The sequence below is a fragment of the Streptomyces sp. NPDC015242 genome (assembly GCF_043079125.1).
GTDB lineage: Bacteria > Actinomycetota > Actinomycetes > Streptomycetales > Streptomycetaceae > Streptomyces.
In genome coordinates this window covers 1-56,716 of record NZ_JBIBUF010000009.1, presented here as the reverse complement: position 1 = coordinate 56,716, position 56,716 = coordinate 1, and the positions used below count along the sequence as shown (strand labels likewise).

The 56,716-nt window shown below is 72.8% G+C and carries 53 protein-coding genes and 1 riboswitch (1 of these 54 cut by a window edge); of the genes, 18 read left to right on the top strand and 35 right to left on the bottom strand.

Annotated elements, in window-relative coordinates:
* The 14 genes from ACF07N_RS28315 to rsmH all read right to left on the bottom strand — a co-directional run.
* Positions 1–150, bottom strand: the 5' portion of a protein-coding gene (locus ACF07N_RS28315; RefSeq protein WP_392118167.1) for a cell division protein SepF. It extends 492 nt beyond the left edge of the window; the window shows 150 of its 642 coding nt (coding positions 1–150); its start codon is at positions 148–150; its stop codon lies beyond the left edge, outside the window.
* 129 nt (positions 151–279) lie between these two features.
* Entirely contained in the window at positions 280–999 is a 720-nt protein-coding gene (locus ACF07N_RS28310; RefSeq protein WP_383333185.1) for a YggS family pyridoxal phosphate-dependent enzyme, read from the bottom strand.
* A 6-nt stretch (positions 1,000–1,005) separates the two neighbouring features.
* Positions 1,006–1,737 carry a peptidoglycan editing factor PgeF gene (gene pgeF / locus ACF07N_RS28305; protein WP_362280474.1) on the bottom strand — a complete coding sequence of 244 codons (732 nt, stop codon included), beginning with the start codon at positions 1,735–1,737 and terminating at the stop codon, positions 1,006–1,008.
* Between the two features lie 10 nt (positions 1,738–1,747).
* Positions 1,748–2,941 (bottom strand): cell division protein FtsZ, encoded by a 1,194-nt coding sequence (gene ftsZ / locus ACF07N_RS28300; RefSeq protein WP_392118165.1) that lies wholly within the window; start codon positions 2,939–2,941, stop codon positions 1,748–1,750.
* A 288-nt stretch (positions 2,942–3,229) separates the two neighbouring features.
* Positions 3,230–4,024, bottom strand: coding sequence for a cell division protein FtsQ/DivIB (locus ACF07N_RS28295; RefSeq protein ID WP_383346468.1), 795 nt, complete (start codon positions 4,022–4,024; stop codon positions 3,230–3,232).
* A gap of 26 nt (positions 4,025–4,050) precedes the next feature.
* Positions 4,051–5,148, bottom strand: coding sequence for an undecaprenyldiphospho-muramoylpentapeptide beta-N-acetylglucosaminyltransferase (gene murG / locus ACF07N_RS28290; RefSeq protein ID WP_010039354.1), 1,098 nt, complete (start codon positions 5,146–5,148; stop codon positions 4,051–4,053).
* A 6-nt stretch (positions 5,149–5,154) separates the two neighbouring features.
* A complete protein-coding gene (ftsW, locus tag ACF07N_RS28285) occupies positions 5,155–6,519 on the bottom strand; it encodes a putative lipid II flippase FtsW (protein ID WP_392118162.1) in 1,365 nt (454 codons plus the stop codon).
* A gap of 135 nt (positions 6,520–6,654) precedes the next feature.
* Positions 6,655–8,097, bottom strand: coding sequence for a UDP-N-acetylmuramoyl-L-alanine--D-glutamate ligase (gene murD / locus ACF07N_RS28280; protein WP_392118159.1), 1,443 nt, complete (start codon positions 8,095–8,097; stop codon positions 6,655–6,657).
* The gene (gene mraY / locus ACF07N_RS28275) at positions 8,079–9,170 is read right to left on the bottom strand and encodes a phospho-N-acetylmuramoyl-pentapeptide-transferase (RefSeq protein WP_365093066.1); all 1,092 of its coding nucleotides are present in this window, start codon (positions 9,168–9,170) and stop codon (positions 8,079–8,081) included. The genes murD and mraY overlap by 19 nt, the downstream gene beginning before the upstream one ends.
* A complete protein-coding gene (gene murF / locus ACF07N_RS28270) occupies positions 9,170–10,585 on the bottom strand; it encodes a UDP-N-acetylmuramoyl-tripeptide--D-alanyl-D-alanine ligase (protein ID WP_383333176.1) in 1,416 nt (471 codons plus the stop codon). Before murF ends, mraY begins: the two co-directional genes overlap by 1 nt.
* 28 nt (positions 10,586–10,613) lie before the next feature.
* On the bottom strand, positions 10,614–12,134 hold the full coding sequence (locus ACF07N_RS28265) for a UDP-N-acetylmuramoyl-L-alanyl-D-glutamate--2,6-diaminopimelate ligase (protein ID WP_392118156.1): 1,521 nt from the start codon (positions 12,132–12,134) through the stop codon (positions 10,614–10,616).
* 181 nt (positions 12,135–12,315) lie between these two features.
* A complete protein-coding gene (locus ACF07N_RS28260) occupies positions 12,316–14,277 on the bottom strand; it encodes a peptidoglycan D,D-transpeptidase FtsI family protein (RefSeq protein ID WP_383333171.1) in 1,962 nt (653 codons plus the stop codon).
* Between the two features lie 5 nt (positions 14,278–14,282).
* Positions 14,283–14,732 carry a septum formation initiator family protein gene (locus ACF07N_RS28255; RefSeq protein ID WP_383333168.1) on the bottom strand — a complete coding sequence of 150 codons (450 nt, stop codon included), beginning with the start codon at positions 14,730–14,732 and terminating at the stop codon, positions 14,283–14,285.
* Between the two features lie 306 nt (positions 14,733–15,038).
* Positions 15,039–15,995 carry a 16S rRNA (cytosine(1402)-N(4))-methyltransferase RsmH gene (rsmH, locus tag ACF07N_RS28250; RefSeq protein WP_383333166.1) on the bottom strand — a complete coding sequence of 319 codons (957 nt, stop codon included), beginning with the start codon at positions 15,993–15,995 and terminating at the stop codon, positions 15,039–15,041.
* Positions 15,996–16,213: 218 nt separating this feature from the next.
* Between rsmH and ACF07N_RS28245 the strand changes: the two genes are divergently transcribed.
* From ACF07N_RS28245 to ACF07N_RS28230, 4 genes are all read left to right on the top strand, one after another.
* Positions 16,214–16,834 (top strand): beta-class carbonic anhydrase, encoded by a 621-nt coding sequence (locus ACF07N_RS28245; RefSeq protein WP_383333164.1) that lies wholly within the window; start codon positions 16,214–16,216, stop codon positions 16,832–16,834.
* A 278-nt stretch (positions 16,835–17,112) separates the two neighbouring features.
* On the top strand, positions 17,113–18,153 hold the full coding sequence (locus tag ACF07N_RS28240; RefSeq protein WP_392118152.1) for an AAA family ATPase: 1,041 nt from the start codon (positions 17,113–17,115) through the stop codon (positions 18,151–18,153).
* A complete protein-coding gene (locus tag ACF07N_RS28235) occupies positions 18,153–19,514 on the top strand; it encodes a DUF58 domain-containing protein (RefSeq protein WP_383333160.1) in 1,362 nt (453 codons plus the stop codon). Before ACF07N_RS28240 ends, ACF07N_RS28235 begins: the two co-directional genes overlap by 1 nt.
* Positions 19,514–21,895 (top strand): DUF3488 and DUF4129 domain-containing transglutaminase family protein, encoded by a 2,382-nt coding sequence (locus ACF07N_RS28230; RefSeq protein WP_392118149.1) that lies wholly within the window; start codon positions 19,514–19,516, stop codon positions 21,893–21,895. The genes ACF07N_RS28235 and ACF07N_RS28230 overlap by 1 nt, the downstream gene beginning before the upstream one ends.
* 323 nt (positions 21,896–22,218) lie before the next feature.
* Here the strand turns inward: ACF07N_RS28230 and ACF07N_RS28225 are convergent, their stop codons facing one another.
* From ACF07N_RS28225 to ACF07N_RS28215, 3 genes are all read right to left on the bottom strand, one after another.
* On the bottom strand, positions 22,219–22,626 hold the full coding sequence (locus ACF07N_RS28225) for a DUF3040 domain-containing protein (RefSeq protein ID WP_392118146.1): 408 nt from the start codon (positions 22,624–22,626) through the stop codon (positions 22,219–22,221).
* A 280-nt stretch (positions 22,627–22,906) separates the two neighbouring features.
* Positions 22,907–23,704, bottom strand: a complete 798-nt coding sequence (locus ACF07N_RS28220; protein ID WP_392118143.1) for a methyltransferase — start codon at positions 23,702–23,704, stop codon at positions 22,907–22,909.
* Positions 23,705–23,867: 163 nt separating this feature from the next.
* On the bottom strand, positions 23,868–24,437 hold the full coding sequence (locus ACF07N_RS28215; protein WP_392118140.1) for an SAV_6107 family HEPN domain-containing protein: 570 nt from the start codon (positions 24,435–24,437) through the stop codon (positions 23,868–23,870).
* 196 nt (positions 24,438–24,633) lie between these two features.
* Here ACF07N_RS28215 and ACF07N_RS28210 point away from each other — a divergent pair, with 196 nt between their 5' ends.
* The 4 genes from ACF07N_RS28210 to ACF07N_RS28195 all read left to right on the top strand — a co-directional run bounded on the left by ACF07N_RS28210 (position 24,634) and on the right by ACF07N_RS28195 (position 30,226).
* Positions 24,634–25,533, top strand: a complete 900-nt coding sequence (locus ACF07N_RS28210) for an ATP-binding cassette domain-containing protein (protein WP_392118137.1) — start codon at positions 24,634–24,636, stop codon at positions 25,531–25,533.
* Positions 25,505–27,589, top strand: coding sequence for a YhgE/Pip family protein (locus ACF07N_RS28205; protein WP_392118134.1), 2,085 nt, complete (start codon positions 25,505–25,507; stop codon positions 27,587–27,589). The genes ACF07N_RS28210 and ACF07N_RS28205 overlap by 29 nt, the downstream gene beginning before the upstream one ends.
* 47 nt (positions 27,590–27,636) lie before the next feature.
* Complete coding sequence (locus ACF07N_RS28200) at positions 27,637–28,266, top strand: TetR/AcrR family transcriptional regulator (protein ID WP_392118131.1); 630 nt, start codon at positions 27,637–27,639, stop codon at positions 28,264–28,266.
* Positions 28,267–28,726: 460 nt separating this feature from the next.
* Positions 28,727–30,226 (top strand): phytoene desaturase family protein, encoded by a 1,500-nt coding sequence (locus ACF07N_RS28195; RefSeq protein WP_392118129.1) that lies wholly within the window; start codon positions 28,727–28,729, stop codon positions 30,224–30,226.
* 27 nt (positions 30,227–30,253) lie between these two features.
* On the opposite strand, the gene ACF07N_RS28190 is transcribed toward ACF07N_RS28195, so the two are convergent.
* From ACF07N_RS28190 to ACF07N_RS28170, 5 genes are all read right to left on the bottom strand, one after another.
* Complete coding sequence (locus ACF07N_RS28190) at positions 30,254–31,195, bottom strand: hypothetical protein (protein ID WP_392118126.1); 942 nt, start codon at positions 31,193–31,195, stop codon at positions 30,254–30,256.
* A gap of 56 nt (positions 31,196–31,251) precedes the next feature.
* Positions 31,252–32,175 (bottom strand): methylenetetrahydrofolate reductase [NAD(P)H], encoded by a 924-nt coding sequence (gene metF, locus ACF07N_RS28185; protein ID WP_383333140.1) that lies wholly within the window; start codon positions 32,173–32,175, stop codon positions 31,252–31,254.
* Positions 32,176–32,363: 188 nt separating this feature from the next.
* Positions 32,364–33,023, bottom strand: a complete 660-nt coding sequence (thiE, locus tag ACF07N_RS28180) for a thiamine phosphate synthase (protein WP_383333138.1) — start codon at positions 33,021–33,023, stop codon at positions 32,364–32,366.
* Between the two features lie 295 nt (positions 33,024–33,318).
* Positions 33,319–33,684 (bottom strand): Rv2175c family DNA-binding protein, encoded by a 366-nt coding sequence (locus tag ACF07N_RS28175; protein ID WP_094052488.1) that lies wholly within the window; start codon positions 33,682–33,684, stop codon positions 33,319–33,321.
* 77 nt (positions 33,685–33,761) lie between these two features.
* The gene (locus ACF07N_RS28170) at positions 33,762–35,003 is read right to left on the bottom strand and encodes an NAD(P)/FAD-dependent oxidoreductase (protein ID WP_392118122.1); all 1,242 of its coding nucleotides are present in this window, start codon (positions 35,001–35,003) and stop codon (positions 33,762–33,764) included.
* Positions 35,004–35,196: 193 nt separating this feature from the next.
* Positions 35,197–35,308, top strand: a riboswitch (TPP riboswitch).
* Between ACF07N_RS28170 and thiO the strand changes: the two genes are divergently transcribed.
* The 5 genes from thiO (at position 35,306) to ACF07N_RS28145 (ending at position 40,425) form a co-directional block, all read left to right on the top strand.
* On the top strand, positions 35,306–36,475 hold the full coding sequence (thiO, locus tag ACF07N_RS28165; protein ID WP_392118120.1) for a glycine oxidase ThiO: 1,170 nt from the start codon (positions 35,306–35,308) through the stop codon (positions 36,473–36,475). It overlaps the preceding riboswitch by 3 nt.
* Positions 36,472–36,672 carry a sulfur carrier protein ThiS gene (thiS, locus tag ACF07N_RS28160; RefSeq protein ID WP_338777714.1) on the top strand — a complete coding sequence of 67 codons (201 nt, stop codon included), beginning with the start codon at positions 36,472–36,474 and terminating at the stop codon, positions 36,670–36,672. The genes thiO and thiS overlap by 4 nt, the downstream gene beginning before the upstream one ends.
* 2 nt (positions 36,673–36,674) lie before the next feature.
* Positions 36,675–37,472 (top strand): thiazole synthase, encoded by a 798-nt coding sequence (locus tag ACF07N_RS28155; protein ID WP_383333129.1) that lies wholly within the window; start codon positions 36,675–36,677, stop codon positions 37,470–37,472.
* An 85-nt stretch (positions 37,473–37,557) separates the two neighbouring features.
* Complete coding sequence (pknB, locus tag ACF07N_RS28150; protein ID WP_392118115.1) at positions 37,558–39,489, top strand: Stk1 family PASTA domain-containing Ser/Thr kinase; 1,932 nt, start codon at positions 37,558–37,560, stop codon at positions 39,487–39,489.
* Positions 39,490–39,546: 57 nt separating this feature from the next.
* Positions 39,547–40,425 carry a deoxyribonuclease IV gene (locus ACF07N_RS28145; protein WP_392118112.1) on the top strand — a complete coding sequence of 293 codons (879 nt, stop codon included), beginning with the start codon at positions 39,547–39,549 and terminating at the stop codon, positions 40,423–40,425.
* A 6-nt stretch (positions 40,426–40,431) separates the two neighbouring features.
* Here the strand turns inward: ACF07N_RS28145 and ACF07N_RS28140 are convergent, their stop codons facing one another.
* The gene (locus tag ACF07N_RS28140; RefSeq protein ID WP_383333123.1) at positions 40,432–41,082 is read right to left on the bottom strand and encodes a sulfite oxidase-like oxidoreductase; all 651 of its coding nucleotides are present in this window, start codon (positions 41,080–41,082) and stop codon (positions 40,432–40,434) included.
* A 176-nt stretch (positions 41,083–41,258) separates the two neighbouring features.
* Here ACF07N_RS28140 and bfr point away from each other — a divergent pair, with 176 nt between their 5' ends.
* On the top strand, positions 41,259–41,735 hold the full coding sequence (gene bfr / locus ACF07N_RS28135) for a bacterioferritin (RefSeq protein WP_365092918.1): 477 nt from the start codon (positions 41,259–41,261) through the stop codon (positions 41,733–41,735).
* Positions 41,736–41,751: 16 nt separating this feature from the next.
* Here bfr and ACF07N_RS28130 read toward each other — a convergent pair whose 3' ends face one another.
* Positions 41,752–41,985: a (2Fe-2S)-binding protein gene (locus ACF07N_RS28130; RefSeq protein WP_362280398.1), complete on the bottom strand. Its 234-nt coding sequence runs from the start codon at positions 41,983–41,985 to the stop codon at positions 41,752–41,754.
* 149 nt (positions 41,986–42,134) lie between these two features.
* A complete protein-coding gene (locus ACF07N_RS28125) occupies positions 42,135–43,487 on the bottom strand; it encodes a class II 3-deoxy-7-phosphoheptulonate synthase (protein WP_392118109.1) in 1,353 nt (450 codons plus the stop codon).
* A 96-nt stretch (positions 43,488–43,583) separates the two neighbouring features.
* Between ACF07N_RS28125 and ACF07N_RS28120 the strand changes: the two genes are divergently transcribed.
* Both ACF07N_RS28120 and ACF07N_RS28115 read left to right on the top strand, forming a co-directional pair.
* The gene (locus tag ACF07N_RS28120) at positions 43,584–43,640 is read left to right on the top strand and encodes a trp operon leader peptide (RefSeq protein ID WP_079033853.1); all 57 of its coding nucleotides are present in this window, start codon (positions 43,584–43,586) and stop codon (positions 43,638–43,640) included.
* Between the two features lie 95 nt (positions 43,641–43,735).
* On the top strand, positions 43,736–45,610 hold the full coding sequence (locus tag ACF07N_RS28115) for an anthranilate synthase family protein (RefSeq protein WP_392118106.1): 1,875 nt from the start codon (positions 43,736–43,738) through the stop codon (positions 45,608–45,610).
* 54 nt (positions 45,611–45,664) lie between these two features.
* Here the strand turns inward: ACF07N_RS28115 and ACF07N_RS28110 are convergent, their stop codons facing one another.
* Genes ACF07N_RS28110 through ACF07N_RS28095 form a run of 4 tightly spaced genes read right to left on the bottom strand, consistent with a single transcriptional unit; the run spans position 45,665 to position 49,495 of the window.
* A complete protein-coding gene (locus ACF07N_RS28110; RefSeq protein ID WP_383333117.1) occupies positions 45,665–46,693 on the bottom strand; it encodes a 6-phosphofructokinase in 1,029 nt (342 codons plus the stop codon).
* Positions 46,694–46,746: 53 nt separating this feature from the next.
* Entirely contained in the window at positions 46,747–47,436 is a 690-nt protein-coding gene (locus ACF07N_RS28105) for a response regulator (RefSeq protein ID WP_392118103.1), read from the bottom strand.
* A complete protein-coding gene (macS, locus tag ACF07N_RS28100; protein ID WP_392118100.1) occupies positions 47,433–48,674 on the bottom strand; it encodes a MacS family sensor histidine kinase in 1,242 nt (413 codons plus the stop codon). Before macS ends, ACF07N_RS28105 begins: the two co-directional genes overlap by 4 nt.
* Before the next feature lie 32 nt (positions 48,675–48,706).
* Positions 48,707–49,495 (bottom strand): lysophospholipid acyltransferase family protein, encoded by a 789-nt coding sequence (locus tag ACF07N_RS28095; RefSeq protein WP_392118775.1) that lies wholly within the window; start codon positions 49,493–49,495, stop codon positions 48,707–48,709.
* Positions 49,496–49,697: 202 nt separating this feature from the next.
* Here ACF07N_RS28095 and ACF07N_RS28090 point away from each other — a divergent pair, with 202 nt between their 5' ends.
* Together ACF07N_RS28090 and ACF07N_RS28085 are read left to right on the top strand one after the other, a co-directional pair.
* Complete coding sequence (locus ACF07N_RS28090; protein ID WP_392118098.1) at positions 49,698–50,495, top strand: alpha/beta hydrolase; 798 nt, start codon at positions 49,698–49,700, stop codon at positions 50,493–50,495.
* Entirely contained in the window at positions 50,488–51,138 is a 651-nt protein-coding gene (locus ACF07N_RS28085; protein WP_392118095.1) for a hypothetical protein, read from the top strand. The genes ACF07N_RS28090 and ACF07N_RS28085 overlap by 8 nt, the downstream gene beginning before the upstream one ends.
* Here ACF07N_RS28085 and ACF07N_RS28080 read toward each other — a convergent pair.
* From ACF07N_RS28080 to ACF07N_RS28055, 6 genes are all read right to left on the bottom strand, one after another.
* On the bottom strand, positions 51,135–51,881 hold the full coding sequence (locus ACF07N_RS28080) for an endonuclease/exonuclease/phosphatase family protein (RefSeq protein ID WP_383333104.1): 747 nt from the start codon (positions 51,879–51,881) through the stop codon (positions 51,135–51,137). The two genes, ACF07N_RS28085 and ACF07N_RS28080, sit on opposite strands and share 4 nt — an antisense overlap.
* 108 nt (positions 51,882–51,989) lie before the next feature.
* Complete coding sequence (locus ACF07N_RS28075; protein ID WP_383333102.1) at positions 51,990–52,943, bottom strand: ROK family glucokinase; 954 nt, start codon at positions 52,941–52,943, stop codon at positions 51,990–51,992.
* A 136-nt stretch (positions 52,944–53,079) separates the two neighbouring features.
* A complete protein-coding gene (locus tag ACF07N_RS28070) occupies positions 53,080–53,580 on the bottom strand; it encodes a DUF5304 domain-containing protein (RefSeq protein ID WP_383333100.1) in 501 nt (166 codons plus the stop codon).
* 61 nt (positions 53,581–53,641) lie between these two features.
* Positions 53,642–54,811, bottom strand: a complete 1,170-nt coding sequence (locus tag ACF07N_RS28065; protein ID WP_392118091.1) for an ArsA family ATPase — start codon at positions 54,809–54,811, stop codon at positions 53,642–53,644.
* A gap of 180 nt (positions 54,812–54,991) precedes the next feature.
* Positions 54,992–55,432 (bottom strand): SRPBCC family protein, encoded by a 441-nt coding sequence (locus tag ACF07N_RS28060; RefSeq protein WP_392118088.1) that lies wholly within the window; start codon positions 55,430–55,432, stop codon positions 54,992–54,994.
* A gap of 111 nt (positions 55,433–55,543) precedes the next feature.
* Complete coding sequence (locus ACF07N_RS28055) at positions 55,544–56,341, bottom strand: metallophosphoesterase (protein WP_383346402.1); 798 nt, start codon at positions 56,339–56,341, stop codon at positions 55,544–55,546.
* Positions 56,342–56,716: the final 375 nt, after the last annotated feature.

Sequence of the window (56,716 nt, the reverse complement as noted above, 5' to 3'; positions counted from 1 at the left end):
GTGGGACGGCTCGTGCCGACGGTGGTCCCGCTCGGGTTCCGGGTCCAGTTCGGGTTCGAAGTCGTCGTCGGGGTCGAATCCGCGGCCGTCGTACCCATCGTCCTCCACGAGGCCGAGGTAGACCGCCATCTTGCGCATCGCGCCGGCCATGCTCTGAGTCCTCCGCTCTGTGGTGGATCGGCTGACGACTGCCAAGTGCCCGCGATCCACGTGGTCCTTGAATCCGCCTTTCGGCGGCAATGACCATATTTTCTGCTGTGGTCCGACTTCTTGGCGACGTTACCCGAGCCTGGGGCGGACTCCGAGTACCGCGCTGCCGACGCGCACATGTGTCGCTCCGGCCGCAACAGCCTGTTCGAGGTCCGCACTCATCCCTGCCGAGACCATGGTGGCAGCCGGATGACTCCGGCGCAGGTCGGTCGACAAATCCATCAACCGCTCGAACGCCGCCTGTTCGCGTCCCGCGTACTCGCCGGTGAGCGGTGCGACGGTCATCAGACCGTCGAGCCGCAGACCCGGTGCGCCGGCCACGAGGCCGGCCAACTCCTCGACGCCTTCGGGGGCCACGCCTCCGCGCTCGCCCCGCCCGCTCACCCCGGCGTCGAGCGCGACCTGGAGCAGGCACCCCAGCTCGCGCCCGGCCCGCTCGGCCTCCTTCGACAGCGCGGTGACGAGCCGGGAACGGTCGACGGACTGCACGAAATCCGCGTAATTGGCCACGGATCGCACCTTGTTGGTCTGGAGTTGACCCACGAAGTGCCATGTCAGGGGCAGATCCGCGCACGCGGCGGCCTTGGGCGCCGCGTCCTGGTCGCGGTTCTCGGCGACGTGGCGCACGCCGAGTTCCGCGAGGATCCGCACGTCACTGGCGGGGTAGGTCTTGGTGACCACGATCAGGGTCACGTCCTCGCGCGGGCGCCCCGCGGCCGCGCACGCGCCGGCGATGCGCCGCTCCACTTTCGCCAGATTCGCGGCGAGTTCGTCCTTACGGTCCGTCATGTCCTGTCAGTCCAGCCACACATAGCCCGCGAGCCGCCCCGTGGTGCGGTCGCGCCGGTACGAGAAGTGATCGCGCGATTCCAGCGTGCACACCGGCGACCGCTCCCGGTCGCGCACCCCGAGCCGGTCCAGCTGGGCGTGCACTCCGGCGCTCACGTCGACCGCCGGCGTGCCCCAGCTCGTCTCGGCGTACGCCGCCGGCTCGACGGCGGACACCTCGGCGCGCATCTCCTCGGGCACTTCGTAACACCGGCCGCACACGGTGGGTCCGGTGCGGGCGACGATCCGGGAGGGGTCGGCGCCCAGGTCCGTCATCGCGCGCAGCGCGGCCGGGACCACGCCGGCGATCATGCCGGGGCGGCCCGCGTGGGCCGCGGCGGCGATCCCGGCGACGGGGTCTGCCAGCAGCACCGGCACACAGTCGGCGGTGAGCACCGCGAGGGCGAGCCCGCGCCGCGTGGTGACGATCGCGTCGACCGACGGGATCTCCGGCGAAGATCCCCAGGGTTCGTCCACGACCACCACGTCCGCCCCGTGCACCTGGTTCATCCAGACCACCCGGTCCGGTCCGAGGCCCAGGGACTTGGCGGCCAGCTCCCGGTTGGTGCGTACGGCGCCGGGGTCGTCACCGACCGCTCCGCCGAGGTTGAGCTCCTCATACGGAGCGGCGCTCACCCCGCCCCACCGGTCGGTGAAGGCGAAGTGCGCGCCGCTCACGCTCTCGCGCTGTCCTATCACGTCAGAAGGATCACTTGAGGAAGTCCGGTACGTCCAGTTCCTCGGCCGCGCTGTCCGAGTAGGTGCGCGGCGCCGGCGGGACCGGCGGGGCGACCGGGATGTCCTCGACCGGCTTCGGAGCGGGCTCCGTGTCCTCCTTCGGCTTCACACTGCCGAGCGAGCCGAAGGTCGGGCGGCTCTCGGTCTGGCGTGCCGGGGCCGGCTCCTCGCGCTTGGCCGAGGCCGAGCCGATCACGTTCTCCCGGCGGGCCGGGGGCTGGCCCCCGTCGAAGCCGGCGGCGATCACGGTGACCCGGACCTCGTCGCCGAGGGCGTCGTCGATGACCGCGCCGAAGATGATGTTGGCCTCGGGGTGGGCGGCCTCACTGACCAGCTGGGCGGCCTCGTTGATCTCGAACAGGCCGAGGTCGGAGCCGCCGGAGATGGAGAGCAGCACCCCGCGGGCGCCGTCGATGGACGCCTCCAGCAGCGGCGAGGAGATCGCCATCTCGGCGGCGGCCACCGCGCGGTCGTCGCCGCGGGCGGAGCCGATGCCCATCAGGGCCGAGCCGGCCTCGGACATGACCGACTTGACGTCGGCGAAGTCGAGGTTGATCAGGCCGGGGGTGGTGATGAGGTCGGTGATGCCCTGCACACCGGAGAGCAGGACCTGGTCGGCCGACTTGAAGGCGTCGAGCACCGAGACCTGGCGGTCCGAGATGGACAGCAGCCGGTCGTTCGGGATGACGATGAGGGTGTCGACCTCTTCGCGGAGCTCGGCGATGCCGTCCTCGGCCTGGTTCGCGCGGCGCCGCCCCTCGAAGGTGAACGGGCGCGTGACCACACCGATGGTGAGGGCACCGAGCGAGCGGGCGATGTTGGCCACGACGGGCGCGCCGCCGGTGCCGGTGCCGCCGCCTTCACCGGCTGTCACGAAGACCATGTCGGCCCCCTTGAGGACCTCCTCGATCTCCTCGCGGTGGTCCTCGGCGGCCTTGCGGCCCACGGCCGGGTTGGCTCCGGCGCCGAGTCCGCGGGTGAGTTCACGGCCGACGTCCAGCTTGACGTCGGCGTCGCTCATCAACAGGGCTTGCGCGTCGGTGTTGATGGCGATGAACTCGACGCCCTTGAGACCGACCTCGATCATCCGGTTGATGGCATTGACACCACCGCCGCCGACACCGATGACTTTGATGACTGCGAGGTAGTTCTGCGGTGCTGCCACGTCGAAGGCCTCTCGCCTCGAGTTACGTGTCGCCGGATCCCCGTGACGCCCTGCGCCCCGCGACCCGACGACTGATGCCGAATGGGACGGTCCGTATCGCCGACCCGAACCCTAACCCTGAAGTTTAGGGTTACCAGTGTGTCCGTTCCTTGGAGTCTTCTGAACAGGACACTAAGTCGACAAGTGGCGCACGTTCAACGAACACGCCGAACCTCCCGTTTTTCTTTTCACCCTATGTGATCAGCCGTAGCACTGCCCAACCAGGGTGCTGGCCTGCGCGGATGTGCGTCAACTCCCTGATGACGCGGGCGCGGTGGGGACGCTCACGTCGAAGTGCCGGGCATCGCGCGTGGCTTTCATCAGGGCGGTCAGCGCACGGGCCTTCGCGGCCCCCTTCTCACTGCTGCCCCACATGACCGTACGGCCGTCCTTCAGCTCCAGCGAGATGCCGTCGTAGGAACGGACCTTGACGGTCCGTGTGGCGCGGGCGACCGCGGCCGGAACGGCGCGGGCGACCCCGACCGCCTCGCGCACCAGCCGGGGCTCGCCGAAGCGGCGCAGGCCGGCGGCGGCCGAACCGGAGCGCGACAGCGTCAATTCCAGGGCGGGCACGCCTTTGGGCGCCTCGGAAACCGTGGCGAAACGGACACCTTCATCGTCCACTTCGACGAACTTTCCGCCCTTCTGGACAATCAGAACCGGAGTCCGCTCGACCACTTTCAGGTCGATTCCGTGGGGCCAGGAGCGGACCACGTCAACCGCGTCGATTCGGGGCAATTTCCGGCGCAGTCGCGTCTCGATGGCGTCGGTGTCGACGGAAATCAGCGGCTCCCCGAGGGGAACCTCGGCGGCCGCCCTGACCTGAGCCGTCGTCAGGACCCGGGTCCCCGACACCGAGACCTTCTCGGCGCGCAGCCAGTCGGATCCGTAGAACAGCCACAGGGCCGGGATGCCGACGAAGACCACGGCCAGGCCCAGGATGACGATCACACGAACGTGGCGCCGCCTCAGACGCCTGACGGGAGGCGGGCCGGACGACTTCTGCTGGCGTTCACCGCGCTCGGCGGTGGTCGATCCGGCCACGCTCCCCTGCCTTCCGTCATACGGGCCTAGCGGTGTGCACGAGCGGCGGCGATCGCCTCGTACACCATGCCGACGAGCAGGTCGTCGGCGTCCCTGCGGCCGAACTCGGCGGCGGCGCGGGACATCTGGTACAGCCGGTGCGGGTCGGCGAGCACGGGCAGGACGTTCTGCTGGACCCACTCGGGGGTCAGCTCCGCGTCGTCGACCAGCAGTCCGCCGCCGGCCTTGACCACCGGCTGGGCGTTGAGCCGCTGTTCGCCGTTGCCGATGGGCAGCGGGACGTAAGCGGCCGGGAGCCCGACGGCGGAGAGTTCGGCGACGGTCATCGCGCCCGCGCGGCAGAGCATCATGTCGGCCGCGGCGTACGCGAGGTCCATCCGGTCCAGGTAACTTACCGGGATGTAGGGGGGCATCCCCGGCATCTGCTGGACCTGCGGCAGTTCGTTCTTCGGGCCGACCGCGTGCAGGATCTGGATGCCCGCCTGCTGGAGCCAGGGGGCGACCGTCTGCACGACCTCGTTGAGGCGGCGCGCGCCCTGGGAGCCGCCGGAGACCAGCAGCGTGGGCAGGTTCGGGTCGAGCCCGAACGCGGCCCGGGCCTCGGGGCGTACGGCGGCGCGGTCCAGGGTGGCGATGGAGCGGCGCAGCGGGATGCCGATGTAGCGGGCGCCGCGCAGCTTGCTGTCCGGCGTGGAGACGGCGACCTGGCTGGCGTAGCGCGAGCCGATCTTGTTGGCCAGGCCCGGGCGGGCGTTGGCCTCGTGGATGACGATCGGCACACCGAGGCGCTTGGCCGCGAGGTAGCCGGGCAGGGCGACGTAGCCGCCGAAGCCGACCACGGCGTCCGCCTTGGTGCGCTCCAGGATCTGCTCGGTCGCCTTGATGGTGCCGCGCAGCCGGCCCGGCACGGTGATCAGCTCGGGGGTGGGCTTGCGTGGCAGCGGTACGGCGGGGATCAGCGCGAGTTCGTAGCCGCGCTCGGGTACGAGACGCGTCTCCAGGCCTCGCTCCGTGCCCAGGGCCGTGATGCCCACGGTCGGGTCCTGCCTGCGCAGGGCGTCCGCGAGGGCGAGCGCGGGCTCGATGTGGCCCGCGGTTCCTCCGCCGGCGAGTACGACATGCACCGAAATTCACCGCTCTCCGGACGGACGCGCCGCCGTGGCGCGCCGTCGCATCGTGTTCCATCTCCGGGGGCTCCGACCCGAACCGGTTCCCCCGGCCCCCCGCTTTCTACCAAAGCGAGGTTGCCGCATCGCAAGCGCTGCCCGCGCAGCGGGCTCGTCGCGCGCGAAGGCGATCAGGAGCCCGATGGCGAACATGGTCGGCAGCAGGGCGGATCCTCCGTAGGAGAACAGCGGGAGAGGCACGCCGGCGATCGGCAGCAGACCGAGCACCGCACCGATGTTGATCACGGCCTGGGCCGTGATCCAGGTGGTCACGCCTCCCGCGGCATACCTCACGAACGGGTCCTCCGTGCGTCCGGCCACGCGGATACCCGCATAGCCTAGAGCCGCGAAGAGGGCGAGGACCGACAGCGTCCCCGCGAGGCCCAGTTCCTCACCGGTGACGGCGAAGATGAAGTCGGTGTGGGCTTCGGGTAGTTGGCCCCATTTCTCCACACTCGCACCCAGCCCGGAGCCGAAGATCCCACCGGAGGCGAGGGCGTAGATGCCGTGCACGGCCTGCCAGCAGTCGACGGGTCCGGACTGGGGTTCGGTGGCGCCGAGGCACTGCAGGCGGGCCATGCGGTTGGGGCTGGTCTTGATGAGGATCAGGCCGAGCACGGCGGCGACCGACAGGACGCCGGCGAACAGCCGCGTGGGCGCGCCGGCCAGCCACAGCAGGCCGAACAGGATGGCCGTGAGGATGATCGCCGTGCCCATGTCGCCGCCGATCATGATCAGTCCGAGCAGCATGAAGGCCGCCGGGACCAGCGGAACGAGCATGTGCTTCCACTGGGTCAGCAGCCTCTTGTCCTGCTTGCGGGCGAGCAGGTCGGCGCCCCACAGCACCAGCGCGAGCTTGCCGAACTCGCTGGGCTGGATCTGGAAGGAGCCGCCGACGGCGATCCAGTTCTGGTTGCCGTTGACCGAGACCCCTATCCCGGGCACCTGCACCAGGGCCATGAGGAAGACGGCGCCCGCGAGGATGGGGTAGGCCAGCGCCCGGTGGAGTTTCACCGGCATGCGTGAGGCGGCGAACAGCAGACCGGCGCCGATGACCGCCGCGAGCAGCTGCTTGCGGAAGAAGTACGAGCCGGGCAGCGACATCTGCAGCGCGGTGATCTGGGAGGCCGAGTAGACCATCACCAGGCCCAGCACGGTGATCAGCAGACTGCCGCCGAAGATCAGGTAGTAGGCGGTCAGCGGCCGGTCCCAGCCCCGGCGGGCGCGGGTGTAGAGGCCGAGGACGCCGTTCTCCCGCGGGAGCCGGGTCGCGGCGGGGCGCTTGGGGGCGCGCGGGGCCGGGGGCCGTCCGGTGCGGCTGGTGGGCATCGCCGCTCACCCCGCCTTGCCGGAGGGGGACGTCGTGCCGCGCACGCTCCCCGGCCGCTCGGGCACCAGCCACATCCGTGTCACGTGTCCCTCCCAGGTACGCCCGGCGGCACCGCCGGGCGAGGCGGACCCGGGTCAGCCCTCGACGGAGCCCAGTTCGCGAACGGCGTCCGCGAAAGCGTCCCCGCGCTTGTTGTAGTTGGCGAACATGTCCATGGAAGCGCAGGCCGGGGCCAGCAGCACCGTGTCGCCCGCCTGCGCGAGCCCTCGCGCCTCGTGGACCGCCGCGCGCATCGCCCCAGTGTCGGTCCGGTCGAGGTCGACGACGGGTACTTCCGGGGCGTGTCGCGCCAGGGCTTCGCGGATCAGGGCGCGGTCCGCGCCGATCAGCACGACGCCGCGCAGCCGCTTCGCCGACTTGGCGACCAGTTCGTCGAAGGTCGCGCCCTTGGCGAGTCCGCCCGCGATCCACACGATCGACTCGTAGGCCGCCAACGAGGCCTCCGCGGCGTGGGTGTTGGTCGCCTTGGAGTCGTCGACGAAGGCGACCCCGTCCACGTCCGCGATGTGCGCGATGCGGTGGGCGTCCGGGGTGAAGGCCCGAAGGCCGTCCCGGACGGCCCTGGCGGGCACGCCGTAGGCGCGGGCGAGGGCCGCCGCGGCGAGGGCGTTGGCGATGTTGTGCGGGGCCGGCGGGTCGACGTCCGCGACCTCGGCGAGCTCCTGGGCGTTCTTCTGCCGGTTCTCGACGAAGGCGCGGTCGACCAGGATGCCTTCCACGACGCCGAGTTGGGAGGGGCCGGGCGTGCCGAGGGTGAAGCCGATGGCCCGGCAGCCCTCCTCCACGTCGGCCTCGCGGACCAGGTCCTCGGTGGCCTTGTCGGCCACGTTGTAGACGCAGGCGACCCGATTGCCCTCGTAGATACGGCCCTTGTCCTTGGCGTAGGCCTCCATGGAGCCGTGCCAGTCGAGGTGGTCGGGGGCGAGGTTGAGCACGGCCGCGGAGTGGGCGCGCAGGGAGGGCGCCCAGTGCAGCTGGTAGCTGGACAGTTCCACGGCCAGGACGTCGTACGTCTCCTCGCCGAGCACCGCGTCCAGCAGGGAGACGCCGATGTTGCCGACGGCGGCGGTGCGCAGGCCCGCCGCCTTCAGGATCGAGGCGAGCATCTGGACGGTCGTGGTCTTGCCGTTGGTGCCCGTGACGGCGAGCCAGGGCGCGGCGTCGGGGCCGCGCAGGCGCCAGGCCAGTTCGACGTCGCCCCACACCGGGACGCCCGCCTGCTCCGCCGCCCCGAACAGCGGCTTGTCCGGCTTCCAGCCGGGGGCGGTGACGATCAGCTCGGTGCCCTCCGGCAGGGTGTCGCCGTCGCCGAGGCGCACGGTGATGCCGAGCGCCTCCAGTTCGGCCGCCTGCGCCCGCGCGCGCTCGTCGGCGCCGTCGTTGACGACCGTGACGGTCGCGCCGAGGCCGTGCAGCACCTTGGCCGCCGGGACGCCGGAGACGCCGAGTCCGGCGACGGTGACGTGCTTGCCCTGGAAGTCGAAGGGCTCCGAGGAGGTCACTTGTCCGCTGCCCATCCTGCGTAGAAGAGGCCGAGTCCGACGATCACACAAATGCCCTGGATGATCCAGAAGCGGACCACGACTAGCACTTCGGACCAGCCCTTGAGTTCGAAGTGGTGCTGCAGTGGCGCCATCCGGAAGACGCGCTTGCCGGTGAGGCGGAACGAACCGACCTGGATCACCACGGACATGGTGATCAGGACGAACAGGCCGCCGAGGATGGCGAGCAGCAGCTCGGTGCGCGAGCAGATCGCGAGGCCGGCGAGCACACCGCCGAGCGCGAGCGAACCGGTGTCGCCCATGAAGATCTTGGCCGGTGAGGTGTTCCACCACAGGAAGCCCAGGCAGGCGCCCATCAGCGCGGAGGCGACCACCGCGAGGTCGAGCGGGTCGCGGACCTCGTAACAGGCCCCCGGGTTGGTCAGGGTGCCCGCGTTGGCGCAGGACTCCTGGAACTGCCAGACGCCGATGAAGGTGTAGGCGCCGAAGACGAGCACCGAGGCACCGGTGGCGAGTCCGTCCAGACCGTCGGTCAGGTTCACGCCGTTGGACATCGCGAGGATCATGAACAGCGCCCAGACCACGAACAGCACCGGGCCGATCGTCCAGCCGAAGTCCGTGATGAACGACAGCTTGGTGGAGGCCGGGGTGTTGCCGCGGTTGTCCGCGAACTGCAGGGACAGCACGGCGAAGCCGATGCCGACGATCAGCTGGCCGGCCATCTTCGCCTTGGCCCGCAGGCCCAGCGAACGCCGCTTGACGATCTTGATGTAGTCGTCGAGGAAGCCGACCAGGCCCATGCCGACCATCAGGCCGAGCACCAGCAGACCCGAGAAGGTCGGCGCCGCGTCGGCCTTCGGATCCACATAGCCCGTGATGACCTTGGCCAGGAAGTACGCGGCCACCGTCGCCAGGATGAACGCGATGCCGCCCATGGTCGGCGTACCGCGCTTGCTGGCGTGCTCGCGCGGGCCGTCGTCACGGATGTACTGCCCGTAGCCCTTGCGCGCGAGCAGCTTGATCAGCAGCGGGGTGCCGACCAGCGTGAGAAACAGGCCAATGACTCCTGCGAACAGGATCTGCTTCATCATCGGGCGGCAACCTCACCCTCGGCACCGGTCTCCAGCAGCGCCTGGGCAACGCTCTCGAGCCCGACCGAACGGGACGCCTTCACGAGCACGACGTCCCCCGGGCGCAACTCGCTGCGCAACAGGTCGACCGCCGCCTGTGCGTCGGACACGTGCACCGACTCCTCACCCCACGAACCCTCGTTATATGCGCCCAGTTGCAGCCAGGCGGCTTCCCTGCCACCGACCGCGACGAGCTTGCTGACGTTGAGCCGGACGGCGAGCCGTCCGACCGCGTCGTGCTCGGCGAGAGCCTCGTCCCCGAGCTCGGCCATCTTGCCGAGCACCGCCCACGTACGGCGTCCCTTGCCCATGGCCGCCAGCGCGCGCAGAGCGGCCTTCATGGACTCGGGGTTCGCGTTGTAGGCGTCGTTGACGACCGTCACGCCGTCCGGGCGCTCGGTGACCTCCATCCGCCAGCGGGAGAGGGAGCCCGCCTCGGAGAGCGCGACGGCGATCTCGTCTGCGGACATGCCCAACTCGTGGGCGACGGCGGCCGCGGCGAGCGCGTTCGACACGTGGTGCTCACCGTACAGGCGCATGGTCACATCGCTTGCACCGGAGGGTGTGTGAAGCCTGAACGCGGGCTGTCCGGTGTCCGTGAGTCGCACGTTCTCGGCGCGAACGTCCGCTTCGCCGGACTCTCCGAAAAAGACCACCTTCGCCTTCGTACGGGAGGCCATGGCCCGTACGTAGGGGTCGTCCGCGTTGAGGACGGCCGTTCCGCCGTCGGCAGCGGACGGCAGGGACTCCACGAGTTCGCCCTTGGCCTGGGCGATCTGCTCGCGGCCGCCGAACTCCCCGATGTGGGCGGAGCCGACGTTGAGCACCAGGCCGATCCGCGGCGGGGTCAGTTCCGTGAGGTAGCGGATGTGCCCGATGCCGCGGGCGCCCATCTCCAGGACGAGGAACCTCGTCTCCTCGGTGGCGCTGAGCGCGGTGAGCGGCAGCCCGATCTCGTTGTTGAGGGAGCCGGGCGTGAACACCGTGGGCGCCTTGCGCTGGAGCACCTGCGCGATGAGGTCCTTGGTGCTGGTCTTGCCCGCCGAGCCGGTGAGGGCGACGAGGGTGGCGCCGAGGCGGGCGACGACGTGCCGTGCGAGGGCGCCGAGAGCGGTCTGCACGTCGTCCACGACGATCGCGGGAACGCCGACGGGGCGGGTGCCGAGCACGGCCACCGCTCCCGCCTCGACGACCGCCGCCGCGAAGTCGTGGCCGTCGACGCGCTCGCCGGCGAAGGCCACGAACAGGCAGCCGGGCCCGGCCTCGCGGGAGTCCCGGACCACCGGGCCGGTGACCTGGACGGACGGATCCGGTATGTCGTGCGTCTGCCCGCCGACGACTTCTGCGATCTCGGCGAGGGAGAGGGCGATCACAAGTTCATCCCCTGGGTCTTCTGGATTTTCATCCCTGGGTCTTCTGGATGGCTTCGCGCAGCACCTGGCGGTCGTCGAACGGACGGACCACACCGGCGATGTCCTGGCCCTGCTCGTGGCCCTTGCCCGCGACCAGCACGGTGTCACCGGGCTCGGCGCGCGCCACGGCGGCGGCGATCGCGGCGGCCCGGTCCTCGAAGACCTGCACCTCGCCGCGCTCGTGCGCGGGCACGGAGGCCGCGCCCTGCAGCATCGTGGCGAGGATCGCGAGGGGGTCCTCGGAGCGGGGGTTGTCGGAGGTCAGTACGGCGGTGTCGGCGAGCCGCGCGGCGGCCGCGCCCATGGGCCCGCGCTTGGTGGTGTCCCGGTCGCCGCCGCAGCCGAGGACGATGTGCAGCCTGCCCTCGGTGACCTTGCGCAGCGCCCGCAGCACCGACTCCACGGCGTCGGTCTTGTGGGCGTAGTCGACGACCGCGAGGTACGGCTGCCCGGCGTCCACGCGCTCCAGGCGGCCCGGCACGCCGGGGACGGCGGCGACACCGTCGGCCGCGGACTGCGGGTCCAGGCCGGCCACGGCGAGGGCGACGATCGCGGCGAGGGTGTTGGCCACGTTGAAGGGGCCCGGGAGCGGCGACGTGGCGCTGATCCGCTCGCCCTTGGGCCCGACGGCGGTGAACGTCGAGTCCAGCCGCCCGATCCGCACGTCCTCGGCGCGCCAGTCGGCGTCGGGGTGGCCCTCGGCGGAGTAGGTGACGACCGGGACGGTGGCTTCCTTCGCCAGCCTGCGGCCGTACTCGTCGTCGACGTTGACCACGCCGAGCCTGCTCCGCTGCGGCGTGAACAGCTGCGCCTTCGCCTGGAAGTAGTCCTCCATGCCGGAGTGGAACTCCATGTGCTCCGGGCTCAGGTTGGTGAAGACGCCGATGTCGAAGACACAGCCGTCGACCCGGCCCAGCACCAGGGCGTGGCTGGAGACCTCCATGGCGACCGCGTCGACGCCGCGTTCGCGCATGACGGCGAACAGGGCCTGCAGGTCGGTGGCTTCGGGGGTGGTCCGCTCGGACTTGATGCGCTCGTCGCCGATGCGCATCTCGACCGTGCCGACCAGGCCGGTGGACCTGACGGTCCTCAGGCCGCCCTCGACGAGGTAGGCGGTGGTGGTCTTGCCGGAGGTGCCGGTGATGCCGATCTGGAGCAGATCCCGGCCGGGGTGGCCGTAGATCGTGGCGGCCAGTTCGCCCATCCGCCCGCGCGGGTCGTCGACGACCAGGACGGGCAGCCCGGACGCGGCGGCGCGTTCGGCGCCGGACGGGTCGGTCAGCACGGCGGCGGCGCCGAGGCCCGCGGCCTGGTTGACGAAGTCCGCGCCGTGCAGGCGGGCGCCCGGGAGGGCGGCGTACAGGTCACCGGGGCGCACGGCACGGGAGTCGTGGGTGATGCCCGTGACCTCGGCGGCACCCCGGGGCACGGGAGCACCCAGCTGACCGGCGAGTTCCGCGAGGGGTGTGGCGGAGACCTGCACCGGCCTGGGCGGCCCGGGGTATGTCACGGGATGGCCCTTCTGGGTGGTTTGGGACTGATCAGCGTGTGGCACGGCGGTGAGCGTACCGGGCGTACCCGCCTCCGGGCGAAGCGAGGGGCGGGGGGTGCTCTGGTTCCCGGGGTCGGGGGTGATCGTTGTCACGAGGTGGTTCCTGGCGGTTCGGGTGCCGGCCGGCGATCGCGGCCGGTCAGCGCTGGAAGGTGACCGGGAGCCTGGCGGGCTCGGCTCCGGTCGGCGGGACCTGGAGGGACTTCAGTGCGAACTCCATGACCTTCTTGTAGACGGGTCCGCAGATCTGCCCGCCGAAGTAGCTGCCCTGGGTGGCGTTCTGGATGGCGCAGTAGACGGTGACGCGGGGCTTGTCGGCGGGTGCGAAGCCGGCGAACGAGGAGGTGTAGCCGTGGTACTTGCCGGTGGCCGGATCCACGCGGTTGGCCGTGCCCGTCTTGCCCGCGACGCGGTAGCCGGGGATGCGCGCCTTGGTGCCGGTGCCCTCCTCGTCGTCCACGACGGACTCCAGCATCCGGGCGAGGGTCTTCGCCGTCTCCTCGCTCACGACCCGTGTCTTCCGGGGCTCGGGAGCGGGTGTGAAGCGGCCGTCGGGCCCCTTGGTGCCGCGGACGAGCGTGGGTTCGACGCGCACGCCGCCGTTGGCGATGGTCGAGTACACGGAGGCGGCCTGCATGGCGTTGATGGAGACGCCCTGGCCGAAAGGGATCGTGTACTGCTGCGAGGTCGACCACTTGTCGGGCGGGGCGAGGATGCCCTTGGTCTCGCCGGGGAAGCCGAGGCCGGTGTAACTGCCGAGGCCGAACTTGCGCAGGTAGTCGTAGAGGACCTTGTTGGCCTGCGCCTGCGTCTTGCCGAGCTGGCCGGTGGCGAGGATGGTGCCGATGTTGCTGGACTTGGCGAGGACGCCGTTGAGCGTCAGGTACCAGGTCGGGTGGTCGACGTCGTCCTTGAAGAGCCGGTCGCCGCGGTGCAGCCGGTTGGGCACCACGACGTGGGTCATCGGGGTGGCGGCCCGCTCCTGCAGGACGGCGGCCATCGACATGACCTTGGCGGTGGAACCGGGCTCGAAGGCGTCCTGCAGGGCCGCGTTGCCGAGGGCGGCCGGGTCGGCGTCGGACAGGTCGTTGGGGTCGAACCCGGGCGAGTTGGCCATGGCAAGGATCTGCCCGGTGCGGGTGTCCTGGACGATGACGTAGCCGCGGTCGGCCGCGGACTCCTTCACCTGCTCGGTGATGGCGTTCTGCGCGGCCCACTGGATGTCGCGGTCGATGGTGAGCTCGACGTCGCTGCCGGGCACGGCCGGGGTCTCGGTGGCGCCTCCCGCGGTGGGGACGAGGCGGCCGCCGGACTGGGCGTAGCGGATCTTGCCGTCCTTGCCTGCCAGCCGCCGATTCAGCTGGAGCTCGATGCCGCCGCCGGGCTTGCCCTCGCCGTTGACCCAGCCCAGTATCCCCGCGGCGAGGTCGCCGTTGGGGTACACGCGCTTGCTGGTGGCGACGGAGAAGACGCCCGCGAGCACGTTGTGCACGGACTCGTCCGTCTCCTCCTTCTTCGCCAGCGCGGACTTCAGGTCCTTGATCTGCTTCCAGACCTGCGGGGTCTGGCGGGAGGCCAGTTTGACGTAGCGCAGGGCCTTGTTCTTCGGCCGCAGCTTCTCGACCAGGGTCTCCTGGTCCTGCCCCAGGATCGGCGCGAGGAGGGCCGCCGCCTGCTCGGGCCCGTCGCCGATCTTCAGGTGGCCGGGCGCGAACATGGTCGGGTCGGCGGTGATGTCGTAGGCGTCCTCACTGGTCGCCAGGGCGACTCCGGAGCGGTCGGTGATCTCGCCCCGGTCGGCGGCCAGCACCTGGCCCACGTACCGGTTCTGCTCGGCCTTGGCGGCGTACGTGCTCGCGTCGACGGCCTGCACCTGGAACAGCCGTACGACGAAGGCGATCAGCACGAGCGTGAGCGCGAGCCCGATCAGGCGCAGCCGGGGGCGCGGGCTGCCCAGCCGGAGCGGCTTGGGCGGGACCGGGCGCCCCGGGCCGGGCCGCCGGGCGGGCCGGGCACCGGGCCCGGGGCGGCGCCGGGCGTCCGGGCGGGCGGGCCGGGCGGGGCCGGGCACACGGCGGCGTGGCGGTTCCCTGTCGGACACTTCCGTCACCTGCCGGGGGTCGATGCGGTGCCGTCGGACATGGCCTCGGGGGCGAGGACCAGGGGGACGTGGCCGGAGGCCGGCCGGACGCCGGGGGCGGGGCTGGGGACGCCCTTGACCGTGCCGTCGGGGCCCAGGAAGGCGGGGTCGCCGCCGGGGACCATGCCGAGTTCGCGGGCGCGGCGCTGGAGGGCCTCGGGCGCCGAGTAGGCGTCGATGTCCCGCTGGAGGGCCTGTTCCTCGTCGGTGAGGCTCTTGGTCTCGCGCTGCAGGTCGTCGAGTTGGAAGGCGCCTTCGCTGACGGCCGAGTTCAGCACGAGGAGGCAGATGAGTCCGCCGCCGAGCAGCAGGACGACGAGGAGGACGAAGGGGGTGCGGGCCGCCTGCCCGGGGCCGGTGGGGAAGAGCCGCGCGAGACGTGCCGCCCTGCCCGTCAGTTCGGGTCTACTGCTCACGCGCGCTCCCTCGGGTCCGGCGGGGCCGCGCGCGGCCGGCGCGCGTCCTGGGCCCCCGGGACGGCCGCCCGCCGCGGGCCCGCGCCTCATCGGCCGGGGACAGCCCCCCGCGGCCCAGCCGCGCTCCACCGGACCGGGACGACCGTCCGCCGCGGACCGGCGCCCCGTCGGCCGGGGGCAGCCACCCGCCGCCCAGGCACGCTCCATCGGCCCGGGACGACCGTCCGGCACGGACCCGCGCCTCATCGGCCCGGGCCGGCCACCCGTCACCCACTCGCGTTCCATCGGTCCGGGACCACCCGTGGCTCACTCGACGTCCTCCCTGATGCGCTGGGCGCCGCGCAGCCGCGCCGGTGCCGCTCGCCGGTTCTCGGCGATCTCCTCCTCGGTGGGGAGTTCGGCACCGCGGGTGAGGAGCTTGAGCCGCGGCTGATAGCGCTCCGGCACGACCGGCAGCCCGGGCGGCGCGGTGGTGGCGGCGCCCGCCGCGAAGACCTGCTTGACCAGCCGGTCCTCCAGCGAGTGGTAGGAGAGCACGGCGATCCGCCCGCCCACGTCCAGCGCCTTCACGGCGGCCGGGATCGCCCGTTCCAGGACGGCGAGTTCACCGTTGACCTCGATGCGCAGGGCCTGGAAGGTCCGCTTGGCCGGGTTGCCGCCGGTGCGCTTGGCGGCCTGCGGCAGGGCGTCGCGGATCAGCTCGACCAGCCGCGCGCTGGTGGTGAACGGCTCCTTCTCCCGCTCGCGCACGATCGCGCCGACGATCCGCTTGGCCTGCTTCTCCTCGCCGTACGCCCGCAGGATGCGGACCAGCTCGCCCGGCGGGTACGTGTTGAGGACCTCCGCGGCGCTGACCCCGGTCGTCTGGTCCATGCGCATGTCGAGCGGCGCGTCCTGGGCGTAGGCGAAGCCGCGGTCTGCCTCGTCGAGTTGCATGGAGGAGACGCCGAGGTCGAACAGGACGCCCTGCACGCGCGCGATGCCGAGCCGGCGCAGTACCTCGGGGAGTTCGTCGTAGACGGCGTGGACCAGGGTGGCGCGTTCCCCGTAGGGCGCGAGGCGCTCGCCGGACAGGCGCAGGGCCTCCTTGTCGCGGTCGAGGGCGACCAGGCGGACGTCGGGGAACCGCTCCAGGAGGGCCTCGCTGTGGCCGCCGAGGCCGAGGGTGCAGTCGACGACCACGGCGTCCGGGCCCTCCAGGGCAGGTGCCAGCAGGTCCAGGCACCGCTGGAGCATCACCGGGACGTGTCGACTCTCGCTCAAGGGGCCCTCTCAGATCCGGCGGGCCCGTACGTACGCGCCGCGCACGCGGGGAGAACCCGGTCGTCGCCGGGGTCTCCGAAGAATGCAGTCCAGCGGGCAGAGTCTCGCCTCCCGCTTCGCGTCACTTTAGTCCACCCTGTGTCGCGGTCAATCAACCGGCCTGCGCGTCGCAGACCCACGGCACACCGCCCTTGTGGGTTACCTCACTACAAGCCCCGATGGCCTTCTTTGTCCCCTCTCACAGCGGGACGAGAGCACGGGTGACCAGTAACGTCATGGTTATGACGACTTCTGCATCGGTTCCCACCGGCCCCCACGCCGCGACCACGGGCGGCACCGTCACCGACCGGCTCGTCGAGGCGAACCAGCGCTACGCCGAGGCGTTCACCGATCCCGGCATGGACGCCCGTCCCGTCCTCCAGGTCGCCGTCGTGGCCTGCATGGACGCCCGACTCGACCTCCACGCGGCGCTCGGCCTGGAGCTCGGCGACTGCCACACGATCCGCAACGCCGGCGGCGTCGTCACGGACGACGTGATCCGCTCCCTCACGATCAGCCAGCGCAAGCTGGGCACCCGCAGCGTGGTCCTCATCCACCACACCGGCTGCGGCCTGGAGAGCCTCACCGAGGACTTCCGCAACGAGCTGGAGGCGGAGGTCGGCCAGCGCCCGGCGTGGGCCGTGGAGTCCTTCCGGGACGTCGACCAGGACGTCCGGCAGTCGATGCAGCGCGTGCGCACCTCGCCGTTCCTGCTGCACAACGACGACGTGCGCGGCTTCGTCTTCGACGTGAAGACCGGCCTGCTGCGCGAGGTCGACCCCGTCTCGTCCGCCTCCTGACCTGCCCGCCCACCCCGTCCGGCAACCCCCGGTAGCTGTCGGAAGCCTGTCAGTCACGCGTTCTAATGGCCGTAAGACCGACATATCGCGGCCAGTTGTCCACAGTCGAGTGACACGAATCGGTAACGGCAGCAAGAATGCGGGGGTGGCGTCGCGCGGAACTTTTCACGCGCGGTGTCCGTGTTCGGGGTGGGCAGGCCCGCGTCATGCGGCGTCGGCCCGGGAAAATGGGGTATCCCGTGCTTCCTGGGAGCAGGGGAAAGGCCGAGGAGGGCCGGGTGACGACCTATGACGATCGAGCGAGCCTCACTGATCTGACCGCCGTGGTGGAGCGCGTGCGGGATTCGGTGGAAGGCGTGATCGAGGGGAAGCCCGAGGTCGTACGGCTCTCGCTGACCGTACTGCTCGCCGAGGGGCATCTGCTGATCGAGGATGTCCCGGGTGTCGGCAAGACGATGCTGGCCAAGGCGCTGGCGCGGTCCATCGACTGCTCGGTGCGGCGCATCCAGTTCACGCCCGACCTGCTGCCGTCGGACATCACCGGCGTGTCCATCTGGGACCAGCAGCGCCGCGACTTCGAGTTCAAGCCGGGCGCGATCTTCGCGCAGGTGGTGATCGGCGACGAGATCAACCGCGCCTCCCCGAAGACGCAGTCCGCGCTTCTGGAGTCCATGGAGGAGCGCCAGGTCACCATCGACGGCAAGACCTACGAGCTGCCCGGCCCGTTCATGGTGGTGGCGACGCAGAACCCGGTCGAGATGGAGGGCACCTACCCGCTGCCGGAGGCCCAGCGCGACCGTTTCATGGCCCGCGTGTCGGTCGGCTACCCGAGCGCGGAGGCCGAGCTGCAGATGCTGGACGTGCACGGCGGCGTCTCGCCGCTGGAGGACCTCCAGCCGGTGGCCCACGCGCACGAGATCCTCAAGCTGATCGAGGCCGTGCGCGGCGTGCACGTGGCCGAGCCGGTCCGGCGTTACGTGGTCGACCTGGTCGGCGCCACGCGCACGCACCCCGACCTCAGACTGGGCGCCTCCCCGCGCGCGACGCTGCACCTGCTGCGCGCGGCGAAGGCCTCCGCCGCGCTGAACGGCCGGGAGTACGCGCTCCCGGACGACGTGCAGGCCCTCGCCGTCGCCGTCCTGGCGCACCGTCTGCTGCCCACCGCGCAGGCCCAGCTCAACCGCCGCACGGCCGAGCAGGTCGTCGAGGAGATCCTCCAGCGCACCCCGGTGCCGGCGTCACCTCACCAGCAGAGCGGATTCGGAGCCGTGGGCCGCACGGCACCGGCGTATCCCTCGCACCCGCCGCGGAGGCTGTGATGACCACCGCGGGGACGGGGCAGGCGGAGGCCGACCGGGGCGAGAAGGGCGGCGTCCGCACCGCCCTGGCCGGTCTGACCACCCGCGGACGCTCCTTCCTGGCCGCCGGCGTCGCGGCGGCCGTCTGCTCGTACGTGCTCGGGCAGGCCGATCTGCTGCGGGTCGGCCTGCTGCTGGCGGTGCTGCCGCTGGTGTGCGCGACGGTGCTGTACCGCACGCGCTACCGGGTCGCGGGCAGCCGCAGGCTCTCCCCCGCGCGCGTGCCCGCCGGCAGCGAGGCGCGGGTCCACCTGCGGATGGACAACGTCTCGCGACTGCCCACCGGCCTGCTGATGCTCCAGGACCGCGTGCCCTACGTGCTCGGCCCGCGGCCGCGCTTCGTGCTGGACCGGGTGGAGGCGGGCGGCCGGCGCGAGGTGTCCTACCGGGTCCGCTCCGACCTGCGGGGCCGCTATCCGCTGGGCCCGCTCCAGCTGCGCCTGACGGACCCGTTCGGCATGTGCGAGCTGACCCGCTCCTTCTCCTCGTACGACACCCTGACCGTGATCCCGCGCGTGGAGCCGCTGGCACCGGTGCGGATGAGCGGCGAGGCCAAGGGGTACGGCGACGGGCGGCAGCGTTCGCTCGCGCTGGCCGGCGAGGACGACGTCATCCCGCGCGGCTACCGCTACGGCGACGACCTGCGGCGGGTGCACTGGCGCTCGACCGCCCGCTACGGCGAGCTGATGGTGCGCCGCGAGGAGCAGCCGCAGCGCGCGCGCTGCACGGTGCTGCTCGACACCCGGGGCATCGCCTACGCGGGCGCGGGTCCGGACTCGGCCTTCGAGTGGGCCGTCGGGGGCGCCGCCTCCGTCCTGGTGCACATGCTCGAACGCGGCTTCTCGGTCCGTCTGCTGACGGACACCGGCAACGCGGTGCCCGGCGAGGGCGGTGACGGCTTCGCGGGCGCGAGCCAGGAATCGGCGGACGCGGCCGGGCTGATGATGGACACCCTCGCGGTGATCGACCACTCCGACGGCGCGGGCCTGTCCCGGGCCTACGACGTGATCCGCGGCGGCAACGAGGGACTCCTGGTGGCCTTCCTCGGCGACCTGGACGACGAGCAGGCGGCCGTGGTGGCCCGGATGCGCCGGCGCAGCGGGGGCGCCCTCGCCTTCGTGCTGGACAGCGAGACCTGGACGCGGGAACCGACCGACGTACCCGGTCCGTTGCGGGAGAGCGGGGAACGGCTGCGGATGCTGCGCGAGTCGGGGTGGACGGTCCTCGCCGTGCCGCGCGGCGCCGCGCTGGACGATCTGTGGCGCCGGGCCGACCGGGAACGCCGGGGCGTGGCAGCCGCGAGCGGCGGGGAGGGACCCTGATGGGCGGGCGGATACGACTGACGCTGGGCGCGTGGGCGGCCACGCTGATGGCAGCGTGCGCCCTGCTGCCCCTCGTGGAGCCGGCCACCTGGATCGTGCAGGCGGCGTTCCTGCTGGCCGTGCAGGCCGGCGTGGGCGCCGCGGCCCGCCGGGTGCCGCTGGCGCGGCCGCTGACGGTGGCGGCCCAGGCTCTGGTGACCGTGTTCCTGCTGACCTTCGTGTTCGCCCGTGAACAGGCCCTGGCCGGGCTGGTTCCCGGACCGCAGGCCCTGGAGCGCTTCTCGCACCTGCTCCAGCAGGGCGGGGAGGACATCGCGCGGTACGCGATCCCGGCGCCCCTGGAGTCCGACGGCATCCGGCTGATGCTCATCGGCGGGGTGCTCGTCATCGGGCTGCTGGTGGACACCCTCGCGGTGACCTTCCGCAGCGCCGCCCCGGCCGGGCTGCCGCTGCTCGCCCTGTACTCGGTCGCCGCCGGGCTGTCCGACGGGGCCGCGGACTGGCTGTGGTTCCTGGTCGCGGCGGCCGGTTATCTGATGCTGCTGCTGGCCGAGGGGCGGGACCGGCTCTCCCAGTGGGGCCGGGTCTTCGGCGGCGCGCCGCGGACCGGGGCGGGAGAGCCGGCCGGTGCCGTCGCCCCGGTCCGCACCGGGCGGCGCATCGGCGTGGTCGCGCTGGGCATCGCCGTGGTCGTGCCGCTGGGCCTGCCGGCGATGAACGGCGGACTGCTGGACTCGGTAGGAGCGGGCGCGGGCGCCGGCGCGGGCGGCGGCGGCACGATCTCCGCCGTGAATCCGCTGGTGTCGCTGCGCGACAGCCTGAACGCGGACGAGGACCGGCAGGTGCTGTCCGTGAAGACCGAGATCGCGGACGTCTCGGACCTGTATCTGCGGATCGTCTCCCTGGACGACTTCGACGGCACCACGTGGAAGCCGTCGCGGCGGTCCATCACCGCCGTCCCGGACGGCGCGTTCCCGACGCCGATCGGCCTCTCACCGGACGTCAAGCGCACGGAGGTCGACACGTCGATCTCGGCGGCCGACTGGTACGCCCAGGACTGGCTGCCCATGCCGTACCCGCCGAGCGGGGTGCGCATCAGCGGCAACTGGCGGTACGAGCCGCTCGGCATGACCCTGGTCGGCGACCACGGCCAGAACACCCGCGGCCTGACCTACCAGGTCCGGAGTCTGGACGTGCAGCCGACGGCGAAGCAGCTGGCCGCGGCCGGGCCGGCGCCCGAGGCGATCCGGCGTGACTTCACCGAGCTGCCCGACTCGCTGCCGCCCGTGGTGGCCCGCACGGCCCGCCAGGTCACCGCGGGAGCCGCCGACCCGTACGACCAGGCGGTGAAGCTGCAGGACTGGTTCGCGGTGACCGGCGGCTTCGAGTACGACACGCAGGTGCAGGTGGGCAGCGGTTCGGAGGCGATCGCCCGGTTCCTGCGGGACAAGCAGGGCTTCTGCGTGCACTTCTCCTTCTCGATGGCGGCGATGGCCCGCTCCCTGGGCATCCCGGCCCGGGTGGCGGTGGGCTTCGCGCCCGGTACCCCGCAGGCGGACGGCTCGGTGTCGGTGGGGCTGCGCGACGCGCACGCCTGGCCGGAGCTGTACTTCGAGGGCGTGGGCTGGACCCGCTTCGAGCCGACTCCCAACCGCGGCTCGGTGCCGCCGTACACCCTGCCGGACACGCCGGGCAGCTCGGTGCCGGACGACGCGCGTCCGACCCAGTCCACGTCGGCGGCGCCGTCAGCGGCGCCCTCGGCGAGCGAGAGCTGCACGCCGGAGCAGAAGAAGCTGGACGGCGGATGCGGCAGCGAGTCGCCGCAGGCGGCGCTGCCCACCGGAGGCGACGGACCGAAGTGGTACGCGTCCCTGGCCTGGGTTCTGGCCGGTCTGGCCGTGGTGGCGCTGCCCCTGGCCCCGATGCTGTGGCGCCGGCGCACCCGCTCGGTCCGGCTGGGCGCGCACGGCCGCGGCGAGGCGGACGCGGCGCCGCACACCCTGGCCGTCTGGCAGGAGCTGACCGACACCGCGTGGGACTTCGGCATCCCGCCGGACGAGTCGCTGACCCCGCGCAAGGCGGCCGCCCGCATGGTCCGGCTGGGCGGTCTCGACGGGACGGCGGCGGCGTCGGTGCACCGGGTGGCGGACGCGGTGGAGCAGGTCCTGTACGCACCGCACCCGCGTCTCACGGCGGGCCTCGCGGACGACGTGCGCCGTGTGACGGCGGGCCTGAGCGCGGGAGCCGGCCGGGCCGCGAGACTCCGCGCGGTCCTCGCGCCGCGTTCCACGGCACGGGTGCTGTGGGCGGTGTCGGACTGGTGGACCGGCGTCCGGCAGCGGGCCGTGGCCCTGCGCCCGGGTTGGGGCAGACAGGGCTGAGGCACGGGCCCCGGGCCCCGGCCGCGCGGCCGGGGCCCGGGCTCCGGCTCAGTGCCTGCTGAGGCGCCCCGGGCCGACAGGCCCGGACTCGGGCCGAGTACACCGAGTACACCGAGTACTGAACCGGGCCGGACCCGGGCTTCAGTCTGCTGAGGCCGCAGTCGAGCAGGGTAGAGCCCTCGCGGACCTGCCCGCCCCGCCGGAGGCCAGGGCGGCGGCGCTGCCGGGCACCTATGCCTGGGCATACGTCAGGGGGTGACCACCACTCGGTGGTCACCCCCTGACGGTGTGTTCATGAGGCCGTGAGGAGACTCGGCGCGGACCTAATGGCCGTGGCCGCCCTGCTCGTCACGGCGCTTCTGCCAGCGCTGCTCGATGCGGTCCATCATGGAGCGCCGTTGCCGGCCCTGACGGCGGCCCTGTGGGCCTGCGGCGGCACCGGCGGCCTGTTCACCCGGCTTGGGGGCCTTGCGCCAGCCGGTCACGGCGAGCACCGCGCATCCCAGCATGACGAGGAAGCCCACGACACTGAGCCAGACCTGCTTGGCGACCATACCGGCCATGAGGAGCGCAATACCTGCGAGGAAGCCCGCGACCGCCTGGTAGACCCGCCGCCGGGTGTACGTACGCAGCCCGCTTCCCTCAAGCGCCGACGCGAACTTGGGATCTTCGGCGTACAGCGCTCGCTCCATCTGCTCGAGCATGCGCTGCTCGTGCTCCGAGAGCGGCACGGAGTCCTCCTCATCGTGCAGTCGCCGGGGCGACCCGGGGGGTCCCTTCAGGATAGGCAGGGAATCGCCCCCGTGAAACCCGCCCCTCTGCGCCAATTGGCCAACCGGAATCCGCCATGGACGTCCCGGCTCGCTGAGGCTTGTCATTCCCCGGCGGCCGACCCGTCATGCCGGAACGGTCTCCCTCGATCATACGGCGCCAAGCCCCCATTCGGGGGGCCTGTGGCGTACTCCATGCGCAGCCGAGCCGCTGATCAGCGGCGGTACCCCGGGAGGCGCCTCACGCCCCAGTGGCCCCGGGTGTCTCGTCGACCCCACCGGTCTCAGCCGTCTCACCGAGCACGTGGAGCTGGGTGGCCACGGAGTGGAAGGCCGGGAGCTCCGCTGCCGCCTCCTCCAGCTTGAGCAGCGCCTCCAGGGCCCCGGGCTCGGTGTCCACGAGGACGCCGGGCACGAGGTCGGCGAAGACCCGGACGCCGTGCACGGCACCGACCCGCAGGCCCGCGCCCTCGACCAGAGCGGTGAGCTGCTCGGCGGTGAAGCGGCGCGGGACCGGGTCACCCGTGCCCCATCGTCCGTTCGGGTCGGCCAGGGCCTGCCGGGCCTCCTTGAAGTGACCGGCCAGGGCCCGGGCCAGCACGGCACCGCCGAGCCCGGCAGCGAGCAGGCTGAGGACGCCCTCCGGGCGCAGTGCCGCGACCGCGTTGCGGACGCCCTCGGCCGGGTCGTCCACGTACTCCAGGACGCCGTGGCACAGCACCACGTCGTAACCGCCCCGCTCGGCCACGTCGAAGAGACCGTGGGCGTCGCCCTGCACCCCCTCGACCCGGTCGGCGACGCCGGCCTCGGCGGCGCGGCGCTCCAGCGCGAACAGCGCGTTGGGGCTCGGGTCGACGACCGTGACCCGGTGGCCGAGACGGGCCACGGGCACGGCGAAGTTGCCGCTGCCGCCTCCGGTGTCGAGGACGTCCAGCGACTCGCGGCCCGTGGCCTTGGCCCGGCGGTCCAGGGCGTCCTGGAGCACCTCCCAGACCACGGCGGTACGGAGGGAGGCGCGGGGTCGCATCGGGTCCGACACGGCAGTTGACTCCTCGGCGCGGCACCGCCTCTTGCGCGGCGGAGCGGAACGGGCTGCCTTCCCCGGTCCCGGCCGGCGGGGAGGGAAGACATCAGGCGTCCCCCACCCTATTGCCTCGGGCGCGGCACCCGGCATGACCCGGTGCCGGGACCTTCCCGGCCGGTCAGCCCGCGTCCGGCATGTTCGCCCCCGGCCCCGGGCCCTGGTCTGCCGGCTGGTCCTGGTCCGCCCGCGGCTGCGGGAGGACCGGCTGGAGGACCAGCATGCGCTCGACGATGCGCAGGAACATCGACACGTCGCGTATCAGGTCGTCGGCGTCCCGGCCGCTGGCCGCGCCCTGGATGCCCGCCTCGGCCCGGGCACGGCGCCGGGCGCCGGAGGCGAACAGGGCGCTCCACTCGGACAGCTCGGGCGCGATCTCGGGGAGCACTTCCCACGCGCTTCGGATCTTGGCCCGGGCCCGGGGTGAGGTCTCCGGCCTGCCCCGGGCGGCGAGGACGGCGGCGGCGGTGCGCAGGGCGGCGAGGTGTGCCGTCGCGTAGCGCTCGTTGGGGGTCTCCAGGACGGCGGCTTCGTCGAGGCCCGCGCGGGCCTGGGCGAGCAGGTCGAGGGCGGCGGGCGGGGCCGAGGCCCGGCGCAGTACGGGGTGGACGTCGCTCGCCGGGCCGGTCAGTGAGGGGGCAGGGCCGGAGGCGCGGCGCCGACGGGCGGCTGCTGCGTGGTAGCTGGCCATGACGAACCTCCTGTCGTCTGTGTGACGGCGCGTCCGATACGGAGTGCCGTATGTGACCCATCGTGAGGTATGGCACTGACAATCCGATCTGACCTGCTGTTTTGCCTCGATCGCAGGTTCCGAGTAACTTTTTGCACTGACCAGTCAGTTCAAATATGTGGGGAGTCCCGTGGGGGAAGCGAGGGGAACGGGAGGGGTGCGGATCGCCGCCGAGGGCCTGGGGGTCGAGGGGCCCCGGGGGTGGGCGGTCCGCGGCATCTGCCTGGAGGCCGGGCCCGGTTCACTCGTCGCGGTGGAGGGCCCGTCCGGGTCCGGCCGGACGTGTCTGCTGCTGGCGCTGACGGGGCGGATGAAGGTCACGGAGGGCACCGCGGTCGTGGGAGACGCCCGGCTGCCCCGGCAACTGCCGGCGGTGCGCCGGTTCAGCGCGCTGGCTCACGTGCCCGGAGTCACGGACCTGGATCCCGCGCTCACGGTCGGCGAGCACCTGCGCGAGCGGGCGCTGCTCGAGCGGCGCTTCGGTGGTTCCCTGCGGGCCCTGCTGCGGCCCCGGGGCGAGCGGGCGGCCGAGGCCGGCCGGCGCGTCGGCGAGGCTCTGGCCGCGGCCGGTCTCGACCTGGAGACCCTGCCCAAGGGCCCGCGCACCGCCGTGCGGGACCTGGAGCGCCTGGAGGCGCTGCGGCTGTCGGTCGCCCTGGCGCTGATCGGCCGGCCGCGGCTGCTCGGCGTCGACGACACCGACCTCAAGCTCTCGGACGACGAGCGGGACGAGGCCTGGGCCCTGCTCAGGTCCCTCGCGGACGCCGGGACGACGGTGCTGGCCGTGTGCAGCGAGGCTCCCGCCGGCGCCGTCCGGGTGTCCACCCGGGGGAGCCACGAGGAGCAGGACGCCGAGGACGGCCAAGCAGAGGACCGGGGCGCCGAGGCCGGCCGAGCCACCGGCAACGGCCGGGACACCGCTGACGCCCGGGACGCCGAGGCCGGCCGGGACACCGACGACGCCCAGGGCACCCAGCGCGCCCAGGGCACCGACCACGGCACCGCAGACCAGGGAGAGGGGAAGGCCGATGCGTTCGCCGAGACTGGCCGCGCTTGAGCTCCGCCGCTTCGGCCGGGGCAAGCTGCCGCGCGCCGCGCTCGTCGCCCTGCTGGTGCTGCCGCTGCTGTACGGCGCGCTGTACCTGTGGTCGTTCTGGGACCCGTACGGCCGGCTGGACCGCATCCCCGTGGCGCTGGTGAACGACGACAAGGGGGCGACCGCCGACGGCAGAAGGATCGCCGCGGGCGACGACATCGCCAAGGGCCTGCGCGACAGCAAGACGTTCGACTGGCGCGAGGTCAGCGCCGCCGAGGCCCGCAGGGGTGTCGAGGACGGCACGTACTACCTGTCGCTCACCATGCCCGCCGACTTCAGCCGGCGGATCGCCTCCAGCTCCGGGAACACCCCGGAGACCGGCGCCCTTCAGGTGCACACCAACGACGCCAACAACTACATCGTCGGGCAGATCTCCCGCACGGTGTTCGGCGAGGTGCGGCGCGCCGCGTCCACGAAGACCTCGCGGTCCTTCCTGGACCGGATCTTCGTGTCGTTCTCCGACATCCACGGCAAGACCGTCCAGGCGGCCAAGGGCGCCGACAAGCTGAAGGGCGGCATCGGCAAGGCCGAGAAGGGCTCCAAGGACCTCGCCGACGGCCTGAAGGACGCGAAGGACGGCAGCGGCGAGCTGTCCGCGGCCCTGAAGAAGCTCACCAAGGGCGCGGGCGACCTGAAGGACGGCTCCCAGGGGGTCGCGGACGGCACACAGACCCTCGCCGACAAGGTCAACGGCACCGCCGGCAAGGTCCGCCCGTTCCTCAAGGGCAACGAGAAGACCATCGGCGACACCGCCCAGCTCGTCGCCGACAGCTCCGGGGTGATCCGCAAGCACCTGGACGCCCTGGTCAAGAGGGCCCCGGCCGCGGCCAAGGGCGCCCGCGCCGCGTCGGCCACGCTAGCCGACGTCCACGCCCGGCGCTGCGCGGAGCCGGCGCTGCCCGACGCCGCCTGCGCCGATCTGAAGAAGGCCAAGGACGCGGCGGCCGACGTGACCCTCATCGCCGACGACCTCGACACGCTGATCGCGGACCAGGACGGCGACCTGGACAAGCTGGACAAGAACCTCGCCACCCTCCAGAAGCAGTCGCAGGCGCTGGCCGACCGCGCGCCCCGCCTGTCCGAGGACCTCGACGACGCCGTCAAGAAGATCAACAAGCTGAACGACGGGGCCGCCCGGGTCGCCGCCGGTGCCAAGAAGCTGCACACGGGCCTCGGCAGGGCGAAGACCGGGGCCGTCGACCTGGACAAGGGCGTCGGCGAGCTGAAGACGGGCGCGGAGGACCTCAACGGCGGCATCTTCAAACTGGTCGACGGCTCCGGCAAGCTCGCCGGCGGGCTGCACGACGGGGCGGAGAAGATACCCGACTACGACAAGCGGGACCGCGAGCGGCGCACCGAGGTCATGGCCGATCCCGTGCGGCTCGCCTCCCAGGACCTGCACAAGGCGCCCAACTACGGCACCGGTTTCGCCCCGTACTTCATCCCCCTGTCCCTGTGGGTGGGCGCCATGGTGGCGTACATGCTGATCGCGCCGATGAACCGGCGCGCGCTCGCCGCGGGCGCCTCGGCGTGGCGGATCGCGCTGGCGGGCTGGCTGCCCGTGGTGGCGATCGGTGTGCTGCAGACGGTGGCGCTGATGGCGGTGCTGCACTGGGCGGTCGGCCTGCAGATGGTGCGGGCGGCCGGGACGGTGGGCTTCCTGTTCCTGGTGACGGCGTGCTTCGCGGCGATCGTGCAGTGGCTGAACGCGCGCTTCGGGGCCGCGGGCCGGATCCTCGTCCTCGCCCTGCTGATGCTCCAGCTGACCTCGGCGGGCGGCACCTACCCCGTGCAGACCAGCCCCGGCTTCTTCAACGCGCTGCACCCGTTCCTGCCGATGAGCTACGTCGTGGAGGCGCTGCGGCGGCTCATCACCGGCGGTGGTCTCGAACCGGTGTGGCACGCGTGCGTGGTGCTGACGGCGTTCACCGCCGGGGCGCTCGCGCTGACCGCCGTGGCGGCCCGCCGGCGCCAGGTGTGGACGCTGGACCGGCTGCACCCGGAGCTGAGCCTGTGAGCCCCACCGGCACATCTCCCGGAAAGGTTCCTGTGACAATCAGGGCCATGGAAAGCAGCAGTGCCGCGTCGGGCGGCAGCACGCGCCGCGAGGCCACCCGGCAGAAGCTCTACGAGGCGGCCGTCACGCTCATCGCCGAGCAGGGGTTCTCCGCCACGACCGTGGACGAGATCGCCGAGCGTGCCGGGGTCGCGAAGGGCACCGTCTACTACAACTTCGCGAGCAAGTCCGTCCTCTTCGAGGAACTGCTGCGGCACGGGGTGGGACTCCTCACCGCCTCCCTCAGGGAAGCGGCCGAGCGCACCGCCCGGGACGGCGGCGGCAAGGTCGACGCCCTGGACGCGATGATCCGGGCGGGCCTGGTCTTCATCGACCGCTACCCGGCCTTCACGCAGCTGTACGTGGCCGAGCTGTGGCGCACCAACCGGGCGTGGCAGTCGACCCTGATGGTGGTGCGGCAGGAGGCCGTCGCGGTCGTGGAGGGCGTGCTGCGCGAGGGGGTCGCGGGCGGCGAGTTCAGCGAGGAGATCGATGTGCCGCTGACGGCGGCGGCGCTGGTCGGCATGGTCCTGGTGGCCGCGCTCGACTGGAAGTCCTTCCAGCCGGAACGCTCCCTGGACGACGTCCACGCGGCCCTGTCGCGGCTGCTCCAGGGGCGGGTGAGCGGCTGCCGCTGACAGGCGGCGGCCGGCATGCGAGAGCGCCGGTCCGCTGTGGCCGCGTCCCCCGCGGGCCACCGCGAACCGGCGCCTTCTCGCTCCCCCGTTCCTCCTGCTCCCCCGTACGTTCCCCCAGCAGGACCCCCGTTGCGGTCGTCCCCCCGGTTCTCCCCCGGTTCCCCCGTGCCTCGCTTCCGCCGACGCCGTCGGCGGAAGGAGCGGATCGTGGGCCGGCCCCGTTCCGGCGCCCCGTGTCGCCGGTGCCGGAGCCGAGCCCCTCTCCGTGTCTCCACTCTCTCCTCCGGGCGGGTCCTCCCCCATCCGCGCGCATACTCAACTCCCCCACTGAGTACGGGTACTCATCGCTGAGGGCTCGACCCCAGCGCCCGGGGCCGCGCCCTGGTCACCCGCGCGTCCGCGCCCGTACTCGCGGGTGGCCCCGGCGGGGGTGCCGGTGGGGGCCGATAAAGTCCCTGGCATGGCACGGATTGCGGTGATCGGCGCCGGGATGGGCGCGCTGGCGGCTGCCGCCCGGCTGGCCGTCGCGGGCCACCGGGTGGCGGTGTACGAACGGACGGACACCTACGGCGGGGCGCTGCGCCGCTTCGAGCGCGACGGGTTCACGTTCGACACCGGTCCGGGCCTGCTGCCGCTGCCCGCCGTCTACCGCGACCTGTTCGTCAAGACCGGCAAGGAGCCGCTGGAGGCGTGCGTCGAGCTGGTCCAGGTGGACCCGTCGTCCCGGCACGTGTTCGCGGACGGTACGGCGGTGTCGCTGCCGAACGCCTCGCGCGCGGGAGTCGTCGCCGCCCTGGACGAGGCCCTCGGCGCGGGCGCCGGGAAGCGGTGGGGGGACTTCCTGGTGCGGGCCCGCGAGGCCTGGGACCGTACGCGCCGCCCGCTCCTGGAGGAGCCGCTGTGGCCGAACTGGCAGGTGCTGGCCGCGCGCGAGCCCTACCCGGCGGTGCCCCACAAGCGGCTGCTGCGCACCCGCCGGGCGGGCACGCTCGCCGAGGTCGGGGCCTGGGAGCTGCGCGACCCGCGGCTCGCGGCCCTGCTGGAGTGGTACGCCCTCGCGCAGGGCCTGGACCCGCGGACCACCCCGGCGAGCGCGGCCGTCCTGCCGTACATGGAGCACGCCTTCGGCACGTGGTACGTGCGCGGCGGGATGCGCGAGCTGGCCCGTGCGGTGTACGAGCGGTGCGTGGCGCGGCGGGTGGAGTTCCACTTCGGCGCCGACGTCACGGCCGTGCGGGAGAAGGACGGCCGGGCCTGCGGGATCGAGCTCTCCGACGGGACGGCCGCCGAGGCCGACTTCGTGGTGGCCGGGGTCGCGCCGGGCGCCCTGGAGCGGCTGACGGCGGGCCGGGCCGCCCGGGCCGGGGGCGAGGTGCCGCCCCAGCCGGCGTCGGCCGGCCGGCTGACCGTCCTGCTCGCCCTGCGCGGCAGCCGCCCCGAGGGCACGGCCCACCGCACGGTGGTGCACGCCCCGGACCGGGAGGCCGAGTGGGAGGCGCTGTTCGGCGCGGCGGCACAGCGGGCGGCGGACGCGCAGCCGACCGTGACGGTGCTGCGGCCGGACGACCCGGGATCGGCCCCTGCGGGCCACGAGGCGGTCACCCTGTCGACGGTGGTGCCCGCCCGGCTGGACGGGTCCCACGACGCTCTCGCCGAGCGCCTGATCACCGCCGCCGCCCGCGTCCTGCCCGATCTGCGCGAGCGCGTCCTGTGGCATGAGGTGCGCACCCCGGCCGACATCGCGCGGGAGACGGGCGCGGAGGGCGGGGCCGTGCCCGTGCCCGCGCTGGCGGCGGCCGGGGGGCGGCTGCTGCACCCGTCCAACGGCACCCGGGTGCCGGGCCTGTTCACCGTGGGCGGCTGGGCCCACCCCGGCGGCGGGCTGCCGCACGCGGGCATGTCGGGCGCTCTGGTGGCGGGACTGATCGTGGAGGGGCCGGAGTTCCGCGGCTCTCAGTGACCGCCCGGCCCCGCGGGCACGAGGGCTTCAGAAACGGTACTGCTCGTCGAAGCCGTTGCCGTGCGGCTGCTGCCCACCGCCCTGGTAGGGGTAGGCCTGCTCGGGCGGCAGCTCCTGCCCGTACTCGTCGGTGTTGCGCTGCTGCGGCACCCACACCCCGCCGGGCGGGGTCTCGCCGCTGTGGGTCCCGGCGTACTGGTCCTGGCCGTAGCCCTGCTGCTGGCCGTAGTACTGCTGGTCGCCGTAGCCCTGGTCGTAGGGGGCCGCGCCGTAGTGCGACGAGCCGATGTACGGGTCCGAGTAGGCGGCGTACTGCTGCTGGCCGCCCGCGTCGTAGCCCTGCTGGGCGTAGCCCGAGTAGTCGTAGGCGGAGTACTGGTCGGCGTTCTGTGCGGAGTACTGGTCTTGGGACCGGCCGGCGTTCTGCCCGTACCCGTTCTCGCCGTAGACCCCGTAGGAGCCGGTGTCGTCGGGCAGGGGCAGCGGCTCGTAGACGGAAGTGGCCGCGGCGGCGGTCTCCCGGTCCGGGCGCGCCGGGGTGAAGACGTCGTCGCGGTCGTAATCGTCGCCGTAGGTGTCGTCGCGGTGGACGGGCTCGCGGCGCCGGTCGCCGGTCTCGTCGCCGTATCCGCCGTCGGCCTCCAGGCCGGAGACCTCCAGGGTCGGCTCCTGGCGGCCGCGCTCGCCCCGGCGCCGCTTGCTGCCGCTCAGCATCGGCGCGTTCACCGCCCAGCCGGCCGCGAAGCCGCTGCGGAAGGAGAGGGTGACGTACGTCTGGCCGACGGCGAAGGCGGCCGCGCCCAGTCCGATCACGACGACGGACGGGATGAGCACCCCGACCACCACGCCGAGGAAACCGACGAAGGCCAGCAGCCGCCAGCGCAGCCGCGCCTTGTACTGCAGCAGCACCTCACCCAGCAGCCACAGCGCGACGATGCCGAACGCGATGTAGAGGACCGCCCAGCCCATGTACGCCCCTCTCCCAGTCGCCGCTACGCAGTGTGTCGTATACCGGTGCGAACGGTCTAGGCCTGCTGTCGGTGGTGCAGGCCCAGGTTCTCGTAGATTTCCAGTGTCGCAGTGGAGTTGTTGAGCGTGATGAAGTGCAAGCCGGGCACGCCCTCGGCGAGCAGCCGCGCACAGAACTCCGTGGCGAATTCGATACCGATGGAGCGTACAGCGGCCGGATCGTCCTTCGCTGTGAGGATCCGCTCTTTCAGGGCGGCCGGGAAGGCGGCGTTGGTCAGCGAGCCGATCCGCTCCAGGGACCGCACGCTGGCGATCGGCATGACCTCCGGGATGATCGGGGTGTCGCAGCCGGCCGCCGAGACGCGGTCGCGCAGCCGGAGGTAGTCCTCCGGGTGGAAGAACATCTGCGTGATGGCGTAGTCCGCGCCCGCGCGGCACTTGTCGACGAAGTGGCGGACGTCGGTGTCCCAGTCGGTGGAGCGCGGGTGCATCGCCGGGAAGGCGGCGACCCCGACGCAGAAGTCGCCGGAGGCCTTGATCAGTTCGACGAGCTCGGCGGCGTAGGCGAGGCCGCGGGGGTGCGGCACCCACTCGCCCATCGGGTCGCCGGGCGGGTCGCCGCGCAGCGCGAGCATGTTGCGGATCCCGGCGTCGGCGTACTGGCCGATGATGTTGCGCAGGTCGGCCACCGAGTGGTCGACCGCGGTGAGGTGGGCGATCGGCGTGAGGGTGGTGTCGGAGGCGATCGCCTCGGTCGCCTTGACCGTGCCGGCGCGGGTTGAGCCGCCGGCGCCGTAGGTCACGGAGACGAAGTCGGGCGCCACGGCCTCGACCCGCCGCAGCGCGTTCCACAGCATCCGCTCGCCCTTCGGGGTCTTCGGGGCGTAGAACTCGAACGAGTACGTCGTCTTGCCGGTCGCGAGCATGTCGCGGACGGTGCGCGCGTGGTCCGACCTGATGGATGCGGTGCCGAGGGCCATACCGGCAGGTTAGCCAGGGGCGGTCGCTCCCCCAACCGACCGAGGGGTTTTGCCCTCTTTGTCCATTTGTTGTCCGTCTGTTGTCCACCCCTTGGACAGTCCCGCCCGGACAGTCCCGCCCGGACGGTCCCGACCGACGGCCCGGCCCGGACAGTCCTCTCCGGAAGGCCCGGACACCGCAGGGCGGGCTACCGCTCCCGCAGCCGCTTCGCGAACTCGGCCGCCGCCGCGCCCGGGTCGTCGGCCTCGGTGATCGCCCGTACCACGACGACGCGCCGGGCACCCGCCTCCAGGACCTGGCCGAGCGTGGTCAGGTCGATGCCGCCGATGGCGAACCAGGGGCGGTCGGTGCCGAGGGCGGCGGTGTACCGGACCAGGTCCAGGCCGGGGGCGTGGCGGCCCGGCTTGGTGGGGGTGGGCCAGCACGGGCCGGTGCAGAAGTAGTCCACGCCGTCCTGCGCGGCGGCCGCCGCGGCCTCGGACTCGGCGTGGGTGGAGCGGCCGATCAGGACGTCGTCGCCGAGGATCGCGCGGGCCGCGGGGACCGGCAGGTCGCCCTGGCCGAGATGGAGCACGTCGGAGCGGGCGGCGTGGGCGACGTCCGCGCGGTCGTTGACCGCGAGCAGCTTGCCGTGCCGGGCGCAGGCGTCGGCGAAGACCGCCAGGTGCTCCAGCTCCTCGGCGGCCTCCATGCCCTTGTCCCGCAGCTGCACGATGTCGACGCCGCCGGCCAGCACGGCGTCCAGGAACTCCGGGAGATCGCCCTGCCGCCTGCGCGCGTCGGTGCACAGGTACAGCCGGGCGTCGGCGAGCCGGTCGCGGGCGGTGGTGGCGGCGGTGCCGGGCATGGGTGCGTCCCCCTGGAGGTCGGTGCCGCGGGTGCGCCCGCGGTACGTCGGTGCCGTACGGGTGCGTGCGTGTGCGGTGCGGGAAGGTCCGGTCCGCCACGACGCCTCGGGCACCCTACGCCCCCCTCGGCCGGCGGCGGCCGGACGGCCGTGCCCGCGCGGCCCCGCACGGGCGGCCCCGCACGGGCGCGAGCCCGCCCCTGGCCGTGACCCCACGGGCCACGGCCCCACGCGGGCGTTGTTCGGGTCCGGCCCCGCTCACGCGGTGCCGGACGGTTGTTCGGTCGGGGTCGGGTCAGACCGCGAGCGCCTGGGCGCGGCGCTTCACCTCCGTGCCGCGATTCTCGCGGAGGGCCTGCGCCGGGGTGCCGGGCAGGGAGGGGTCGGGGGTGAACAGCCACTCCAGCATCTCTTCGACCGTGAAGCCGTCGTCCCGCAGGAGCGTCAGGGTCCCGGACAGGCCCTTGACGACCTTGTCCCCGTCGATGAAGTCCGCGGGGACGTGCAGCGCGCGGTTCTCACCGCGGCGCACGGCGATGAGCTGGCCCTCCTTGACCAGCTGCCGCACGCGCGTCACCTCGACGCCGAACTGTTCGGCGATGTCGGGGAGGGTGAGCCAGGCTGGGACGAGAGCATCGATCTTTGCGTCAATCTCGGTCACGGAACCAGCCTGCCATCCGCCACCGACAGTCGGAAGTCGGCCCGGTCCACCCGGGCGGCCGCACCGGCTCGCGGGCCCTACGCCACGGCCGCCTTCATCGGCCGTGCCGGGTCCGCCAGCAGCACCGGGTTCATCGGCGCGCCCGACTCGATCAGCCGGCGGCCCTGCGCCAGATCCCGGGGCCGGCCCACCGCCAGCAGCGCGACCATCCGCCCGCCGCGCAGCCAGCACACCGTCCAGGCCGGGCCGGACGGGTCGCCGCGCCACAGGGTGGTGTCGGCGTCCGCGTGGTGACCGGCGTACTGCACGAACCGCCCGAACTGCTCGGACCAGAAGTACGGGACGGGATCGTAGACGGCCGATGTCTCACCCGTGGCGCGGCCGACGATGTTCGCGGCGACCGTGCGGGGTCCCTGGAGCGCGTTGTCCCAGTGGTGCACCAGCAGGCGCTCGCCGTACCGCCCCGAGGGGAAGGAGGCGCAGTCGCCGACGGCGTACACGTCCGGCCGGGAGGTGCGCAGGTGCTCGTCGGCCAGGACCTCGCCGTGGTCGCCGAGCCGGATCCCGGAACCGGCCAGCCAGGACGTCGCCGGGCGCGCGCCGATGCCGACCACGACCGCGCCCGCGGGCAGCCGCGTACCGTCCCGGAGCACCACCGCTCCGGGCTCGACGCGCTCCACGCGCGCGTGTGTGCGCAGTTCCACGCCCGCGTCGGCGTACCAGCCGGTCATCGGGGCGGCGACCTCGGCGGGCAGCGCTCCGGCCAGCGGCCGTTCCGCGGCCTCCACGACCGTGACCGCGCAGCCCGCCTCACGCGCGGCGGTGGCGAACTCCGCGCCGATCCAGCCCGCGCCGACGACCACGATGTCGTGCTGGCGGGCGAGCACCGGCCGCAGCCGCTCGGCGTCGTCCAGGGTGCGCAGCAGGTGCACGCCGGGCACGCCCTCCGTGCCGGGCAGCCGGACCGGTTCGGCGCCGGTGGCCAGGACCAGGACGTCGTAGGGCACGGGCCCGTCCTCGGTGTCCAGTTCGTGCTCGGCGGGGCGCACGCCCATCACCTCGCAGCCGAGCCGCAGTTCGATACCGAGGGCCTCGAAGTCGACGTCGAAGGCGGAGCCCTCGGACTTGCCGAGCAGGACGGCCTTGGACAGCGGCGGCCGGTCGTAGGGCTGGTGGGGCTCGGCGCCGATCAGCAGCACCGTGCCGGGAAAGCCCCGCTCGCGCAGCGCGACCGCGGTCTGCACACCGGCCATCCCCGCGCCCGCCACGACCACGCGCGCCGGCCCGGACGACCCTGGTTCCTGCGTCTGCTCGCTCACCTGATCACCATAGTCAACTGACATTCCGTCAGTCAGTGCCCCTGCGCCGTGACCTGCTCCACAGCGCCCGTCCCGCCGCCCGGGTCCGTCCTTGCGCATACCCGGAAACGGGCCGTGTACGACGCCGCCGCGGCCGGTTGCGCACGGAGGCTCCCTTACCGCCCCCCGCGGCGTCCGGCTAGGGTGGTCCGCGCAGAGCACTCGCGGGAGCCCGGACGCACCGGGCTGAGAGGGAGGCTGGCGGCCTCCGACCGTACGAACCTGATCCGGGTCATGCCGGCGAAGGGAGGGGCTGGACGCCCATGTCGCGCACGCGAACCTCAGACGTCCTCGTCATCGGGGGCGGGATCATCGGGCTGGTCACGGCCTGGCGTGCCGCGCAGCGCGGTCTCGCCACGGCGGTGGTGGACCCCGAGCCGGGCGGCGGGGCCGCGCAGGTGGCGGCCGGCATGCTGGCCGCCGTCACGGAGCTGCACTACGGCGAGCAGACCCTGCTCGGCCTGAACCTGGCCTCCGCCCGGCGCTACCCGGACTTCGCGGCCGAGCTCACCGAGCTGACCGGCCACGACCTCGGCTACCGCCGCTGCGGCACCCTCGCCGTCGCCCTGGACGCCGACGACCGGGCCCATCTGCGCGAGCTGCACGCCCTGCAGGAGCAGTCGGGGCTGGACTCCCAGTGGCTGTCGGGGCGTGAGTGCCGGCGTCTGGAGCCGATGCTCGCGCCGGGCGTGCGCGGGGGCCTGCGCGTGGACGGCGATCACCAGATCGACCCCCGGCGGCTGGCCGGGGCGCTGGTCGCCGCCTGTGAACAGGCCGGTGTGGTCTTCCACCGGGTGTGGGCCGAGCGGCTCACCGTGACCGGTGAGCGGGCCACGGGCGCCGTCACGGCCGACGGGACCGGGCTGGGCGCCGGGCAGGTGGTGCTGGCCGGGGGCAGTCTGAGCGGACGCCTGGCCGGGATCCCGCAGGAGGTCCTGCCGCCCGTACGGCCCGTGAAGGGGCAGGTCCTGCGGCTGACCATGCCGCGGCGGCACGGGCCGTTCCTCAGCCGGACCGTGCGCGCGGTGGTGCGCGGCAGCCATGTCTACCTGGTGCCGCGCGAGAGCGGCGAGCTGGTCGTCGGGGCGACCAGCGAGGAACTGGGCTGGGACACCACCGTCACCGCGGGCGGCGTCTACGAACTGCTGCGCGACGCCCACGAGCTGGTCCCGGGCATCACCGAGCTGCCGCTCACCGAGACCCGCGCCGGGCTGCGCCCCGGCTCCCCCGACAACGCGCCCCTGCTCGGCCCGGCCGGCCTGGACGGCCTGCTGCTGGCCACCGGGCACCACCGCAACGGCGTCCTGCTCACTCCGGTGACCGGCGACGCCCTGGCGCACGCCCTGACCACGGGTGAACTCCCCGAGGAGGCCCGCCCCTTCACCCCCCGGCGCTTCAGTACCGCCACCGCACTCACGGAGCAGCCCGCATGAACATCTCCGTCAACGGCGAGCCCCGGGACGTCCGGCCCGGCACGGCTCTCGACACCGTCGTGAAGTCGCTCACCGCATCGCCCTCGGGAGTGGCCGCCGCCCTCAACGAGACCGTCGTCCCGCGCGCCCAGTGGCCGTCCACGCCCCTCGCCGAGGGAGACCGCGTGGAAGTCCTGACCGCCGTCCAAGGAGGCTGACCATGGCCGACGACCCGTTCGTCCTCGGGGACCTGTCCCTCACCTCCCGTCTGATCATGGGCACGGGCGGAGCGCCCAGCCTCGACGTCCTGGAGCGGTCGCTGGTGGCGTCCGGGACGGAGCTGACGACGGTCGCGATGCGCCGCGTGAACCCCTCGGTGCACGGCTCGGTGCTGTCCGTCCTCGACCGGCTCGGCATCCGGGTGCTGCCCAACACCGCGGGCTGCTTCACCGCCGGCGAGGCCGTCCTCACGGCCCGCCTCGCGCGCGAGGCCCTCGGCACCGACCTGATCAAGCTGGAGGTCATCGCCGACGAGCGCACGCTGCTGCCGGACCCGATCGAGCTGCTGGAGGCGGCCGAGACGCTGGTCGACGACGGCTTCACGGTGCTGCCGTACACCAACGACGACCCCGTGCTGGCCCGCAGGCTGGAGGACGTGGGCTGCGCGGCGGTCATGCCGCTCGGCTCGCCCATCGGCTCCGGGCTCGGCATCCGCAACCCGCACAACTTCCGGCTGATCGTCGAGCAGGCGCGCGTGCCGGTGATCCTGGACGCGGGGGCGGGGACGGCCTCGGACGCGGCCCTGGCGATGGAGCTGGGGTGCGCGGGTGTGATGCTCGCCTCGGCGGTGACGCGGGCGCAGGAGCCGGTGCTGATGGCCGACGCCATGCGGCATGCCGTGGAGGCGGGGCGGCTGGCCCACCGCGCGGGCCGGATCCCGCGGCGGCATTTCGCGGAGGCGTCGTCGCCGGCGGAGGGCATGGCCGCGCTGGATCCGGAGCGTCCCGCCTTCGGATAGGGGACACGTCACAGGACGGCTGCAGTCCCGCCCCGAATCCGCCGGGCGGGCGGGGCTGTCGGTCGTGGCTCGTAGACTCCCCTGCGTGGACACGACCCTTCAGGACCCCTTGGTCGGGCAGGTGCTCGACGGCCGGTACCGCGTCGACGCGCGGATCGCGGTCGGCGGGATGGCCACGGTCTACCGGGCCGTGGACACCCGCCTCGACCGGGTTCTCGCGCTCAAGGTGATGCACCCCTCCCTCGCGGTCGACGTCTCGTTCGTCGAGCGGTTCATCCGCGAGGCGAAGTCGGTCGCCCGGCTGGCTCACCCGAACGTCGTGCAGGTGTTCGACCAGGGCACCGACGGTTCGTACGTCTACCTGGCCATGGAGTACGTCGCGGGCTGCACCCTGCGGGACGTGCTGCGCGAGCGCGGGGCGCTCCAGCCGCGGGCCGCCCTGGACATCGTGGAGCCGGTGCTGGCCGCCCTGGGCGCCGCGCACCGCGCCGGGTTCGTGCACCGCGACATGAAGCCCGAGAACGTCCTGATCGGCGACGACGGCCGGGTCAAGGTCGCCGACTTCGGCCTGGTCCGCGCGGTGGACACCGTGACCAACACCACCGGCACGGTGCTCGGCACGGTCTCCTACCTCGCGCCCGAGCAGATAGAGAACGGCACGGCCGATCCGCGCGTCGACGTCTACGCGTGCGGCGTGATGCTCTACGAGATGCTGACCGGCGACAAGCCGCACGACGGGGACTCCCCGGCCGTGATCCTCTACAAGCACCTGCACGAGGACGTGCCGCCGCCCTCGGCCGCGGTCCCCGGCCTGGCCTACGAGCTGGACGAGATGGTCGCGTCGGCGACCGCCCGCACGCCGGAGATCCGCCCCTACGACGCGGTGGCCCTGCTCGCCCTGGTCCGGGACGGACGCGGCCGGCTGAGCGAGGAGCAGCTGGACGCGGTGCCGCCGCAGGCGCTCGCGCCGGACCACGACAACTCCGACGACCGCACGAGCGTGATCCCGCGCGCCCTGACCACACCGCGCCCGCTGCCGGTGACCGAGGACGAGCCGCCCGGGGCGGAGCTCCACCGCACCAGCCGTCTCGCCTCCCCGCCGCCGCCTCCGCCCCGGCGCCGCTCGGTCCCCCGGCGCGGCCCGGCGGCGATCGTGGTGGCCGTGCTGCTGGTGCTCGGCCTCGGCACGGGCATCTGGTACATCAACTCGGGCCAGTTCACCGAGGTCCCCCCGCTGCTGGCGAAGACCCAGGCCCAGGCCGAGGAGCGGCTGGCGGACGCCGGCCTGGAGCTCGGCGAGGTGGAGCACGCCTACAGCGACACCGTCGAGCGCGGCCAGGTGATCAGCAGCGACCCGAAGGCCGGGACGCGCATCCGCGGCAACGACGCGGTGAGCATCACCGTCTCGGACGGCCCGGAGACCGTGCGCGTGCCCGCGCTGGCCGGCCGGAAGCTGGACGAGGCCCGCTCCCTGCTGAAGCAGGACGGGCTGAAGCCGGGCATGGTGACGCGGGAGTTCAGCGAGGACGTGCCGCGCGGCTCGGTGATCGGGGCGCGGCCCGCGGACGGCACGCAGGTGCGCGCGGGCACGGCCGTGGCGCTCGTCGTCAGCAAGGGCGGCCCGGTGGACGTCCCCGACGTGACCGGTGAGGACGAGGCCGATGCCCGGGCCGAACTGGAGGACGCCGGTCTGAAGGTGAAGATCGCCGCCGGGCGGGTCAACTCCTCGGAGTTCGGCAAGGGCCAGGTCGTGAAGCAGAGCCCGGCCTCCGGGGGCCGTGCGGCCGAGGGCGACACGATCACGCTGACCCTGTCCAAGGGCCCCGAGATGATCGAGGTGCCGGACGTGGTCGGCGACAGCGTCGAGGAGGCCCGGCAGGCGCTGGAGGACGCCGGGTTCCAGGTCGACGAGGACCGCGGTCTGCTGGGTCTGTTCGGCGACACCGTCAAGGGCCAGTCGGTCGAGGGCGGCGAGACGGCGCCCAAGGGCTCGACGATCACGATCGAGATCAGGTGACGGCCGGGCGCCTGGCCCGTGGACGGGGCACGGCCGGGAGCATGACACCCTGAACGGGTGAACCATCAGCTGTCCGGCCCCACCCGCAATCCCGTGGGCGGCCACGTCCCCGTGGCCGGTGGACTCCACCGCACCGGCCTGTCGTACGCCCGTGACCTCGGGGCGGAGACCGTGCAGGTCTTCGTCGCCAACCCGCGCGGCTGGGCCACCCCGGCCGGGAATCCGCAGCAGGACGAGGCGTTCCGCGCGGTGTGCGAGGCCGAGTCGATCCCCGCGTACGTGCACGCCCCCTACCTGATCAACTTCGGCTCGCACACCGAGGCGACCGTGGAGCGGTCGGTGGAGTCGCTGCGGCACTCACTGCGGCGGGGGCGGCAGATCGGGGCGCGGGGCGTGGTGGTGCACACGGGCAGCGCCACCGGCGGCCGGGACCGGTCCGTGGCGCTGAAGCAGGTGCGCGAGCACCTGCTGCCGCTGCTCGACGAGCTGACCCACGACGACGACCCGTACCTGCTGCTGGAGTCGACGGCCGGCCAGGGTGCCTCCCTGTGCTCGCGGACGTGGGACTTCGGCCCGTACTTCGAGGCGCTGGACGCCCACCCGATGCTCGGCGTGTGCCTGGACACCTGCCACATCTTCGCCGCGGGGCACGACCTGACCGGCCCGAGCGGGATGCACCGGACGCTGGACCTGCTGGTGGACACGGTCGGTGAGGGCCGGCTGAAGCTGATCCACGCCAACGACTCCAAGGACGTGGCGGGCGCCCACAAGGACCGGCACGAGAACATCGGCGCCGGCCACATCGGCGAGGATCCGTTCCGGGCCCTGATGACGCACCCCGCGACCGAGGGCGTGCCGCTGGTCATCGAGACGCCGGGCGGCAGGGAGGGGCACGCCGCGGACGTGGAGCGGCTGAAGAAGCTGCGCGACGCCTGACGCCCCTCAGAGGTCGGGGCCGTCCCCCGGTTCCTCCTGGTAGGAGTAACGCTGCTCGCGCCACGGGTCGCCGATGTTGTGGTAGCCGCGCTCCTCCCAGAAGCCGCGCCGGTCGGCGGTCATGTACTCCACGCCGCGCACCCACTTGGGGCCCTTCCAGGCGTACAGATGGGGCACGATCAGGCGGAGCGGGAAGCCGTGCTCGGCGGTGAGGAGTTCGCCGTCCTTGTGGGTGGCGAACAGGACCCGCTCGTCAGCGAAGTCGGACAGCCGCAGGTTGGAGCTGAATCCGTACTCGGCCCACACCATCACATGGGTGACGTCGTCCGCCGGCGGGGCGAGGTCGAGGATCGTGCGGGCGGGGATGCCGCCCCACTCGGCGCCCAGCATGCTGAACTTCGTCACGCAGTGCAGATCGGCCACGACGCTGGTGTGGGGCAGGGCCGTGAACTCCTCGTGGGTCCAGCAGTGCTTGGCGCCGTCGGCGGTGGCGCCGAAGACCCGGAACTCCCAGCGCTCGGGCCGGAACTTGGGGACGGGCCCGTAATGCGTGACCGGCCAGCCGCGCTGCACCCGCTGTCCCGGGGGGAGCCCGGGCTGCGTCTCTCCTGCCGCGTCGCGCCCTTCTCCCGATGCGTGTCCCAGCGGCTGACCCATGACTCCATCCTGACAGACCCGGGGTGATGCCCCCGACCAGGGCCACCCCGAAACGGGCATTACGCACTAAGCATGCCCTTACTTACTAAGTGAAGACTTACTGGACGATCTTCGTCCTCGGTGGAATCATGCGGCGCAACCTGCCAGTTCCCCCCGCGTTGGAAGGAGCCTCTGCGATGCAGGGCGACCCCGAGGTCCTCGAATTCCTGAACGAGCAGTTGACCGGCGAGCTGACGGCGATCAACCAGTACTGGCTGCATTACCGGATCCAGGACAACAAGGGCTGGACCAAGCTCGCCAAGTACACGCGTGAAGAATCCATCGACGAGATGAAGCACGCGGACAAGATCACCGAGCGCATCCTGATGCTGGACGGGCTGCCCAACTACCAGCGGCTCTTCCACGTCCGCGTCGGTCAGACGGTCACCGAGATGTTCCAGGCCGACCGGCAGATCGAGGTCGAGGCCATCGACCGCCTCAAGCGCGGGATCGAGGTGATGCGCAGCAAGGGCGACATCACGTCCGCCAACATCTTCGAGGAGATCCTCGCGGACGAGGAGCACCACATCGACTACCTGGACACGCAGCTGGAGCTGATCGACAAGCTCGGCGAGGCGCTCTACATCGCGCAGCAGATCGAGCAGCCGAGCTAGGAGACGAGACCCGCCGTCAGGCGGCGTCCTCCAGCTCCGCGAGCACCGGCTCACCCTTGTCGGCGAGCTCACGGCGCGGGCAGGCACCCCTGCCCAGAATGGCCTGGATCCGGCGCACGCACGACCCGCAGTCCGTACCCGCCTTGCAGGCGGAGGCTATCTGGCGGGGGGTGCAGGCGCCGCTGTCCGCGTGCTGCTTGACCTGCTGCTCGGTGATCCCGAAGCAACTGCAGACGTACACGCGGTTCACCTCCCGACGGGGTCGTTCTGTGGCGCCGTCCCCGTTGATCGGTGAGGCTAACCTAACCTTACCCGCCGGGTGGGAGGCGCAAAAGGCGAGAGGGGCGCGGATCCGGTGTGATCCGCGCCCCAGTCGATGCCCGGTAACAGGCGGACCCGTTACTGGTCCCTGTACATCTCCGCCACGAGGAACGCCAGGTCCAGCGACTGGCTGCGGTTGAGCCGCGGGTCGCAGGCCGTCTCGTAGCGCTGGTGCAGGTCGTCGACGAAGATCTCGTCGCCGCCGCCCACGCACTCGGTGACGTCGTCGCCGGTGAGCTCCACGTGGATGCCGCCCGGGTGCGTGCCGAGCGCCTTGTGGACCTCGAAGAAGCCCTTGACCTCGTCGAGCACGTCGTCGAAGCGGCGGGTCTTGTGCCCGGAGGCCGCCTCGAAGGTGTTGCCGTGCATCGGGTCGGTCACCCAGGCCACGGTCGCGCCGGAGGCGGTGACCTTCTCGACCAGCTCGGGGAGCTTGTCGCGGACCTTGTCGGCGCCCATGCGGACGATGAACGTCAGCCGGCCGGGCTCGCGCTCCGGGTCGAGGCGCTCGATGTACTGCATCGCGTCCTCGGCCGTGGTCGTCGGACCCAGCTTGACGCCGATCGGGTTGCGGATCCTCGACGCGAACTCGATGTGCGCGTGGTCCAGCTGCCGGGTGCGCTCGCCGATCCACACCATGTGCGCGGAGACGTCGTAGAGCTGGCCGGTGCGCGAGTCGACACGGGTGAGCGCCGTCTCGTAGTCGAGCAGCAGCGCCTCGTGCGAGGAGAAGAACTCGACCGTCTTGAACTCCTCCGGGTCGGCCCCGCAGGCGTGCATGAAGTTGAGCGCGTTGTCGATCTCCCGGGCCAGCTGCTCGTAGCGCTGCCCCGACGGGGACGACTTCACGAAGTCCTGGTTCCAGGCGTGGACCTGGCGCAGGTCGGCGTAGCCGCCGGTGGTGAAGGCGCGCACCAGGTTCAGCGTGGAGGCGGAGGCGTGGTACATCCGCTTCAGCCGCTCGGGGTCCGGGACGCGGGCCTCTTCGGTGAAGTCGAAGCCGTTGACGGAGTCGCCGCGGTACGTCGGCAGGGTGACGCCGTCACGGGTCTCGGTCGGCTTGGAGCGCGGCTTGGAGTACTGGCCGGCGATCCGGCCGACCTTCACGACCGGCACGGACGCGGCGTACGTGAGCACGGCGCCCATCTGCAGCAGGGTCTTCAGTTTGTTGCGGATGTGGTCCGCGGACACCGCGTCGAAGGCCTCCGCGCAGTCGCCGCCCTGGAGGAGGAACGCCTCTCCCTTGGCGACGGCCGCCATCCGGGCGCGCAGCTGGTCGCACTCGCCCGCGAAGACGAGCGGCGGATACGACTCGAGGTCCGCGATCACTGCGCGCAGAGCCTCGGGGTCGGGGTACTCGGGCTGCTGCGCCGCGGGCAGGTCTCGCCAGGTGTTGCCAGCACTCGCGCTGGTCTTAGCGTTCACGGTCACGGCCTCAACATTACGGGGTCGTGTCGGGCCTCCAGACCCATGCCCAGGAAGTGAGACACCGAATGCGCCCCTCGGACATGGGGTAGGGTGCCCGGCATGTTCGCGCATTCGATCCAGAACTGGTGGTGGACCGCTCATCCGGCGGCCCGCTGACTGCGCGTACTCGAGACTTCGCGAAGGCCGCCCGAGGGGCGGCCTTCGGTGTTCCCGGGGTCCGTTCCTCTCTCCCTGAGAAGGAGCACGGACCCATGAACCTGCTCGGCTTGCCGGACGACCCCCGTCCGTTCGCCCTGCTCCGCCGCCGCACCCCCGGCCACGACCACGAGCTGGTCGAGGTCCTGATCGGCCCGGTCGCCGCCCACGAGCGGCTGGCCGACCTCCCCGACGAGAGCCTGGCGCTGGTGCCCTTCCGGCAGATCCGCGAGCGCGGCTTCGACGTCCGCGACGACGGCACGCCGCTGCTGGCCCTGACACCCGAGGAGTCGTACACCGTCCCGCTCGACCAGGCCCTGGAAGAGCTGCCGGCGCACCACGTGCGCGTCAACGACGGAGGCTTCGACATCCCCGACGAGGAGTACGCGCGGACCGTCGGGCGGGTGCTGGAGGAGGAGATCGGGCGCGGTGAGGGCGCCAACTTCGTGATCCGGCGGACCTACCGGGGCGAGATCCCCGGGTTCGGGCGGGCCGACGCCCTCGCGCTGTTCCGGCGGCTGCTGGAGGGCGAGCGGGGCGCCTACTGGACGTTCGTCGTGCACACGGGAGAGCGCACTCTCGTCGGGGCCAGTCCCGAGGTGCACGTGCGGATGTCCGGCGGCACCGTCGTCATGAACCCGATCAGCGGCACCTACCGCTACCCCGCCGAGGGACCGACGCCGGAGCACCTGCTGGACTTCCTCGCCGACGGCAAGGAGATCGAGGAGCTGTCGATGGTCGTCGACGAGGAGCTCAAGATGATGTGCACCGTCGGTGACATGGGCGGGGTGGTCGTCGGGCCGCGGCTGAAGGAGATGGCCCACCTCGCGCACACCGAGTACGAGCTGCGCGGCAGGTCGTCGCTGGACGTGCGGGAGGTGCTGAAGGAGACCATGTTCGCCGCGACCGTCACCGGCTCGCCGGTGCAGAACGCCTGCCGGGTGATCGAGCGGCACGAGACCGGCGGGCGCGGGTACTACGCGGGTGCGCTGGCCCTCATCGGCCGGGACGCGGGCGGCGCGCAGACCCTCGACTCCCCCATCCTCATCCGCACCGCCGACATCCGCGCGGACGGGCGGCTGCGGGTTCCGGTGGGCGCGACCCTGGTGCGCGGCTCCGACCCGGCGGGCGAGGTCGCCGAGACCCACGCCAAGGCAGCCGGGGTGCTGGCGGCCCTGGGCGTGGGCCCGTCCCGGCCGCACGCGCAGCGGCCGCGCGCGCGGCTCGCCGACGATCCGCGCGTACGGGCCGCGCTGGACGGGCGCCGGGCCTCGCTCGCGCCGTTCTGGCTGCGGATGCAGGAACGTACCGGGGGACTCGCCGGGCACGCCCTGGTCGTCGACGGGGAGGACACCTTCACGGCGATGCTCGCCCACCTGCTGCGCTCCGGCGGCCTGGCGGTGAGCGTGCGGCGGTACGACGAGCCCGGGCTGCGCCGGGCGGTGCTCGGGCACGCGGGCCCGGTGGTGCTGGGGCCCGGGCCGGGTGATCCGTCCGACCTGGCCGACCCGAAGATGCGGTTCCTGCGCTCGCTGACCGCCGAGGTGATCCAGGCGGGACGGGGTGGCGTGCTGGGTGTCTGCCTCGGGCACGAGCTGATCGCGGCCGAGCTGGGGCTCGGCATCGTGCGCAAGGACGTGCCGTACCAGGGGGCGCAGACGGAGATCGACCTGTTCGGGCGGCGGGAGACCGTCGGGTTCTACAACAGCTTCGTGGCGCACTGCGACGACGAGGCGGCGGCGGAGCTGGCGGCCCACGGCGTCGAGGTCTCCCGCGCCGCGAACGGGGAGGTGCACGCGCTGCGCGGGCCCGGTGTCGCCGGCGTGCAGTTCCATCCCGAGTCGGTGCTGACGCTGAACGGGGCACGGGTGGTGCGGGACCTGATGGGGCGGCTGGGGCAGTTGCGGGGCTCGGGCGCGCCGTCGGTCTGACCCCGTTCCGGCCGGGGCCGCGCGGACCCGCCGCGGCCCCGGCCGGCCCGGCCGTCAGCCGAAGAAGACACCGACCTCCTCGTACAGCGCGGGGTCCACCGTCTTCAGGGAGGCCGTGGCGTCCGCGAGGGGGACGCGGACGATGTCGGTGCCGCGCAGCGCGACCATCGTGCCGAAGGCGCCGTCGCGGACGCAGTCGACGGCGTGCAGGCCGAAACGGGTGGCGAGCCAGCGGTCGAAGGCGCTGGGGGTGCCGCCGCGCTGGACGTGCCCGAGGACGGTCGTGCGGGCCTCCTTGCCCGTGCGCTTCTCGATCTCCTTGGCGAGCCACTCCCCGACCCCGGACAGCCGGACGTGCCCGAACGAGTCCAGCGACTGGTCCTTGAGGACCATGTCCCCGTCCTTCGGCATCGCTCCCTCGGCGACGACGACGATCGGCGCGTACGAGGCCCGGAAGCGGGACGTCACCCAGTCGCACACCTGCTCCACGTCGAAGCGCTGCTCGGGGATGAGGATGACGTTGGCGCCGCCGGCCAGGCCCGAGTGCAGGGCGATCCAGCCGGCGTGCCGGCCCATCACCTCGACGACCAGGACCCGCATGTGGGACTCGGCGGTGGTGTGCAGCCGGTCGATGGCCTCGGTCGCGATGCCGACGGCGGTGTCGAAGCCGAAGGTGTAGTCGGTGGCCGACAGGTCGTTGTCGATGGTCTTGGGGACGCCCACGCAGGGCACGCCGTGCTCGCCGGACAGGCGGGCGGCCACGCCCAGCGTGTCCTCGCCGCCGATCGTGATGAGCGCCCCGACCTCCAGCGCGGCGAGGTTCTCCTTGATCCGGCGGATGCCGTCCTCTTCCTTGAGCGGGTTGGTCCGCGAGGAGCCGAGGATCGTGCCGCCGCGGGGCAGGATGCCCCGGACGGCGGGGATGTCGAGCGGGACGGCGGCGTTCTCCAGCAGTCCTCGCCAGCCGTCCCGGAAGCCGGTGAAGTCGTAGCCGTACTCCTGCACGCCCTTGCGGACGACGGCCCGGATGACGGCGTTGAGGCCGGGGCAGTCGCCGCCTCCGGTCAGTACTCCGACGCGCATGGAACAGTCCCTTCGCCGCAGATGCCTGACGAAGGGTCAGTGTGACGTGCCTCTCACTCGTCGTCGAGGCCGCGCTCGATGGCGTACCGGACCAGTTCGACGCGGTTGTGCAACTGGAGCTTGCCCAGGGTGTTCTGGACGTGGTTCTGCACCGTGCGGTGGGAGATGACCAGGCGTTCGGCGATCTGCTTGTAGCTCAGGCCCTTGGCGACCAGGCGCAGCACCTCGGTCTCGCGGTCGGTGAGGCGGGGCGCCTTCGGCTCGTCCGTGTCGGGTGCCGGGGCCGGTTCGGAGGCCAGGCGGCGGTACTCGCCGAGGACCAGACCCGCGAGGCCGGGCGTGAAGACCGGGTCGCCCGCCGCCGTGCGGCGGACCGCGTCCTGGAGCTCCTCGGTGGAGGCCGACTTCAGCAGGTAGCCCGTGGCGCCGGACTTCACCGCCTCCAGGACGTCGGCGTGCTCGCCGCTCGCGGACAGCACCAGGACGCGCAGCGCCGGGTTCGCGGCCACGACCTCCTTGCAGACCTGGACGCCGGGCTTGCCGGGCAGGTTCAGGTCGAGCACCAGGACGTCCGGGGCCGCGGCCCTGGCGCGGCGCACGGCCTGCTCGCCGTCGCCCGCGGTCGCGACCACCTCGAAGCCCGACTCGCCCAGGTCCCGGGCGACCGCGTCGCGCCACATGGGGTGGTCGTCGACCACCATGACCTTGACCGGGCCGCCCCGGTCCCCGCTGTTCCGCGTCATCGCCGCTCCGCCTTCCCCCGTGCGTCCGTCACGTCCTTCGGTACCTTCAGTTCGACCTCCGTGCCCTGGCCGGGCACCGAGATCAGTTCCGCGCTGCCGCCGAGGTCGCGCAGCCGGCCGCGGATCGACAGGGCGACGCCGAGCCGCCCCTCGCCCTCCGCCTGCGCCAGCCGCCCCTCGGGGATGCCCGGCCCGTCGTCCCGGACGGTGACGATCACCTCGTCCGGTTCGTCCTCGACCAGGATCCAGGCGCGCGCCTGCTCCCCGGCGTGCTTGCGGACGTTGTCCAGGGCGGCCCCGACCGCGGCGGCCACCTCCCGGGCGGCGGCCGGCGCCAGCGGCACGGGCGCGCCCGGCTCGGCCAGGCTGATCCGGGCCCCCGCGTACGGTGCGAGCAGGGCCCGCAGGTCGACCGGGGCGCCACCCGCCGGCTCGTCGTCGTCCGGTCCGTCCTCGACGGCACGGACGAGCGCGCCCTGGGCCGCGTCCTCCGAGACCCGCGAGACGGGCACGAGACCGCCGGAGACCAGGGTGCGCAGGGCGACCTCCTGCTCACCGGCCATCCGGCCCAGCTCGGCCGCCTCGCCGCCGATCACCGCGCCGCGCCGCTGCACCATGGCCAGCACCTGCAGGACGCTGTCGTGGATGTCCCGGGCCAGGCGCTCCCGTTCCCGTGTCGCGGCCTCGATCTCCAGGGCGCGGGCGAGGGTGCGCTCGGAGGCGCGGGCGACCTCGACGACGTAGCCGATGGCGATGGACGCGATGCAGACCAGGATGACGTTGTGGACGGTGTCGCGGGCCGGGCTGCCGCGCTCGATCAGGTTGGCGACGGCCACCAGGCCGCTGGCCAGGGCCGCCCAGCGCCAGCCGCCCTTGATCGCGAAGGCCAGGACGGCACCGGCCGTCCATATCGACGGCAGGGTCGGGCCGCCCGCCTGGACCCGCTCGTGGGCGTCGGCGACGGGCGTGAGCAGGATGCCGGTCAGGGCCACGGTCAGGTCGGCGGCGAGGAACCGCCTGGTGCAGCGGGCGGCGTTCGCGACCCGGGGCAGGGTGGCCAGGGTCCACGCGGCCAGCACGGCGAAGTAGGCGACGGCGAGCCAGGGGCGGGTGAACTCCTCGTAGGCGGTGGCGAACAGGCCGACCGCGTACAGCATCGTGAGCACCCGGTAGGCCGTCAGCGCACGCCACAGCGGCTGCTCGACCGACATCCTCATCACGCGCTCGCGTCCGGCCATGTCCCCCACCCCCCGGCCCGCCCCGTCCGGGGCTAGGTCCGCGGCTCCCCGGTCTGCTGATCCTTCTCGGCCTTTTCCTTCTCGGCCTGTTCCTTCTCCGCCCGCGCGAGCGCGGCCCTGGCCGCCTTGTCGGCTTCCTTCTCCGCCTTCGCCGCCTCCGCGAGCTGCCGCTTCATGGCCGTGGCGTACATGTCGACGTACTCCTGGCCGGAGAGCTTCATGATCTCGTACATGACCTCGTCGGTCACCGCGCGCAGCACGAAGCGGTCGTGCTCCATGCCCTGGTAGCGGCTGAAGTCCAAGGGCTTGCCGATGCGGATGCCGGGCCGCATCAGCTTGGGCATCACCTTGCCGGGCGGCTGGATCTTCTCCGTGTCGATCATGGCGACCGGAATGACGGGCGCGCCCGTCGCGAGCGCCACGCGCGCGAGGCCGCCCGGCTTGCCCCGGTAGAGCCGGCCGTCGGGCGAACGCGTGCCCTCCGGGTAGATCCCGAACAGCTCGCCGCGCTCCAGCACCTCGATGCCGCTCTTGATGGCGGCCTCACCCGCGCCGCGCGCACCGGAGCGGTCCACGGGCAGCTGGCCGACGCCCTTGAAGAAGGCCGCCGTCAGCCGGCCCTTCACACCGGGCGTGGTGAAGTACTCGGCCTTCGCGATGAACGTGACCTTGCGGTCGAGCACCGCGGGCAGGAAGAACGAGTCGGAGAACGACAGGTGGTTGCTCGCCAGGATCGCGGGGCCCTCTGCGGGAATGTTCTCCAGGCCTTCCACCCAGGGCCTGAAGGCGACCTTGAGCGGTCCCCCAACAGCGACCTTCATCGCGCCGTACAACAACCGAGTGCCTCCTGTATGTGTCGCTCAGACCTTAACCCGGAGCGCCGTCAAAGGCGCCGACGGCCCTGGTCGGTGTCAGTACGGTCGCGTACGGTGAAGGTCCCGCGAACGACGTGCGACCCCTTCCATGACGTTCCGTGACCATCCCTGATCGTGTCCGTCCCTTCTCACGACCTGGAGGCCGAAGGTGCCGGTCCTTGCCGGAGCCGAGCCGTTTCATCACGAGGGCGGGGAGGTCGCCGTCCTCCTCTGCCACGGCTTCACCGGTTCACCGCAGTCGCTGCGCCCCTGGGCGGAGCACCTCGCCGAGCACGGCCTGACCGTGTCCCTGCCGCTGCTGCCCGGGCACGGCACCCGCTGGGAGGACCTGCGGATCACGGGCTGGCAGGACTGGTACGCGGAGGTGGACCGCGAGCTGCGCGCGCTGTGCGAGCGGCGCGCGACGGTCTTCGTGGCCGGTCTGTCCATGGGCGGCGCTCTGGCCCTGCGCCTGGCCGCGAAGCACGGCGACGCCGTCGCCGGCGTGGTGGTCGTCAACCCGGCGAACAAGGTGCACGGCCTGGCCGCGCACGCCCTCCCGGTGGTCCGCCACCTCGTCCCGGCGACGAAGGGCATCGCCAGCGACATCGCCAGGCCGGACAGCAGGGAGCTGGGCTACGACCGGGTGCCGCTGCACGCGGCGCACTCGCTGCGCCAGTTCTTCCGGATCGTCGACCGCGAGCTGCCGCAGGTCACCCAGCCGGTGCTGCTGCTGCGCAGCCCGCAGGACCATGTGGTGCCGCCCGCCGACTCGGCCCGGGTCCTCAGCCGCATCTCGTCGACGGACGTGACGGAGGTCATCCTGGAACAGAGCTACCACGTGGCCACGTTGGACCATGACGCGGACCGGATCCACGAGGAGAGCCTCGCGTTCATCGGCCGGCTCGCACCCGGCCTCGTCAAGGAGCCCGGTCTCGGCAAGGAAGGGACGACCGCAGGTGGCTGAGCACGACTCCGACCGCGAGGACCGCGAGGGCCGAGAGGGCCGCGAGCCGGACGAGAAGGGCGTCCCGGTCGACGAGGAGGCCGCGTGGGCGGCGATCGTCGCCGGGTACGGCGAGGAGCCGCCGGACCCGCCGGGCGCCAAGCCGTTCAAGTCCGTCGAGGACCTCGCGCTGCTGGAGTCCCCGACCAACGACGACCGGGTGGACACGGCCGCCGAGGCCGGGGCGGCCCCCGTGGAGGCCGGCAAGCCCGGCGAGCCGGACGGGCCGGAGCCGAAGAACTCCGGCGGCAGGCCGGCCAAGCCGCTGGGCGGCTCCGTCTCCTTCGCACCCGGCGTCGGACCGCGCGACTACAGCCCGCCCGAACCCGCCGAGGAGGACTTCGACGCGGACGACGAGGGCCACTTCGTCCCCCCGGAGCCGCCGCCGCTGCCGGCCGCCGACGCGACGGCGAAGTTCGCCTGGCTCGGGGTGCTCGGCGGGCCGGTGCTGCTCCTGCTGGCCGTGCTGCTCGACTGGGACATGACCTGGTGGCTGGCCACACTGGGGATCGGCGGGTTCATCGGCGGGTGCGCGACGCTGGTGATGCGGATGCGCACGGACGACGAGGAGGACGACGACCCCGGGCGGGGAGCGGTCGTCTAGGAAGCCGGCACCCTGAGGGCGGCCAGGACCGGGAGGTGGTCTGTGGCCGCCCTCAGGTCTGTCCCGGTCACCCCGGGCAGTTCGGCCGGTACACCGCAGCCCAGCACCTCGATGCCCCCGCCGGCGAAGATCGCGTCGATGCGCTGGTACGGGTCGGCGGGGGTCCAGGTGTGCTCGCCGCCCCAGGGGGCCGCGGCCCGGCAGTCGGTGAGGGAGCCGGCGAGGCGGCGGAAGGCGGGGCCGTCGGGGCGTTCGTTCAGATCGCCGCCGGCGATCGTGTGCTCGACGCCCAGGGCGGCGAGCCGGTCCAGGAGCAGGCCGGCCTGCGCGTAGCGCTCGTCCTTCTGCAACGACAGGTGGCAGCTCAGGACGCCGAGGCGGGCTCCGGCGACGCGGACGACCGCGGTGGCGAAGCCGCGGCGGTGCAGGCCGGGGGTGGGGGGCAGCAGAACGTCCTCGGTGCGTTCGACGCCCACCCGGAGCGAGCTGAGGATGGCCGGGCCCGTGGTGGTGGCGCCCCCGGTGACCACGACCAGGTCGCAGGCGTGAGCCAGGCGGGCGAGCTTCTTGCGCCAGCGGAAGAAGCGGGGGGCTTCCTGGAGGAGCACCAGGTCGGGCTCGCACGCCCTGATGACACGGGCCAGGGCCTCCGTGTCGTCGCGCAGGGAGCGGATGTTGTAGCCGAGGACCCTGATGACCGCGGAACCGTCGGGTTCGGTACGGGAGTTGGGGAGCAGCGACATGTGATCAATCTACGCCCCGTGGCTCGGGGGCGCGGGGTGTGCGCGCGCGTGCCGACGGGGCGGCTCGTCGCGCGGTTCCCCGCGCCCCCGGAGACGGAGGAGGGCGTCCTACATGACCGGGTCGGGCTCCCTGGCCAGGTCGGCCGCGCCCACCAGGCCCGCCTTGTTGCCCAGTTCCGCTGCGCGGACCTCGGCGACCGGGCGCCAGTTGCCGCCTACCAGCCAGCGCTTGTAGGACTTGCGGATCGGGCCGAGGACCAGCTCGCCCTCGTCGGAGAGGCCGCCTCCGACGATGAACGCCGAGGGGTCGAAGAGGGACGCGAGGTCGGCCAGGCCCGCGCCGACCCAGCGGGCCAGCTCGCGGTAGGAGTCGACGGCCACGCGGTCGCCCTGGCGGGCGGCCATGGAGATGTGCTTGCCCTCGATGCCGTCGGGCGTGCCGTTGCCGAGGCCGAGCAGGATCTCGGCGTTCTCGGGGGTGGCGTTGGCACGCTGCTTGGCGTACCTCACCAGCGCCCGGCCCGAGGCGTACTGCTCCCAGCAGCCCTGCGAGCCGCAGCCGCACAGCAGGCCGTCCGGCACCATGCGGATGTGGCCGAACTCGGCGGCCACGCCGAAGTGCCCGCGGCGCAGCTTGTTGCCGATGATGATGCCGCCGCCGAGGCCCGTGCCCAGCGTGATGCAGATGACGTTGCGGTGGCCCTTGCCCGCGCCGAACTTGTACTCGCCCCACGCCGCGGCGTTCGCGTCGTTCTCGACGACCACCGGGAGGCCCACGCGGGCCTCGACCTTCTCCTTGAGCGGCTCGTTGCGCCAGTGGATGTTGGGCGCGAAGTAGACCTCGGAGCGCTGCCGGTTGACGTAACCGGCGGCGCCGATGCCCACGCCGACGATGTCGTGTCCGACGCGTGCGCCGTCCACCGCCGAGGCGATGGCGTCCACGATGCCCTCGGGCGTGCCCGGGGTCGGCACCTTGTGGGTCGAGAGGATGTTGCCTTCCTCATCGACCACGCCGGCCGCGATCTTCGTGCCGCCGATGTCGACGCCGATGGTGAGTCCCATGAATCCCTCAGTTTCGGTCGAGCCCCGCTACGGCCCACGGTACCCGAGGCCCCTGCCCCGGGGTTCCGGTCGTCCGCCCGGTGGGCAGGCTCCGGCGGCGGCACGCCGGGTGCCGCCGGGCCGGGGACCCGGGGGCTCAGTCCAGGTCGATGCGCTGGCCCGGGCCGGCGTCGTCGCCGGGGTCGCGGCGTTCGTCCAGGTCACGCGGATCGCCCTGGTCGTCGCGGCCGGTCCAGCGGCGCTCCTGGGCCTGGACGGCGGAGCGGTAGGCGGCGAGCAGTTCGTTCCCGGCGGCCGCCAGGTGGTCGAAGACGTCCGGGTTGCGCTCGATGACCGGCTCCACGGCGGCCCTGGCCTGGTCGACGACCTGCCGGACGACCTGCTGGGCGGCGGGCCCCGCGACCGCGCCCAGCAGCGGGGACTGCAGGCCGGAGAGCCGGTCCGCGACGGCGTCGACGAGCTTCTTCAGCTCCTCGGCCGCGGAGCCGGGGGGCGTGCCGTACCGGGTGCGGTGGCGGGCCTTCTCCGCTTCGAGGTCCTCGGCGCACGCGGTCGCCCAGGCGTCGGCGTCGGTCGCCCGCGTCTCGTCCACGGCCTCGTCGGGGGCGTCACCGGACGGGGGGAGCTGTTCGCTCATGACGGACTCCTGCCTACGGTTCGTCCCTACGACGTTACCCGAACGGGCGCAGCGGCCGGAGTCACCCGGAACGCGGCCACAGTTCCGGGTCCGGGGCGAAGCGGATGCGCAGCTCGCCGTCGCGCAGGGCGGCCCCGTCGACGGTGCAGCGGCGCAGCGCGGAGGGCAGCGGGACGACCCGGCGGAACCGTCCCGCGGTGACCACGAGTTCGTCGCCGCGCCGCACGAGGTCGAGTTCGTCGCGCAGGGCGCCGGGCAGCGGGATGTGCCAGACGAGCACGCCGTCCTCGCCGAGCCGGTCGGTGACGGGCCACTCGGCGGCGGGGGCGTCCGCTCCGGGGCCGGGCACGGCCAGGGCGGCGAGGTCGTCGGCGCCGCGCGGATCGCGGCCGAGGTGGGCGACCGTGCGGACGTCGTGGGACTCGCGCCACTCGTCCAGCGTCTTGCGCTGCTGGGCGACCGGGCCGGCCAGCCAGGTGTCCGCCGAGGCCTCGGGCAGGACCCGGTTGGCGACGACGAGGTCGGTGCGCAGGCCGCGCAGGGCGAGGCCGAGGCCGGCGGTGCGCAGGGCGTCGGCACCGGCCGGACCGGGCTCGGCGACCAGCCGTACGACGGTGTCCCGGTCGGCGACGACGGCCTCCACGGCGGCCAGCTCCACGTCCCAGCGGGCGGCCGTCTCGTACAGCCACTCCGCGGGCATCGGGACCCCGGCGAGGCGGCCGAGGACGGGGCGCAGGGCGCGGGCGGCCTGCCGTTCGGGCGGGAGCAGGCGGCGCAGGTAGCGGCGGAGCTCCTCGGGCAGGGCGAGCAGGGCGAGGGCCTGCGGGACCGGGGGCAGGTCGACGACGAGGAGTTCGTGCTTCTCCGACAGCGCGGCGTCGCGCAGGGCGCGCAGCAGGGCGAGTTCCTCCGCACCGGGCAGGGGGGTGAGTTCCTCCGCGTCGAGGCGGGAGGCGCCGAGGAGGTCCAGGGCGGAGGAGGCGCGCTCCTGGAGGGCGGTGAGGTCCCGGCGGAAGTCCCGCGCGGGGTCGGGGCGCCAGGCGGTGAGACGCGGGGCGGCCTCGACCGGGACCGGGCCGGTCGGCACACCGAGGGCGGCACCGAGGGTGTCCGTGCGGTCGGTGCCGAGGACGAGGGTGTCCGTGCCCCGCGCCGCGGCGGCCAGGGCGGTCGCGGCCGCGAGGGTGGTACGACCGCTGCCGCCGGGGCCGGTGATCAGGAGGGTGCGCATGGGGGTGAACGGTACCGGCGTCGACCAGATGCCCGGTGTGATGCCGCCGGACGGGGCCGTCGCGCGCCCCGGCGGCACGACGGCCCGCGGCTCAGCCCGCCCAGGGGCGCGGGGGAACCGCGCGGCCGGCCACCACGCGGCCGCACCGGGCGCAGCACGGGCACCGCGCGGGCGCGGCCCCTACGAGCCCGACTCCACGCGCTTCTTCAGCCCGGCCAGCGCCCGGTCGATGATGACCTTCTCCGCCTTGCGCTTGATCATGCCGAGCATCGGGATCTTGACGTCGACGGTCAGCGCGTACGTGACCTCGGTGCCGCCGGCTCCCGCGGGCTTCAGCAGGTACGTGCCGTCGAGGGCGCGCAGCATCTGGGACTTCACCAGCGTCCAGGAGACCTCGTTCTGGCCGGTCCAGGTGTAGGCGAGCACCTGGTCGTCCTTGATCGCCCCGGCGTCCATGACCAGGCGGACCTGCTCGGCCCGGCCCTGGGCGTCGGTCTTGAGGACCTCCGCCTCCTTCACCTCGCCGGTCCAGTCCGGGTAGCGGGCGAAGTCGGCGATGACCGCCATGACATCGGCCGGGGCCGCCTCGATGGTGATGCTCGAGCTGGTGTGTTCCGCCATCGCCGTGGCTCCTCCAGATGCGGACCGGTAGGACATCGTCGTGCGCACGTGTGCGCAGCGTGAAGGCTACCGCGCACGGGACCCGCCGATCTCACCCGACCTGGGGCGCCCTCACCACTCCAGCGCCCACGGCTTCCCGGTCCCCGCGAAGTGCCCCACGTTCACGCACTCGGTCGCCCCGATCCGCATCCTCTTCACGAGCGGCTGGTGCACGTGCCCGAAGAGGGAGTAGCGGGGGCGGGTGCGGCGGATGGCGTCCAGCAGGGCCCGGCTGCCCCGTTCGAAGCGGCGCGCGACGGTGTCGTAGACGAGTTCGGGGACCTCGGGCGGGATGTGCGTGCACAGCACGTCGACCTCGCCGACCGCCTCGATCTTCGCCGCGTACTCCTCGTCGCTGATCTCGTACGGCGTCCGCATCGGCGTGCGCAGGCCGCCGCCCACGAAGCCGAAGACCCGGCCGCCGATCTCCGCGCGCTGGCCGTCGAGGACGGTCGTGCCGGGGCCGGCGTACTCCTGCCACAGGGGCGGCACGTCGACGTTGCCGTAGGTGGCGTACGTCGGAGTGGGGAACGCGGCGAACAGCTCCGCGTACTGCTTGCGCACCGCCTTCTCGATCACCGCGGCCCGGTCCGCGCCGATGCCGGCCCACAGCCCGGCCCCGAACTCCCGGGCCTCCTCGAAGCGGCGGGCGGTGCGCAGCGCGACGATGCGGTCGGCGTTCTCGACGCCGAACAGGTCGGGGAAGATGCCGCGCGAGTGGTCGGCGTAGTCGAGGAAGAGGACGAGGTCGCCCAGGCAGATCAGGGCGTCGGCGCCCTCGCCGGCTCTGGCCAGGTCACGGGCGTTGCCGTGCACGTCGCTGACCACGTGCACGCGTGTCCTTCTGTCTCCGGCGGGTGTGGGTGCCATGACGATCAAGCGTAAGCGTGTGCGGCATACGTGAACAGTGGCGGTCCTACCTGCGGTTACTGGCCACTGATTCCGGCCGTGGACTACTGTGCGCGAAGGAATACCCAACTGTGTGACGCAGCGAACATCTCGACGGGACCCCCTGTCGGAGACGCCATACCGGCGGGTAACGTCCGGGCAGTCCAGTCGTGCTCTGCATTTCAACAAGTGAATGCCCGAGCACCTGCCCGAGCCTTGGACCGCACCGTCGCAGCACACACCGTCGTGGCGCCGGCGCCCTATGAGGAGCAGCAGTCTTGCGCGAGTTCAGCCTTCCGGCTTTGTACGAGGTCCCCGCGGACGGGAACCTGACCGACATCGTCCGCAGAAACGCCG

Bases quoted from the DNA above. Each gene is read 5' to 3' on its own strand.
- ftsW (WP_392118162.1), bottom strand. From the start codon at position 6,519: ATGCCCACCAGCCGCACCGGACGGCCCCCGGCCCCGCGCGCCCCCAAG.
- ACF07N_RS28080 (WP_383333104.1), bottom strand. From the start codon at position 51,881: ATGTCGCTGCTCCCCAACTCCCGTACCGAACCCGACGGTTCCGCGGTC.
- thiO (WP_392118120.1), top strand. From the start codon at position 35,306: ATGTCGCGCACGCGAACCTCAGACGTCCTCGTCATCGGGGGCGGGATC.
- ACF07N_RS28095 (WP_392118775.1), bottom strand. From the start codon at position 49,495: ATGAAGGTCGCTGTTGGGGGACCGCTCAAGGTCGCCTTCAGGCCCTGG.
- mraY (WP_365093066.1), bottom strand. From the start codon at position 9,170: ATGAAGCAGATCCTGTTCGCAGGAGTCATTGGCCTGTTTCTCACGCTG.
- thiS (WP_338777714.1), top strand. From the start codon at position 36,472: ATGAACATCTCCGTCAACGGCGAGCCCCGGGACGTCCGGCCCGGCACG.
- ACF07N_RS28235 (WP_383333160.1), top strand. From the start codon at position 18,153: ATGACCACCGCGGGGACGGGGCAGGCGGAGGCCGACCGGGGCGAGAAG.
- ACF07N_RS28055 (WP_383346402.1), bottom strand. From the start codon at position 56,341: ATGGCACCCACACCCGCCGGAGACAGAAGGACACGCGTGCACGTGGTC.
- ACF07N_RS28195 (WP_392118129.1), top strand. From the start codon at position 28,727: ATGGCACGGATTGCGGTGATCGGCGCCGGGATGGGCGCGCTGGCGGCT.
- thiE (WP_383333138.1), bottom strand. From the start codon at position 33,023: ATGCCCGGCACCGCCGCCACCACCGCCCGCGACCGGCTCGCCGACGCC.
- ACF07N_RS28190 (WP_392118126.1), bottom strand. From the start codon at position 31,195: ATGGGCTGGGCGGTCCTCTACATCGCGTTCGGCATCGTCGCGCTGTGG.
- ACF07N_RS28215 (WP_392118140.1), bottom strand. From the start codon at position 24,437: ATGGCCAGCTACCACGCAGCAGCCGCCCGTCGGCGCCGCGCCTCCGGC.
- ACF07N_RS28060 (WP_392118088.1), bottom strand. From the start codon at position 55,432: ATGGCGGAACACACCAGCTCGAGCATCACCATCGAGGCGGCCCCGGCC.
- ACF07N_RS28110 (WP_383333117.1), bottom strand. From the start codon at position 46,693: ATGCGCGTCGGAGTACTGACCGGAGGCGGCGACTGCCCCGGCCTCAAC.
- macS (WP_392118100.1), bottom strand. From the start codon at position 48,674: ATGGCCGGACGCGAGCGCGTGATGAGGATGTCGGTCGAGCAGCCGCTG.
- metF (WP_383333140.1), bottom strand. From the start codon at position 32,175: ATGGCCCTCGGCACCGCATCCATCAGGTCGGACCACGCGCGCACCGTC.
- ACF07N_RS28065 (WP_392118091.1), bottom strand. From the start codon at position 54,811: ATGCGCACCCTCCTGATCACCGGCCCCGGCGGCAGCGGTCGTACCACC.
- ACF07N_RS28310 (WP_383333185.1), bottom strand. From the start codon at position 999: ATGACGGACCGTAAGGACGAACTCGCCGCGAATCTGGCGAAAGTGGAG.
- ACF07N_RS28115 (WP_392118106.1), top strand. From the start codon at position 43,736: ATGAACCTGCTCGGCTTGCCGGACGACCCCCGTCCGTTCGCCCTGCTC.
- ACF07N_RS28075 (WP_383333102.1), bottom strand. From the start codon at position 52,943: ATGGGACTCACCATCGGCGTCGACATCGGCGGCACGAAGATCGCGGCC.
- murD (WP_392118159.1), bottom strand. From the start codon at position 8,097: ATGGGCAGCGGACAAGTGACCTCCTCGGAGCCCTTCGACTTCCAGGGC.
- ACF07N_RS28070 (WP_383333100.1), bottom strand. From the start codon at position 53,580: ATGAGCGAACAGCTCCCCCCGTCCGGTGACGCCCCCGACGAGGCCGTG.
- ACF07N_RS28245 (WP_383333164.1), top strand. From the start codon at position 16,214: ATGGCCTTCTTTGTCCCCTCTCACAGCGGGACGAGAGCACGGGTGACC.
- ACF07N_RS28105 (WP_392118103.1), bottom strand. From the start codon at position 47,436: ATGACGCGGAACAGCGGGGACCGGGGCGGCCCGGTCAAGGTCATGGTG.
- ACF07N_RS28205 (WP_392118134.1), top strand. From the start codon at position 25,505: ATGCGTTCGCCGAGACTGGCCGCGCTTGAGCTCCGCCGCTTCGGCCGG.
- ACF07N_RS28230 (WP_392118149.1), top strand. From the start codon at position 19,514: ATGGGCGGGCGGATACGACTGACGCTGGGCGCGTGGGCGGCCACGCTG.
- ACF07N_RS28200 (WP_392118131.1), top strand. From the start codon at position 27,637: ATGGAAAGCAGCAGTGCCGCGTCGGGCGGCAGCACGCGCCGCGAGGCC.
- bfr (WP_365092918.1), top strand. From the start codon at position 41,259: ATGCAGGGCGACCCCGAGGTCCTCGAATTCCTGAACGAGCAGTTGACC.
- ACF07N_RS28140 (WP_383333123.1), bottom strand. From the start codon at position 41,082: ATGGGTCAGCCGCTGGGACACGCATCGGGAGAAGGGCGCGACGCGGCA.
- ACF07N_RS28155 (WP_383333129.1), top strand. From the start codon at position 36,675: ATGGCCGACGACCCGTTCGTCCTCGGGGACCTGTCCCTCACCTCCCGT.